Genomic DNA, 57,671 nt, shown 5'->3' with positions numbered 1-57,671 from the left:
ACCCAGCTGGTGCGCGACCTCCTCGGCCAGCTCGGGGTGGGCGCGGCCGGAGAAGAGCATCAGCTTCTTCTCGCCGGTCGTCTTGATCCCGGTCACAGCACTGTCTCCTCAGACGTGTTCTCTGGCCGCGGGCCTACAGAACGCGAGCCAGCCGAATTTTGTGTGCACGTATCACGGTACGCCGAGTTAGGCGCACCTGTTTCCGGTCAGTTCCCCTCGGCGACCTGTTCCGTTGCCGCTTGAGCTGCCTGTGCGGCAGCGCTTCCGGGGCGCTTGCGAGCCACCCAGCCCTCGATATTCCGCTGCTGGCCGCGGGCGACGGCCAGCGAGCCGGCCGGGACATCCTTGGTGATGACCGAACCCGCGGCGGTGTAAGCGCCGTCCCCGACCGTGACAGGCGCCACAAACATGTTGTCCGAGCCGGTCCGGCAGTGCGACCCGATCGTCGTGTGGTGCTTGGCCTCGCCGTCGTAGTTCACGAACACGCTCGCGGCGCCGATGTTCGTGTACTCGCCGATCGTCGCGTCACCGACGTAGGAGAGGTGGGGCACCTTCGTGCCCTCGCCGATGGTGGCGTTCTTCATCTCCACGTACGCGCCGGCCTTGGCCTTGGCGCCCAGCTTCGTACCCGGCCGCAGATAGGTGAACGGGCCGACCGTCGCCCCCTCGCCGATCACGGCACTGTCCGCGACGGTGTTGTTCACGCGGGCGCCCGCGAGCACCACGGTGTCCGTGAGGCGGGAGTTGGGGCCGACCTCGGCGCCCTCCGCGACATGCGAGGCGCCCAGCAGCTGCGTACCGGGGTGCACGATCGCGTCCTGCTCGTACGTCACGGTCACATCGAGCAGCACCGAGGCGGGGTCGACGACCGTGACGCCGGCCATCATCGCCCGCTCGAGGAGGCGCTCGTTGAGCAGCTTGCGCGCCTCGGCCAGCTGCACGCGGTTGTTGATGCCGAGGATCTCCCGGTGGTCGGCGGCGACGGACGCCCCGACCCGGTGCCCGGCCTCGCGCAGGATGCCGAGGACGTCGGTGAGGTACTCCTCGCCCTGGCTGTTGTCCGTACGCACCTTGCCCAGCGCGTCGGCGAGCAGCTGCCCGTCGAAGGCGAACACACCGGAGTTGATCTCGCGGATCGCGCGCTGCTCCTCGGTGGCGTCCTTGTGCTCGACGATCGCGGTGACGGCGCCGGTGGCGCTGTCCCGCACGATCCGCCCGTAACCGGTGGAGTCGGGCACCTCGGCGGTCAGCACGGTCACGGCGTTGCCGTCGGCGGCGTGCGTCGCGGTGAGCGCGGTCAGTGTCTCGCCGGAGAGGAGGGGGGTGTCGCCGCACACGACGACCACGGGGCCGTCGAGCCCCTGCCCGAGCTCCTCGAGCCCCATCCGGACGGCGTGCCCCGTGCCCTTCTGCTCGGCCTGGTAGGCGGTGCGGGTCCCCGCGTACAGCTCGGCGAGGTGCCCCTTGACCTGCTCACTCGCATGGCCGACGACCACGACGAGGTGCTCGGGGTTCAGCTCGCGGGCGGCGGAGACGACGTGACCGACGAGCGAGCGCCCGCTGATTTCGTGCAGGACCTTGGGGGTCTTCGACTTCATGCGGGTGCCCTCACCCGCTGCGAGGACGACGACGGCTGCCGGGCGATTGGCGCTCACGGGAATGCCCTTCGGCTTCGGGTGGTGGACATTCGAAGGATACCGGGGACACCTGTCCTGAACTGGGGGGTGCCCCCGGACCACCGTGCCGTGAAACGAGGGCGGGTCCTGACCTGTGTGGTCAGGACCCGATCAGAACCCGAAGTGTGCAGCTCCCCCGCCAGGACTCGAACCCGGACTAATGGCACCAAAAGCCACTGTGCTGCCGATTACACCACAGGGGATAGCTAAGCCGCCCAATCCAGATATTCCATCTGGCTGCCGACTGGGCTCCCCACACTATGCCGTACCACCCGCCCTCGATGCGACGGGACTTAGCCGCGGGCTGTCCGCTCTCCCAGGAAAATGAGTCGCACCCGCCCGTAGGCTGGAAGACATGACCACAACGGGGGCGCACCAGGACGGCACGGGCACGACCGCCCGAAGCTGGCTGTGGTGGGGACGGCGGCGCAGTGTCGCATTGGATGTGGGGCTCGGGCTCGTCTCGGCCCTGGAATGCGCACTGGAGGGTGTGGGGTTCGCGGACCAGGCGGCGCTTCCGGTGCCGTTCGGGGTGGTGTTCGGGCTGCTCGTCGGGTCGGTGCTGGTGCTGCGGCGGCGATGGCCGATCGCCGTGGTGCTGGTGTCGATCGCGACCACGCCCGCCGAGATGGGCTATCTGCTGGGCGTCGTCGGGCTCTATACGCTCGCCGCCTCCGATGTGCCGCGCCGGATCACCGCGACGCTGACGGGGGTGTCGCTGGCCGCGACGCTGATCGTGGCCTTCGTACGGGTGCGCCAGGAGGTCGCCTCCGCGGATTTCGATCCCGGCGCCTGGTACGTACCGACGATGGCCGGTTTCATGTCGCTCGCCGTGGTCGCGCCGCCCGTGCTGTTCGGCCTGTATATAGGGGCGAGGCGGCGGCTGATGGAGAGCCTTCGGGAGCGTGCGGACAGCCTGGAGCAGGAGTTGTCGCTGCTGGCCGACCGGGCGGAACAGCAGGCGCAGTGGGCGCGTACGGAGGAGCGGACCCGGATCGCCAGGGAGATGCACGACGTCGTGGCGCACCGGGTGAGCCTGATGGTGGTGCATGCCGCGGCCCTGCAGGCGGTGGCGCTGAAGGACCCCCAGAAGGCCGTGAAGAACGCGGCGCTGGTCGGGGACATGGGCCGGCAGGCGCTGACCGAGCTGCGGGAGATGCTCGGGGTGCTGCGGACCGGGGAGAACGACCGGCGCGCCGCGGCTCCGGTGCCGCTGGCTGCGGTGGCCGTCGCTGCTGCCGCGGCCGCGGCAGCAGCCGGTGACGAGGACGGGCCGTCTCTCGCGGACATCGAGGGGCTCGTCGGGCAGTCCCGGCAGGCGGGGATGGTCGTCGAGCTCGCGGTGCAGGGCGAGGGGCGGGAGTACGCGCGGGAGGTCGAGCAGACCGCGTACCGGGTCGTGCAGGAGGCGCTGACGAACGTCCACAAGCATGCGGTGGGCGCGAAGGTGATGGTGCGGCTCGCGCGCCGGGACGCGGAGGTCGCGATGCAGGTGGAGAACGGCGCCCCGGACGCGAGCGGTGACGCGGCGGGCGCGGACCTGCCCAGCGGCGGCAACGGCCTGGTGGGGATGCGCGAGCGTGTGATGGCGCTGGGCGGTGTGTTCGTGTCGGGGCCGACGGACGCGGGCGGGTTCCGGGTCTCGGCGGTCCTGCCGGACCGGGACGGGTACGCCGAGCAGACATGAGCGGGCCCGCTCGCCGCGTGGGTCGGTCCGGCGCGGCGAGCGGACGCTGCCGCTCAGGCTGAGGTCACGGCGAGCTCAGGCTCAGCCCGAGGTCATGCCGTGCTCAGGCTCAGCCCGAGGTCCGGTCCGAGCTCAGGCCGAGGTCAGGCGCTGCGGCTGGATGCCCGTGATCAGCGTGGCCAGTGCCTGGTCGATGTCCGGGCCGAGATACCAGTCGCCCGTGTGGTCGAGGCTGTAGACCCGCCCTTCCGTGTCGATGGCGAGAACGGCCTGGCTGTCGCCCTCCTCCCCGAGCGGGGAGATCTCGGTGTCCAGCGCCCGCCCGAGGTCCGCCAGCGTGCGCGCGAGATGGAGCCCGGCGAGCGGGTCGAAGTGCACCGGTGTGGGGGCCGTCTGGCGGCCCGGGCCGGGAGCCGTGATGCGCAGGCCGCCGAACTCCGCCCACGCCTCGACCGCCGCCGGGGAGACCGTGTGCCGGTGGCCCGCGGGCGACACGTGCCCGCGCAGGGTGTCGGCCCAGTGCTCGGCCAGCTTGATGTCCCAGCGGCCGGGCTGCCAGCCCGCGTCACGCAGGGCAGCGTCGACCGCGACCGGGAACCGGGTGGTGCTGAGGTGGTCGGGCATCGGTGCGGGTTCAGCCGTTCTCGGGTGCGGTCGGGTCGACGGGGCGTACCCCGAAGTGGTCGAGCATCGCCGTACAGGAACGGCAGGGTGGTGCGTAGCTGCCGTGCAGCGGGTCGCCGTCCTCCCGGATGCGGCGTGCGGTCAGTTTCGCCTGTTTGAGCGCGCGCCGCGCCTCGCTCTGGGCCAGCGGTTTTCGCTGGGCCCGTTTGGAGCGAAGCATCTCCGCGGCGGTGAGGTGACGCGAGAGCAGGATCGCCTCGGGGCAGCGGCCGGTGAAGCGCTCGCGCTGGCCGCTGGTGAGGGTGTCGAGGAAATCCTGTACGAGTGGGTGGAGTACGGGCGGCTGGTCCGCCCTCCCCGCGGTGCACGTGAGGGTCTCGCCGCGTACGGAGAGTGCCGCCGCGACGGTGGGCAGGATGCCGTCGCGGCGGTGGTTGAGCGCGGGCGCGCGGCCGGCCTCGGTGCTGCTCCAACTGAGGCGTGGATCACCTGACATATCTGACGTGCTTGGTTGCGCTGTGTGCATGGTGCTGTCGTCCCCTCCCGTGCACTCCCCCGAGTTGCGGGGACAGCCTGCCAAATGGGACGGGTGGTGTGGAAGCGGGGGCACTGAAACGTGTCGCGTGTCGTGAGTGGATCACTAAGAGGTCACTCGAGTGTGACTGTTCGTTACGAAAGCGGAGGGCAGCTTCCCCCTATTGCCGCACCGCATAGGCTGTGCTGAACCAGCCAGACGCAGCAGGGGGCAACCGCCATGACGACAGGTCGGCTCGGGCAGCAAGCCGCGCCACCGAATGCGGCTTATGCCGGGCAGGTCGTGAACTTCCCGGACCCGGTCCGGGCCTCCCGCCACCCCAGAGGTGTGCGCGTGGACGAAAACGGCTACCCGGACTTCTCGCCGTACGCGCGTGCCGCCGCGGAGATCGCCGAACCCCCCGAGGGCTTCGGCGTCGACGAGCTGCGGCTCACCGACTATGTGTCGGCGAACGCGGCGCTCGCCGCCGACGGCCATGAACTGTGGGACACGATCCCCGCAGTCGCGACGCCGCACGGCTGGACCTGGCACCACGTGCGCGGTACGCGTCGGCTGCAACTGGTTCCTGTCGAGGTGAAGGCACTGCTGCGGCACCACGGTGGCCTGTCGACGACTCCGGTGGACCAGAGCAAGCGCGGCACGCGCCCGCTGCAGGAGACCCGGCCCGCTCACTTCGGTCTGCCGAAGGGTGTGGTGTCGGTGAGCGAGACCCAGCTGCTGGGAGTGGAGGAGGATCTCGGCTACCGCCTTCCCGGTGCCTACCGCTCCTTCCTGAAGGCGGCGGGCGGCTGCGCCCCGGTCGGGGCGGCGCTCGACGCCGAGCTCGGGCTCCTGGTCGACCAGCCCTTCTTCACGGTGCGGGACGAGGCCGCGGTCAACGACCTGGTGTACGTCAACAAGTGCTTGCGGGACCATCTGACCAAGGACTACCTGGCCGTCGGCTTCGTCCAGGGCGGGATTCTGGCGGTGAAGGTCAGGGGGTCCGGCATCGGCTCGGTGTGGTTCTGCGCGTACGACGATGCGCGGGATCAGGACGGGTGGAGCGTGCAGGAGCGCGTGGAGCGACTGCTGCTGCCGTGCGGCGAGGACTTCGACGGTTTTCTGCAGCGCCTCGCGGGCAATCCGCCGGAGCTGGAGACCGTGGCGAACCTGATGGTGGACGGCGGCTTCGCGCGTGCCGTACCGATTTCGGACGAGGGGTGACGGTCCGATGGTGACCTTCGCGCAGGCGCAGGAGCGCGCGGAAGAGTGGGTCAACGGCGATGTGCCCGCGTACCAGCACCGTGAGGTGCGGGTACGGGAGTTCGAGCTGGGCTTTGTGGTGTGGGCGGAGGACCGCGAGGGCGGTGCGCGTTCGGACGGCGGGCAGCAGCGGCTGGTGATCGCCCGGGACAGCGGTGAGGCGACGCTGTGGCCCGGACTGCCGGTGGGTGAGGTGATCCGCCGGTACGAGGAGGAGTACGGGATACAGGACGAGCCCGCGCATGCGCCGGAGCCGCCGCAGCGCATCGACCTGAATCAGACGTCGTTCCTGTTGAGCCCGCCGGAGTGGCTCCAGGAGGCGGCCGACAAGATCGGCATCCCGGACCGGCGGTCGGGGACTGCGCCTGCGCCTCCGGCTCCGGCTCCGGCTCCGGGCGCGGGTGCCGGGGCGCCGTCCTCGGGGGCCGACTGGTCGACCCCGGCCGCCGCGTCCGGCGCCTCCGCTTCCTCTTCCGGTGGTAACGCGCTGCAGGCCACTGCCTCCACGGGCAGCAACGCCTCGCAGGCGGGCGGGAGTCCCTCCGCGCCCGGGCCGGCGTGGCCCGAGGCCGGGGCGTCCTCCGGTGGCAACGCCTCGCAGGGCGGGTCCGTTTGGCCCGCCGCCGGGGGCAGCGGCGACTACGAGCCGACGGCCGCCGAGGGCGTGCCCGCCACATCGGGTGGGGTCACTCCGTGGACGGACACCAGTGCCGCCGGGTCGGACGACGCGTCCGTACCGCTGCCCGCCACGGTGTTCGCGCCGCCGATCTCCGGGGCCGACGACGACACTCCGCCGCCGGTCGTGGGCGCGGAGGCGCCGACCGCGCTGATGTCGGGCGGCAGCGGGCTGCCGCGGACGACGGTCGCGCCGGCGCTCGACCCGCAGTCGCAGCCTCAGCAGCCACAGCCCCAGCCGCAGTCGGCGCCGCCCTCCGCGCCTGCCGGCCCGGGTACGGCGGCCGGTGACATCGCGGACGCGGCGACGAGCAAGGCGGTCCTGCCGCCGCGTGCTTCGCGCGGCAGCGGTCCGACAACTCCGCCGCCGCCCGGCGCCCCCGGTACTCCGGGTGCGCGGCCGGGTGCGACGCCACCGCCGCCGTCGGGTCCGGGTGCTCCCCCTGCCTTCGTCGGGGGGACCCCCAGCGCTCCGGCGGGCGGTTACCTGCCGACACAGCTCGTCCCCCATCTCGGCCCGGAGGGCCCGCAGCCGCCCGGTCCGCCCGGTGCGCCGACGCCGCCCGGTCCGCCCGGTGGTGGCGTGCACCATGCCGCGACGATGCTGGCCGGTCCTGCCCAGATGGGTCCGGGTGCGCCGCAGCCGCCCGGCCCTCCCGGTGCGCCCCCCGGTCCGCCCGGGGCTCCACAGCCGCCCGGTGCGCCGACGCCGCCCGGTCCGCCCGGTGGTGGCGTGCATCACGCCGCGACGATGCTGGCCGGTCCTGCCCAGATGGGCCCCGGCGCGCCGCAGCCCCCCGGTCCGCCTGGGGCTCCGCAGCCGCCCGGTCCGCCCGGTGCGCCGACGCCGCCCGGTCCGCCCGGTGGTGGCGTGCATCACGCGGCGACGATGCTGGCCGGTCCTGCCCAGATGGGCCCCGGCGCGCCGCAGCCGCCCGGCCCTCCCGGGCCCGTACCGCATGCGCCGCACCCGCCGCAGGGTGGCCCGCCGCCCGCGTACGGCTATCCGCAGCAGCCGATCGGCATGCCGACCGTCGGCCCCGGCTATCAGGCCGTCCTGCGCTACCGCGCGCCGGACGGTTCCGAGGCCCAGCTGATCCGCCGTTCGGCGCCCGGTACTCCGCACCCGGAGTGGCAGATCCTGCATGAACTGCGCGCCATGAACGTGCCGCCGCAGCAGGTGCTCGAGCTCCACACGGAGCTGGAGTCGTGCGAGCTGCCCGGTGCGTACTGCGCGCGGATGATCCGGGAGACCTGGCCGCAGGCGCGTATCACCTCGATCGCGCCGTACGGCAGGGACCATGCCTCCCGCCAGCAGGGCATGCAGCAACTGCTCGCGCACCAGGGTGAGTTGCACCAGGTCGCGGACGGTCCGGCGCGTCCCGCGCCGGTACGGGCCCCGCTGCCGCAGGTACCGCCGGCCCCGCCGATCTCCCCGGAGGCGATCGCGCAGGAACTGGTGGGCGCCTTCGGCCCGCAGGGCATCTGCCGGTTCGACCAGCGGGCCGTCTCGCGTCAGGGTGTGCCGGAGATCGTGGCGGCCACCCTGGTCTGGGCGGGTCTGCCGGGCGACTTCAACCCGTTCTTCTGGGCCCAGCCGGCCCAGCCGGTCGTCCCGACGCTGGCCGAACTCGCGGCGCAGCGGCAGGTGCAGCCGGCGTCGGACGCGGGCTCGTACCTGGTGGTCGGCAGCGACTTCGGCCGGGCCATCTGCGTCCAGTACGGCACGGCGCACATAGTGGCGGTGCCGGTGGAGTCGGGCCCGGGTGGTCAGCCGGTGGCGCCGCAGTTCGTGAACAGCGGGCTGCCGGAGTTCGTCCGCTGCCTGGCCCTGCTCGGCCGGATGTGGCGGCTGCGCTTCAACCTCAACCCGGAGCAGGCCGGCCGCTGGACGGTCGACTTCCAGGCGCAGCTCGCGGCGCTGGACCCGGCGGCGCTGGCGTCGCCGGAGAGCTGGTGGTCGGTGTTGCTGGAGCAGATGTGGGACGGACTGCTCTGACGTACTGAACCACTGACGCACTGACGTGCTGCTGTACTGAAGCACCGACGTACGGAAGCGCTGATGTCCTGACATAGGGATGACCGGGGCGTCCGACCTGCACGACAGGTCGGGCGCCCCGGCCCTTTGTCGATCCTTTCTCGATCCCTTCCCGCTCTTGCGCCGCTTCTGACGCCGCATGACGCATCCTTGATCGAAAGAGATGGGTGGAGTGTCGCGGTATGACCGCTTCGCTTTGATCCAGCAGGATGTGCGCGAAGTCGCGTTCTGTGTCGGAGAGGGGCTTGAAGGATGAGTGCTGCATCGGTGTCACCCCACGGCTTCACCGCCGTACGTGGCCGTGGCTACCGCGTGGAGGAGACCGACGCGTACGTCACCGCCCTGTCCCAGGACCGCGACGACGCCTGGGAACGTGCCGCGCGTCTTACCGTCCTCGCCAGGGAGATGGAGGCGGAGGCTGCCTCGCTGCACGAGGTCGTCTCGGCGCTCGCCCCGCAGACGTACGAAACCCTGGGCCAGCGCGCCCAGAACGTCCTGGCGCTGACGATCGCGGAGGCCGAGGCGCTGCTGGCCGCCGCGCAGGACGAGGCGCAGTCCTTCCGCGACACGGCCGGGACGGCGGCTCGGCAGGTCCGCGACGACGCCCGCGCATACGCCGACGAGATCAGGGCGGACGCCGAGGCGCGCGCCCAGCAGATCCTTCTCGCGGCGCAGGCAACGGCCGACGAGTCGCGTATCGAAGCACGCCGCGAGGTGAAGGAGCAGCGCACACAGTCCCTGGCCGCGCTGAAGGAGATGCGCCGGCGCACCGAGGGCCTGCTGGCCGACCTGGGGAACGAGCAGGCCGAGCAGTGGGAGGCGGTGGGCAGTGAACTGGCTTCCCGCGAGGCCGAGTCGGACGCACGCCGCGCAGAACTCATCGCGCATGCCGAGGCCGCCCTCGCGGAGGCCAAGCGCAGCTTCGCCGAGTCGGCGGAGAAGGCCCGCCATGCCCAGGAGGAGGCGGAGGCGCGCGGCGCGGAACTGATCGCCGAGACCCGGGTGCTCGAGGAGCGGACGGAGCGTGAGACGGAACGGCTGCTGCGGGAGCACGAGGCCTCCCGCGACGAGATGCAGGCGCACATGGAGCACATCCGCAACAGCCTGGCGACGCTGACGGGCCGCGCGGCGGCGGAGGGCTGAGGGCCCTCCGCCGGGGCGGCGGCTACTTCACCGAAGCGGGCGGCTGTGCCGGGACGACCGGCTTGTTCTCGCAGTCGAAGCTGTCCGCGACCACCTTGGCGGAGTGCAGCAGACGGGTGAGATGGACCCGGGCGCCGGTGTCGCCGGTGAGCGTGTCGGCCAGCTCCCCTTCGATCGGGATCTCGTTCTCCTGCCTCGCGGGCGTGCCGGGGATCTTGCACTTCACGTACACGCGGTAGTGGACCCTCCCTTTGAACATCCCTCTGGTTTCCTTCCCATGGACGAGCTTGACGTCCGAGTTGACCACCGTCTCGATCGCCTTCTCGCCGGTGGTGGAAGGTTCACCGAAAGCGGTATCGAAGGAGGAGTAGGAGGGCCCGTAGCGGATTTCGAGCTGCTTTCGCATGTCCGTGACGTCCGTCCGCGCCAAGCAGACAGTGGCCCTCTGGAATGTGGGGACTCCGGTGTCCTCCGGACCCCAGTTCTCCACCTGCCGGTAGAACTGTGAACGCGCACTCTTCAGGTCGTCCTCGACCTTCAGGCGCGCCTTGCCTCCCGTGCGGTCCTCGAGCCATTTCAGTCCGGCGTCGCCCAGGAGCTCGTTGCAGGTGGAGTCGTCGGGGGCTGCCTGGCTTTCCTTTTCCTTGTCCTTGTCGGCGGTGCAGGCGCCGGCGCCCAGGAGGAGGACAGTCGCGGCGGCCAGCGTGAGATGCCTTTTCATGGTCACCATCCCCGGGCGTCATCGGTGTCGCCCATTTTGCCGCCGTTGTTGTAGTTGCTCTCAGCCTTGCCGGCCCAAGGTTCGAATTCCTTGCCCTTTATCCCGTGTTCCTCTGCGTAGTTCAGGAGGGGTGTCATCGCGTTTCGGGTTCCGTCGTACTTGGCCTTTGCGATGCCCTCGACGGCGTCGTCGTGGTTTTCGAACTCATGGTCCTTGAGCCACTGCAGCGTGTTCACGGAGACCTGGGTGTTGGCGGCGCCCCCGATCGTCTCGATGGCAATCGGGACGGCGATCAGCGCTGCCCCACCGGTGGGGACGACCATGGCGGTCGCTACCCCGACGCCGACGCCTATCGCGGCCTCGGCGGCGAACTTCCGCCACTCACCCTGCTTTTCGAGTTCCAGATTCTTCTGTGACTTGTCATCGGCGAACTCTTTGCCGATGGCCTCGGCGCGGGCCTCATCCAGAAGCCCGTGCATCCTGACGCTCTTCAGACCCGCGTTCATCGCGTCGTCGCGGTTGTCGCCCTGTGCGGCCATCGAACTGGCGCCGTACACCTGCTGGGCGGTGGAAACGGTCTCGTACGAATCCTTGTCGGAGGCCAGGGCGCGCAGGAAGCCCGTGCTGCTCGTTTCTCCGAAGTCATGGAGGCGACTCGTCTCAGCGCCGTACATGCCGTCCCTGCCCGAAGCCTCTCCCGTGCCTCCCCAGTCGCCCATGGAGTAGTTGAGGCTGTCGATATGGCCCGCCGCCATGTTCGCCAGGCTGTCGCGGATCCCGTCCTGCTTGTCGATCACGTCGGCGCTCTTGTAGTGGTCCACGACCCGGTCCATGAGCAGGGTGCGCTCGTCCCGTGCCGCCTTCTCCCCCTCGGTGTTCATCGGCGGGATGGACGGGGACTTGTCGTCGTACGCGTACCCGAGCGTTCCCGACTCCAGTGCGTGACCGAGGTACTTGTACCCCGTCGACTTGCCGTCCTCGTCGGCCGGCCATGCGCGGGCGCCGTCGCCGTCCTTGTTGACCAGGTAGTCCCAGTTGGTCATCTCGGGCAGATCGTCCTTGCCGCCCTTGCCGGACGAGCCGTTGAAGAACTGCAGCGAGGCTTCCGGGTTGTGGCCGAGCGCCTCCATCAGGTTGGCGACCGGGTCGCTGTCCGGCTTGGTCTCGCCGGGCGGGTAGGAGAGCTGAGCCGGGTTGAAGCGGTTCTCCCAGAGCTGTTCCGGGCCGCCCAGCACCGGGTCGTCGGACGTGCGCTCGAAGTCGAGCAGCTTCTCGCCGTACTTGTTGAGGAAGGCCGTGTCCCACTTGCCTTCGGTCATCAGGGGGCCGAGAACCTGGAAGCCGTACGGGGCGCTGGGGATGCCGCTCCGGGACTTGACCGGGTCGTCGCCCAGTTCGATCATCCGGTCCTTCCACTCCTGCATGTCACGAGTGTGGGACTGTGTGGCGTTGGCGAGGGTGATGCCCAGGTTGTCCTGCACCTTGGCGAGGAGCTTCGCGCGATCGCCGTCGGGGTCCGGCGTGCGTCCCCGGCCCGGGTCGGCGAGGCTGCGCCAGAACTCGAGCGTGCCCTCGGGGCCCAGCTTGGTCGCGAACCGCTCGGCGAAGGCGGGGTTGTCGCGGTGGTACTTGGCGATCTCGTTGAAGTGCTTCAGCTCGGTGTCGGTCAGCCCGTCGCCCTTGCCGGCGAGCTTGACCATCGCGTCGGCGTCCTCGATGCCCTGCTGCGCGTCGGCGTCCTTGAGGCCGGTGTAGCCCTTCTCGTCGAAGTCGTACGTGCTCTGGGCATGCTTGCGCAGCGCTCGCGCGGCGATCCGGTCGGTCTCGTTCGCCGCGTCCAGGATCCTGCCGACCTCGGCCGCGGCCGTGTCGACGACCTCCTGGCTCGGCTGCTCCTTGGGGCCGCCCTCGACCTCGCGGGGCGGTCCGGCGTACATCGCGCCGCCCTTGGCGTCGATATAGACGTTCTTCTTGGACCACTTGTCGATCGTGGTCTTCAGATCGTCCTGGTTCTTCTTGAGGTTCGTGTGGGCTTCCTGAAGGATCTTGTGGATGCTGCGGGCCTCGGTGACGACGTCGTCGAACTGGCGCGCCGTCGTCGTGGTGAACGCCTTGGTGACGGTGGCGTTGTCGCCCTTCCAGTCCGCGGCGTTGGCCTTGCGCTCCAGGTCGGCGGCGTTGATGCCGCCGTCACCCCCGTCGGCGAGGGTGACCAGCTTGTTGAGCATCTGCTGCCACTGAGTGACTGCGGTGTTCAGTTTGCCGAGATTGAGATCCTGCAGTTCCTGGCACGTCACCATGTCGAGCTACCCGTCTACCCGTTCCCTGTTGCCCTCGTCGTTACTTGATCTGGTCGTAGATGCGCGAGATGGACATCGTTTTGCCGTCCGCGCCCTGCATTCCCAGAACGATCTTTTTCTCCTGCTTCGCGTGGGTGGAGCGCGAATAGTCGAGATGGTTGGAAATGTGACCGCAGGCTTCCTTGAGGGTGGCCAGCTTGGTGCTCCAGGCGTCGTGCACCTCGAGAAGGCCCGCGCCCATGTCCAGACCGCTGTTGAAGAGGTCGTTGGAGGCCTCGAAGGTGGCCACACGGGCGTGGTCGCCGTCGGTCGACAGCTGCTCGCGCAGCGAGCGCGCCAAGTCGCCCAGCTTGCCCAGCTCGTCGTCGTGGACGGTCAGATCGCCCTTCCCGCCGCCTCCGCCGCCCTCCGCGGGCAGCTGGTTGAGCCGCGTCTGCGCCGAACCGGAATCACCGGCCGCTTTCGCCCGCTCCCACTCGTCCCACGCCATGGGCTGCCCCCGTCATGATCTCGTCATGATCTTTTGTGATGTGCATGACTTTCACTCAGCGTCACCGTAGACAGGCGCCGAGGGTAAAGGGAAGCGGAGCCGCCGCATCCGGAAAGAACTTCACGAAGATCGCACAATCGTGCGTCCACGCGTATACGCGGGTTCATTCGAGCTCGTCGGTGATGACCGGGAAGCGGCGCGGGGCCACGAACACCAGGACCAGCAGCGAGAGCCCGGCGGCACACGCCGCGCCCACGAACACGTAGTCGACCGCCACATCCACCGCCCGCCTCAGGTGGTCCGCCGCCTCCGGCGTCAGTGAGTCCGGGGCGGCCGGCGCGTGGGCGACCGAGTCCAGGTCGCCCGCGCCGCCCAGGCGGGCCGCAAGGACGCCGTTGGCCACCGCACCGAAGAGGGCAGCTCCCACGCTCTGGCCGACCTGGCGGCAGAAGAGTACGGACCCCGTCGTCGTACCCCGCTCCGACCAGCCCACCGTCGACTGGACGCCGACGATCAGCGGGAGTTGGAAGAGGCCGAGCGCCGCGCCGAGCAGCAGCATGAGGAGCGCCGGCTGCCACGCCTCGCCCGGGAAGGGGAGGAGGGGGAAGGCGGCAAGGATCAGGCCGGCGAGGGAGATGCCGATGATCGCGGTCTGCCGGAAGCCGATGCGCGTGTAGACCTGGTTGGACAGGGCCGCGCTCACCGGCCAGCTCAGGGTCATCACCGAGAGCACGAAGCCCGCGGCGATCGGCCCGAGGCCGAGGACCGCCTGTGCGTAGGTGGGCAGGAAGACCGTCGGGGCGACCATCAGAAGGCCCAGCCCTCCCAGGGCGAGGTTCACCGCGGCGATAGGCCGGCGGCGCCAGACCCAGCCCGGGATGATCGGCTCCGCCGCCCGCCGTTCGATGACGACGGTGACCGCGACCAGCACCGCGCTCCCGCCCAGCAGGGCGAGCGAGGGGGCGGAGAGCCAGGGCCAGGCGATGCCGCCCCGGACGAGGGCGGTGAGCAGGAGGGTGCCCGCGGCGAAGACGGCCAGGGCACCGGGCCAGTCGACACGGGGGCGGACGGCCGGCCGCGTACGGGACGGTTCGCGCAGGTGACGGACGACCAGCCACAGGGCCACCCCGCCCACCGGCAGATTGATCAGGAAGATCCAGCGCCAGCCGGCGTAGGCCGCGAGCAGCCCGCCGATCGCGGGTCCGGCCACCGACGAGACCGCCCACACCGTCGACAGCCTGGCCTGGATCCTGGGGCGTTCCCTGAGCGGGTAGAGATCGGCGGCGATGGTCTGCACCGTGCCCTGCAGCGCCCCGCCCCCCAGGCCCTGCACCACCCGGAAGGCGATCAGCGAGGCCATGTTCCCGGCGCCGGCACACAGCAGCGAGCCGACGAGGAAGAGGATGATGCCGACGATCAGGACCGGCTTGCGGCCGAAGGTGTCGGAGAGCTTTCCGTACACCGGCAGGGTGACCGTCACGGCGAGCAGATAGCCGGAGAAGAGCCACGAGAAGACCGAGAAGCCGCCGAGGTCGCCGACGATCTGTGGTACGGCCGTGGAGACGATGGTGCCGTCCAGCGCGACGAGTGTCATGCCGAGCATCAGCGCCGCGACGACCGGATCGCGTCCGCGCGGGGCGCCGGCCGCGGAGGAGGCGGACCCGGATCTGCCCTCCGTACTGCCGGTGCTTCCCGCGGCGCCCATCCGTAGATCCTTTCCCCCTGCATCTATTCCCGGGACGGACACCTTCTCACTTGACCCTCCCGCAGCGGGAGGGTGCAGGCTCTCCGGGTGCCCGTCCACCCGGAGGTGGAGACCCCCTAAGGGCTCCTCCCTACTCCTGACCAGGGCGCGCTCGTCCCGGCGGACGACGAGGAGCCGGGGGTGGGTTCCTTAGCTTGGTCTTACGGGCGAAGGAGCGGTCGGCACCACCTGGGGGGTGGGGAAAACCCCCGGGTCAAGACTGCGCTGCGCACCAGCGCGCCCGGACCTCTTCCGCCGCAAGAATCAAACCGGACACGGCAACACCCGATCTTTCACTGACAATAGGAGACTTACCGTGACAACGGCTGTAAGCATTCCCCGGCCTGGGGACACCGGAGGGCGTACGGCCGTCGCCGCGCGAGGGCGGCAGGTCGTCAAGGCGTACGGCTCCGGGGAGACCCGGGTCGTCGCGCTCGACCATGTCGACGTGGACATCGCCCGCGGACAGTTCACCGCGATCATGGGCCCGTCCGGCTCGGGCAAGTCGACGCTGATGCACTGCCTCGCCGGACTGGACACGGTGACGAGCGGCGAGATCTACCTCGACGACACCGAGATCACCAAGCTCAAGGACAAGAAGCTCACCCAGCTGCGCCGGGACCGGATCGGCTTCATCTTCCAGGCCTTCAACCTGCTGCCGACGCTCAACGCCCTCGAGAACATCACGCTCCCCATGGACATCGCCGGCCGCAAGCCGGACGCCCCGTGGCTGAACCGGGTCGTCGAGACGGTGGGCCTGTCCGACCGGCTCAAGCACCGGCCCACACAGCTCTCCGGCGGCCAGCAGCAGCGCGTCGCCGTGGCCCGCGCGCTCGCCGCCCGGCCCGAGATCATCTTCGGCGACGAGCCGACCGGCAACCTCGACTCCCGGGCGGGCGCCGAGGTGCTCGGCTTCCTGCGCCGCTCGGTCGACGAACTGGGCCAGACCATCGTGATGGTGACCCACGACCCGGTCGCCGCCTCCTACGCGGACCGCGTCCTCTACCTCGCCGACGGCCGGATCGTCGACGAGATGTTCCGGCCGACCGCCGATGCCGTATTGGACCGTATGAAGGACTTCGACGCGCGGGGACGGACGTCGTGACCGTACTCAGGACCTCCCTTCGCAACTTCCTTGCGCACAAGGGGCGCATGGCGCTCTCGGCGGTGGCGGTGCTGCTGTCCGTGGCCTTCGTGTCGGGGACGCTCGTCTTCACCGACACGATGAACACCACCTTCGACAAGCTCTTCGCCGCCACCGCCTCCGATGTCACGGTCAGCCCCAAGGGTTCCGGCGACGGAGACGAGAACGACAACCCGCGGACCGGCAAGCCCGAGTCGCTGCCCGCCTCGCTCGTCGAGACGGTGACGAAGGCCGACGGCGTGCAGTCCGCCGAGGGCGCGGTCGTCAGCATGAGCGTGACCGTCGTCAACTCCGGTAACAAGGACATGGGTTCCAGTGGCGGCGCCCCGACGATCGCCGCCAACTGGACGAAGAACGACCTCAAGGCGATGGAGATCACCTCCGGCAACGCACCGCGCGGCCCCACCGAGGTCATGGTCGATGCCGACACCGCCGACAAGCACCACCTGAAGCTCGGTGACGAGCTGCGCACCATCGCCGTCACCGGTGACTTCACCGCAAAGATCTCCGGCATAGCCTCCTTCAAGGTCACCAACCCCGGCGCGACGATCGTCTACTTCGACACCGTCACCGCCCAGCGTGAACTCCTCGGCAAGGAAGGTCAGTTCACCCAGATCTCCGTCACCGCCGCGGCGGGTGTCAGCGACGACCAGCTCAAGCAGAACGTCGCCACGGCGCTCAGCGCCCCGTACAAGCTGCAGACGGCGAAGGAAGCGGCGGACGCGGGCCGCGAGGAGGTCGGCTCCTTCCTCGACGTGATGAAGTACGCGATGCTCGGCTTCGCCGGGATCGCCCTCCTCGTCGGCATCTTCCTGATCGTCAACACCTTCTCGATGCTGGTCGCCCAGCGCACCCGCGAGATCGGCCTGATGCGGGCGATCGGCTCCAGCCGCAAGCAGGTCAACCGCTCCGTGCTGGTCGAGGCGCTGCTGCTCGGTGTCGTCGGCTCCCTGGCGGGCGTCGCCGCGGGCGTGGGCCTGGCCGTCGGGCTGATGAAGCTGATGTCCTCCATGGGCATGAACCTGTCCACCAGCGATCTGACGCTGAAGTGGACGACCCCGGCGGTCGGACTCGTCCTCGGCATCGTCGTCACCGTCTTCGCCGCGTACGTCCCGGCGCGACGGGCCGGCAAGGTCTCCCCGATGGCCGCGCTGCGCGACGCCGGTACGCCGGCGGACGCCAAGGCCGGCTGGATCCGGGCCGGGATCGGTCTGCTGCTCACGGGCTGCGGCGCCGCCGCGCTGCTGGTCGCCACCCGGGCGGACAAGGCGAGTGAGGGCTCGATGTTCCTCGGTCTGGGCGTGGTCCTCTCGCTCATCGGCTTCGTCGTCATCGGCCCGCTGCTGGCGGGTGTCGTGGTCCGGGTGATCAGCGCGCTGGTGCTGCGGATGTTCGGCCCGGTCGGCCGGATGGCCGAGCGCAACGCGCTGCGCAACCCGCGCCGCACCGGAGCGACGGGTGCCGCCCTGATGATCGGCCTCGCCCTGGTGGCATGCCTGTCGGTAGTGGGCTCCTCGATGGTCGCCTCGGCGACGGACCAGCTCGACAAGTCGGTCGGGGCGGACTTCATCATCCAGTCCACCAAGGATCAGCCGATCATGCCGCAGGTCCAGCGGAAGCTGGAGCGGGCGCCGGGCATCGCCCACATCACCCAGTACAAGGAGGTCGCCGCCCGGCTCACCACCCCCGACGGCAAGACGGAGCCCGAGGCCCTGATAGCCGCCGACCCGACGTACGCGCAGGATCTGCGCCGCGAGACGGTCGCGGGTGAGCTCTCGGCGGCGTACGGGAAGAACGCGATGTCGGTGGGTGACGGGTACGCCACGGCACACGGCGTCAAGCTCGGCGACAAGATCAAGGTGGCCTTCACGCACGGCAGGACCGCCGAGCTCAAGGTCGCGGCGATCACGTCCGACGACACGAGCCTCGACAAGGGCGCGATGTACACCAGCCTCACGACCGCGGCGCAGTACGTACCCGCCAAGAGGATGCCCGCGAACGTGATCATGTTCGCGATGGCGGAGGACGGCAAGGAGAAGGAGGCGTACGCCGCACTCAAGGCGTCGGTCGCCAAGTACCCGCAGTACAAGGTGCAGAACCAGACCGACTTCAAGCAGGATCTGAAGGACCAGATCGGCCAGCTGCTGAACATCGTCTACGGGCTCCTGGCGCTCGCGATCATCGTCGCGGTGCTGGGTGTGGTGAACACCCTCGCCCTGTCGGTGGTCGAGCGGACCCGGGAGATCGGCCTGATGCGGGCGATCGGCCTCTCGCGCCGCCAGCTGCGCCGCATGATCCGCCTCGAGTCGGTGGTCATCGCCCTCTTCGGCGCCCTGCTGGGCCTGGGCCTGGGCATGGGCTGGGGTACGGCGGCCCAGAAGCTCCTGGCACTGGAGGGTCTGGGGGTCCTGGAGATCCCGTGGCCGACGATCGCGACGGTCTTCGTGGGCTCGGCGTTCGTGGGCCTGTTCGCGGCCCTGGTCCCGGCCTTCCGGGCGGGCCGGATGAACGTGCTGAACGCGATCGCCACGGACTAGTCACGGGTACGTCCGTGAAATGGCGGCTCCGGCCCCTGGGTGTTCCTGCGAACACTCCGGGGCCGGAGCTGTGAGGCCACACTCCGGGGGAGCTGTGAGGCCACACCCCGGGCGGAAAAGAGCGCGGATGTGTCCCGTACGGGCCGCTACGGATTCCGGTGGGTCCTCGCGAACCCCACCGCCCCCTGTGACCCCGCCCGTATGAGAGGCGGCCGGGCAAGGCGCGGGCGTACGCTGGAGACCCCCGGCCCGTTCGACGTGTCGGGCGGTTCGCGTTGCCCCACCCCCCGCCCCAGCCCCGCCCTGGATGGAAGCCCTTCATGAGCCTGCACGGTCTGCTCGATGCCGTCGTACGTGACCCGGCGCTCGCGGAAGCGGTGAAGGCTGCCACCGACGGCCACCGCATGCATGTCGACCTGGTCGGTCCGGCCGCCGCGCGGGCCTTCGCGTTGGCCGCTCTGGCCCGCGAGTCCGGGCGGCCCGTGCTGGCCGTCACCGCGACCGGGCGTGAGGCCGAGGACCTGGCGGCGGCGCTGCGCTCGCTGCTGCCCGAGGAAGGCATCGCCGAGTACCCCGCGTGGGAGACCCTGCCGCACGAGCGGCTCTCGCCCCGCTCCGACACCGTGGGCCGCCGGCTCGCCGTGCTGCGCAGGCTCGCCCACCCGTCGCAGGACGACCCGTCGGCGGGCCCGGTTTCGGTCGTCGTCGCACCCGTGCGTTCCGTGCTCCAGCCGCAGGTCAAGGGGCTCGGTGAGCTGGAGCCCGTCTCTCTGCGGAGCGGCGCGAGCGCCGACCTGGGGCAGATCACCGAGGCGCTCGCGGCCGCCGCGTACTCCCGGGTCGAACTGGTCGAGAAGCGCGGCGAGTTCGCGGTCCGCGGCGGCATCCTGGATGTGTTCCCGCCGACCGAGGAGCATCCCCTCCGGGTGGAGTTCTGGGGCGACGACATCGAGGAGATCCGCTACTTCAAGGTCGCGGACCAGCGTTCGCTGGAGGTCGCGGAGCACGGTGTGTGGGCGCCGCCCTGCCGCGAGCTGCTGCTGACCGACGACGTACGGGAGCGGGCCGCGGCTCTTGCGGAACAACATCCCGAGCTGGGCGAACTGCTCGGCAAGATCGCCGAGGGGATCGCGGTCGAGGGCATGGAGTCCCTCGCGCCGGTCCTCGTCGACGACATGGAGCTGCTGCTGGACGTGCTCCCGGCGGGCAGCATGGCCGTGGTCTGCGACCCGGAGCGGGTGCGCACGCGGGCCGCCGACCTGGTGGCGACGAGCCAGGAGTTCCTGCAGGCGTCCTGGGCGGCGACCGCGGGCGGCGGCGAGGCCCCGATCGACGTCGGCGCGGCCTCACTGTGGGGGATCGCGGACGTACGGGACCGGGCGCGCGAGCTCGGCATGATGTGGTGGTCCGTCTCCCCGTTCGCCGCCGACGAAGAGCTGTCGGACGGCACGGTCAAGCTGGGTATGCACGCCCCGGAGGTGTACCGCGGCGACACCGCCCGCGCGCTCGCCGACACCAAGGGCTGGCTGGCGGACGGCTGGCGCACGGTGTACGTCACCGAGGCGCACGGCCCCGCGGCCCGTACCGTCGAGGTGCTGGGCGGCGAAGGTATCGCCGCCCGCCTGACTGCGTTTGATGCGAAGACGGGCGACCTCGCCGAGATCTCCCCGTCCGTCGTCCATGTGGCCTGCGGCTCGATCGACTACGGCTTCATCGACCCGGGCCTCAAGCTCGCGGTGCTGACCGAGACCGACCTTTCCGGCCAGAAGGCGGCCGGCAAGGACGGCCAGCGGATGCCCACCCGGCGCCGCAAGACGATCGACCCCCTCACGCTGGAGGCGGGCGACTACATCGTCCACGAGCAGCACGGCGTGGGCCGCTACATCGAGATGGTGCAGCGCACCGTGCAGAACGCGACCCGCGAGTACCTCCTCGTCGAGTACGCGCCGGCCAAGCGCGGCCAGCCCGGCGACCGGCTGTACATCCCCACCGACCAGCTGGAGCAGGTCACCAAGTACGTCGGCGGTGAGGCCCCGACCCTGCACCGGCTCGGCGGCGCGGACTGGACGAAGACCAAGGCGCGCGCGAAGAAGGCGGTCAAGGAGATCGCCGCGGACCTGATCAAGCTGTACAGCGCCCGGATGGCCGCCCCCGGCCACGCCTTCGGCCCGGACACACCCTGGCAGCGGGAGCTGGAGGACGCGTTCCCGTACGTCGAGACGCCCGACCAGCTCTCCACGATCGCCGAGGTCAAGGAGGACATGGAGAAGACGGTCCCGATGGACCGTCTGGTCTGTGGTGACGTCGGCTACGGCAAGACGGAGATCGCGGTACGCGCGGCGTTCAAGGCGGTCCAGGACGGCAAGCAGGTCGCGGTCCTGGTGCCCACCACCCTCCTCGTCCAGCAGCACTTCGGCACCTTCTCCGAGCGCTACTCCCAATTCCCGGTGAACGTACGGGCGTTGTCCCGCTTCCAGTCCGACACGGAGGCGAAGGCGACGCTGGAGGGGCTGCGGGAGGGCACGGTCGACATCGTGATCGGCACGCACCGCCTGTTCTCCGCCGAGACCACGTTCAAGGACCTGGGACTGGTCGTCGTCGACGAGGAGCAGCGCTTCGGCGTCGAGCACAAGGAGCAGCTGAAGAAGCTCCGCGCGAACGTCGACGTACTGACCATGTCCGCCACGCCCATCCCCCGTACGCTCGAAATGGCGGTCACCGGCATCCGCGAGATGTCGACGATCACCACGCCCCCGGAGGAGCGGCACCCCGTCCTCACCTTCGTGGGCCCGTACGAGGAGAAGCAGCTCGGCGCGGCCATCCGCCGTGAACTGCTGCGCGAGGGCCAGGTCTTCTACATCCACAACCGGGTGGAGTCGATCGACCGGGCCGCGGCCCGGCTGCGCGACATCGTGCCCGAGGCCCGCATCGCGACCGCCCACGGCCAGATGCCCGAGTCGGCGCTCGAACAGGTCGTGGTGGACTTCTGGGAGAAGAAGTTCGACGTCCTCGTCTCGACCACGATCGTCGAATCGGGCATCGACATCTCCAACGCCAACACCCTGATCGTGGAGCGCGGCGACAACTTCGGTCTCTCACAGCTTCACCAGCTGCGCGGCCGCGTGGGCCGTGGCCGCGAGCGCGGCTACGCGTACTTCCTCTACCCGCCGGAGAAGCCGCTCACCGAGACCGCCCACGAGCGACTCGCGACGATCGCCCAGCACACCGAGATGGGCGCGGGCATGTACGTCGCGATGAAGGACCTGGAGATCCGCGGCGCCGGAAATCTGCTCGGCGGCGAACAGTCCGGGCATATCGCGGGCGTCGGCTTCGATCTGTACATCCGCATGGTGGGCGAGGCGGTCGCGGACTACCGCGCCGCGGTCGAGGGCGGTGCGGAGGAGGAGCCCCCGCTCGAGGTCAAGATCGAGCTTCCGGTCGACGCGCATGTTCCGCACGACTACGCACCGGGCGAGCGGCTGCGTCTGCAGGCGTACCGCGCGATCGCCTCGGCGAACACCGAGGCGGACATCAAGGCGGTCCGCGAGGAACTCACCGACCGCTACGGCAAGCTCCCCGAGCCCGTCGAGAATCTGCTCCTGGTGGCGGGTCTGCGGATGCTGGCGCGGGCGTGCGGGGTGGGCGAGATCGTGCTCCAGGGCTCCAACATCCGCTTCGCACCGGTGGAGTTGAGGGAGTCGCAGGAGCTGCGCCTCAAGCGCCTCCATCCGCGTACGGTCATCAAGGCCCCCGCCCGACAGATCATGGTGCCGCGCCCGACGGCGGGCAAGATCGGCGGAAAGCCGGTGGTGGGACGCGAACTGCTGGCGTGGACGGGCGAGTTCCTCACGACGATCCTGGGGTCGTAACCGGCGGGACCAGGTGCGCAAGCTCGCCAAGGCCCCCTGACCGGGCCGCCGGGTCAGCCGACGGCGGGGCCCGGGGCGGCGGCGGGTCGCGGGCCGGCGGTGGGGCCCGGGGCGGGGGTGAACGTCAGGCCGGTCAGGGCGCGGAAGGCCTCCTCGGGGGCGCCGTCGCCCAGCGGGTGGTCCAGGTTGTGGCTCAGCAGGAGCGTCGCGAAGCCGTGGGCCAGCGACCACGCGGCCATGCCCATCAGTGAGGCGTCCTCGTGCGGGCTCAGGTCCGCGACGCCCGCGCGGAGTTCACCGTCCGCGCGGGCCCTGGCCGCCAGCAGCTCCGGGTCGTCGGGCCGGTGCAGTTCGGGCTGGAACATGACCTGGAAGTGTGCGGGGTGCTCGACCGCGAAACGGACGTAGTGCACACCTCGTTCGCGCAGATCGGGGGCGTCGGCGAGGGTGTCCGCCAGGAGGTCGTACCCCTCCGCCGCGATTGCGGTGAGCAGGCCGCAGCGGTCCTTGAAGTGGTGGGCGGGGGCCGCGTGGGACACCCCGGCGCGCCGTGCCAGGTCGCGCAGGCTCAGGGCCGAGGGGCCCTCGGTGCGGATGACGTCGAGGGCGGCGGCGAGGACGGCCCGCCGCAGATCGCCGTGGTGGTAGGTGCGACTGCTCATGGGATCAGGCTACGCCGAATCTAGGCATTGACAAGTTCAGCGGGAAGGGGGAATCTAGTCGGTGACAAGATAAGGCTGGCCGGAGGAGGAGACATGTCGGAGGAACTGGGTACGGTCCGTCGGATGTGGCATCTGCTGGAGCCCCTGCATGCCGTGCTCTACTACGCGCCGGAGGCTTTCGAGGAGGCCGCCGCCCTCGGCTACAGGACCGACGAGCGCTGGCCGAGTTACTTCGCGTGGCGCGCGGCGCCGCTCGGGGAGGCGGGGGCGGGGCGGGTGGCCTCGGCGTTCTACAGCTTCAGCCCGCGGATGGTCGGGCAGTACATACCGGCCGCCTGGCAGACCGCGACACCCGGGGAGGTGCTCGCGGCACGGCTGCGGGCCGTCGACCGGACCTACCGGACGATCTTCGGCGAGCGGGTGGACGCGCCGGAGACCGCCGAGGCGGCCGCGCTGGCCAGGCGGGCGGCCGGGGCCGCGAGCGCCGCCGGGCGGCCGCTCGCCGCCGCCAACGCCGAGCCGGCCTGGCCCGATGCCCCGCATCTGGTGCTCTGGCAGGCCGCGACGATCTTGCGTGAGCACCGCGGAGACGGTCATCTCGCCGCGCTCATGACGGCCGGGCTCGACCCGGCCGAGGCACTGGTCTCCTTCGCGGGCATCGATGCCGCCCCGGTCGAGACCTTCGCGAGCCGCGGCTGGAGCGAAGCGGAATGGGACGCGGCACGCGAACGGCTCGTGGCGCGCGGCCTGTTGGGCGCGGACGGGGTGGCCACCGAGGCCGGACGGGAGCTGCGGGCAGAGGTCGAGCGGCGTACGGACGAACTGGCCGCCGCGCCCTGGGCGGCCCTCGGTGCCGACGACACCGCGCGCCTCGCCGATCTGCTCGGTCCGCTCTGGGTCGGGGCGGTGGGCTCGGGGCTGCTGCCCGCGCAGAACACCCTGGGTATCGGCAAGGTGTGAGGCCCGGCCCGGCGGCGGGAGTGCGGGAAGGCCACGGGGTGCGGGAACAAAGGTCACACCGTCCGCGGCGGCCGGCTCGGCTCCGCGGGCGGTGCGTCTTCGTAAGTTCCTCTGTTTCTCTGTTCCTCCGGTCGGGCCGGGAGCCGCTGCTCGGGCCTGTCCACTTCGACGCTACGCGCCCCCCTTGGGGTCCGCATGCCGTAGTACATCGCGATGTGGTCCATAGCGGTCGATAGCAGGGCAGATGTGCCCCGATCGGGTTGAACCGCCGTGCCCGGAACGGGACTTGAGCTCAGTAGGGTACGAGCGTGAACAGACTCGGGGATCGGATATCGCGCGTGCTCGCGGGCGCGCTGACGGCTGTCGTCGCCGGGACGGTGCTCACCGGCTGCAGCCCGGACGGACTGTCAAGGGGTGGGGACGGGGGCAAGCCGTCGGCCCCGGCCGACGGCACCAGCCCGCTCGCCAACCCCGACGGGACCGGGCCCGGCCTCGGCCCGATCACCTCCGGACCGGACAGGGCCGCGGCCCGCCGGCTGATCGAGAAGGTGACCACCAAGGGCCGCGGCCCCAGGACCGGCTACGACCGCGACCGGTTCGGCTACGCCTGGATGGACACGGCGGACGGCGTTCCGCTCGCCCGGAATGGTTGTGACACTCGAAACGATCTCCTGGCCAGGGACGGGAAGGGCCTCACGTACCGCTCCGGTTCCGACTGTGTCGTCGTGGCGATGACGCTGAACGATCCGTACACCGGCACCACCATCGACTGGAAGAAGCAGAAAGCCGCGGCGGTCCAGATAGACCATGTGGTGCCGCTCTCGTACAGCTGGCAGATGGGCGCCGCCCGTTGGCCGGAGAGCAAGCGCAGGCAATTGGCGAACGACGTGCTGAATCTGCTGCCGGTGGAGGGACGCGCCAACTCGGCCAAACGCGATTCCGGCCCGGCGTCCTGGCTGCCGCCGGACAAGCGGATCCGTTGTGCCTACGCCGTGCGGTTCGCGCAGGTGGCGGACAAGTACGCGATGCCGGTAACGGTCCCGGACAAGGAGATGATGCTCGCTCAATGCGGCGGCTGAAGAGCGGCTGAAGAGCGGGCGACGGCGGACGGTTCAGGACTGTTCCAGTTGACTTCCGCTCCCCGCCCTAGTGAGCGGGGATTCCTGCCACGGTCGTCTGACCGTCTCGGTGGGTTCCTGCTTCACCGCGCTGTGCCGGTACGAGTACCGGTCTTACCCGCGCTCCACAGGCTGACACCGCCAGTCCGGCGGCCTTGGCGATGTTGACTGCTGCGTTGATGTCCCGGTCGAGGACGGTGTGGCAGGCCCCGCACTCCCAGACGCGGATGTGGAGGGGTTTGGGGCCGTCCTTGACGCCGCACGCCGAACAGAGCTGAGAGGTCGGCTCGAACCGTCCGATGCGGTGGAAGCTGCGGCCGAACTTCGCGGCCTTGTACTCCATCATCGTGACGAACGCGGACCATCCCGCGTCGTGCACGGACTTGGCCAGGCGCGTACGGGCGAGTCCCTTCACCGCCAGGTCCTCAACGGCAATCGCTTGGTTCTCGCGAATGATCCGTGTGGAGAGCTGGTGGTGGAATTCGCGCCGTGCGTCGGCCACCCGTGCGTGAGCGCGGGCGACCTTGATGCGGGCCTTGTCCCGGTTGTTGCTGCCCTTGGCCTTACGGGACAGCCGTCGCTGTTCCCGCTTGAGTTTCTTCTCCGCCCGGCGCAGGAAGCGCGGGGCGTCGATCTTCGTGCCATCGGAGAGGACCGCGAAGTGTCCAAGACCGAGGTCGATGCCGACGACCGGTTCCACGTCGGGCAGCGTCCCGGGAGCCCTCTCGATGACGAAGGACGCGAAGTACCTTCCGGCTGCGTCCTTGACCACGGTCACCGTGGACGGGACCGAGGGCAGAGCGCGGGACCACTTCACCCGCACATCGCCGATCTTCGGCAACGACAGGTCCCTGCCGGGGGTGATCTTCCACCGGGCGTTCGCGGTGAAGCGGATCGAGTGCCGGTTGTCCTTGCGGGACTTGAACCGAGGCTCTGCGGTCTTCGGCCCCTTGCGGGTGCCCTTCATCGACGCGAAGAAGTTCGAGTAAGCGGTGTCCAGGTCCCGGAGGGACTGTTGCAGTACCACGGCGGATACTTCGGCGAGCCATGCCCGCTCGGGGGTCTTCTTCGCTTCGGTGATGACCTGCCTGGACAGTTCGCCGGTCCTGGGGTACGGCCTGTCCTGTTCGTGGGCATCCTTGCGGGCGCGCAACGCGTCGTTGAACACGACGCGGGCGCACCCGAACGCCCGGGCCAGCGCGGCGCGCTGAGGACCGTTCGGGTACAGGCGGAAGCTGTACCTCAACTGCATGCCGATCACCGTACTGCAGTTGGTTTATGGCCGGGTATCAGAACATTCGTACTGGTCGATACTGCGCTTTCGTCCTCCACGCGCACCTGGTTTTCGTGACGAAGTACCGGCACAAGGTCTTCAAGGACGTGCACCTGACGCGCATGGAGGAGATCATGCGGGCGTGTGCGAGGACTTCGAGTGCGAGCTGGTGGAGTTCAACGGCGAGAACAACTACGTGCATCTGCTGGTGAACTTCCCGCCGAAGGCGGCTGCCCTGTCGAAGTTGGTCAACTCGCTCAAGTGCGTCAGCTCGCGCAGGCTCCGCCAGGATTACCCGGAACTGGTCCGGCACTACTGGCGGGCTCAGCGTCTGTGGTCCGGCTCATACTTCGCCGGGTCGATGGGCGCAGCTCCGCTGTCGCTCGTCCGTCAGTACATAGAACAGCAGCATCGTCCGCTCTGACCTGCCGGTCAGAGCAGCGTTCACAATCGCTTCACCACCGGGCTGAAGCCCGGTGCACTGCGATTAGTCCAGGTAGCTGGCGAGGGTGCTGCGGCTTCGTCGGAGGCTGTCGATGCGCTCGTCCGCGGCCGCCAACTCCCGGTCCAGGATGGCCCGCAGGTCCGCGCACCAGTCGAACCCCGGCTGCTCGCCCCGGGCGCACGGCAGCACCGTACGGATGACCTCGGTGGACAGACCCGCTTTCAGCAGGGCGCGAACCTGCCTCACGGTGACTACCGAGTCCTCGTCGTAGGCGCGGTAACCGTTCGGGCCACGCCTGGCCTCGAGCAGTCCCTGCGCTTCGTAGTACCGCAGCAACCGCGGGCTGACCCCGGTTCGCCGGGACAACTCCCCGATCAGCATGTGACCCGCCCCGTTCCGAGGTTGCCCTTCCCCTTGGTGTGAGCCTTAACGTCACCCCATGAGAAGGCATTCCCCGCACGTCGTCCGCGGTGACGGCGGCAGGCTGCCGCTCGCGCACGGGTGACGGCGGCAGCACCGACTGCACCGCATGCGGGCGGGCGGTCCCGGTGACGCGAAGAGGCCGCCCGCAGGCGGCCTCCCCCGTGCACGGTACGAGCAGCGGTCAGCTGTCCGCGTCCAGGTCGACGATGTCCTTCGCCGCGGGCTTCTTCGCCGGGACCGGCTTGTTGTACTCGGCGAAGGTCATCGTGCCCGGCTCCTCGCCGCCCTTCTGCTCGATCTTCAGCAGGTAGGGCTTCCCCTCCGTGGCGACGTACACGGTGTACTTCTCGTCGCCCTCCGACTCGGTGAGCATCAGTGCCTTCTTGCCGTTGACGGTTGTCTCCCCGCCCCGGCGGGCCTCGGTGTCGTTCGTCTCGAAGTCGGCCAGGAGGCTGCTGAGGTCGCAGAGTTCGAGGCTCTCCCTGGCGTCGGCCTCGGTGACGCCCGTCTCCAGCCAGCGCCCCTTGAGCATCTTCAGCACGGCCGCGGCTTCCGCGGCCGGCTCGCCCTTGCTCTCCTCCCGGAGGAAGGCCTCGTCGAACCGCATATAGGCGGTGCCGTCGGTCTTGATCAGCTCGGCGGTACCCGTGGCACCGATGGACAGCGTTCCCGCGCACTGTCCCTTGGTGTTGGTGGCCATGAAGGCCTTCATCGGGCCTTCGTCCGTACGTGTGTCGATGTCGAGGGTCACGGACCTGGCCGTCTTGGTGGCTTTGACCGCCCTGTTCACGATCTCCGGGCCCGACAGCCCCGCGAACGGACCGGTGGGCGTGGGCTCGGGGTCCTGGCCGCACGCCGTGAGGGTGAGGGTGAGGGTGAGGGCGGCAGCGGTGCAGAGGGCGGCAAGGGCGGCGGGCCGGCGCCGGGGGAGGGCTCGGGCAGACATCGGGTGTTCTCCGGGGGTGAGAGCGGGGAGGTGGGAGCGGGGAGGTGGGACTGGGGGGTGGGACTGGAGGGTGGGACTGGAGGGTGAGAGCCGAGGGGGAGCGGGGGATTCAGGCGGCGCGGGGTGTCAGAGCTTCAGCTCCCACACGGAGGCGTCGTAGGCGAAGCCGGGGCTGACCTCGACCGTGAGCGTCCTGGCGTCGGCGGGGGCGTCGAAGGCGAGCTGCACCGTGGACTTCTTGCCGGGCAGGATCGTGCCGGTGAAGCCACTGCCCACCTTGCCGTCGAAGATCTGCTCGGCCGGGACGCCGTCCTCGCCGGCGCGCGCGTCGGCGCTCAGCAGGGTGGCATCGAACTTCTCCTTGCCGTCGTTCTGGACGACCACGGTCACCTGGTAGGCCTTGTTGCCCTTGGTGTGGCCAGCAGCGTACTCGTCCGGGGTGTAGGCCTTGGGCGCGGAGACGGTGACCTTCAGCTTGTCGTCGTAGGCCGCGGAGTCGCCGGCCGCCAGACCCTTGTTCTTGTCGTCCTTGCCCGACGAGTCACCGCCCTTGTCCTTTGTGCCGGCCGGCTCCTTCGTGGCGGTGCTGCCCTTGGTGGCCTTGTTGATCTCGTCCACCGCTTCGTCCACGGCCTTGAAGGTGAGCACCGCGCCGACCACCGAGAGGATCAGCGCCACCAGTCCGAGGACGGCGCCGATGGTGGTCACGCCCTTGTTGGCCGCCTCGCCGCGCTTCACCCGGCCCCGGCCCGACAGGCCCAGGATCAGGGCGATCAGGCCGAGGATGCCGGCCAGCCAGAAGAGGAAGGGGATGAAGCCCGACACGGTGCCGATGATGCCCAGCACCAGGGCGGCCGTGCCCAGACCGTTGCGGGCCGGGCGGGGGGCCGGGGCCTGCGGGCCGTACTGCTGCTGGGGGTCGTACTGGGGCTGCTGCATGGCGTGGGACATGGGTGCCCTCCGGGACATCAGGTGTGGTCGGGGCTTGTCGAGAGCCCCGTGTGGCGATGGGTCAATAACAACAGAGCCTGTGAACCGAGTCAACACGGTTCACGAAAATTGGATCCACTCACACTGTGAAGGGGGGTCTCTTGTGTGCGTCGGTATGCTCGGCAACACAGCAGGTGGGTACGGATGAGGGAGTCAGTCAGGTGCCGGAGAACGCAAGCGAGGTGACCGCGGCCGGAATCGCCCGGCTCGCGGGAGTGGGGCGCGCGGCGGTCAGCAACTGGCGGCGCCGGCACGCCGACTTCCCCAAGCCCGTCGGCGGCACCGAGACCAGCCCGTCCTTCGCCCTCGCCGAGATCGAGCAATGGCTGCGTGACCAGGGCAAACTCGCCGAGGTTCCGCTGCGCGAGCGGATCTGGCAACAGCTCGCGAGCCATCCGGACGGCGCGGTCACCGCCCTGGTGCAGGCAGGCTGCGCCCTGCTGCTCGTACGCGACAGGCATCCGGCCTGGCTGGAGCTGGCCGCGGTCTCCGACGAGCGGATGGCCGAGCTGCTGCCGTCGGCGCTGGAGCAGGTTCTGACGGCGCGCTTCGGCGAGGACCGGGCCGATCTCTTCCCGGCCCCGTCGCCCGGATCCGTGCCCCTCCTGCGCGGAGTCGCCGAGCTCGCCGCCGAGTCGGGTGCGCGGCAGGCCTTCGAGTTCCTGCTCGGGCGGTATCTCGACGCCAACCCCCGTCAGTACACGCTCACTCCGCCCGGCCCCGCCGCCCTCATGGCCGCCCTCGCCGCTCCCGCCGGCACCGGCGGGACCGTGCTCGATCCCGCCGCCGGCACCGGCACCCTGCTGCGGGCCGTCGAGCGCCCCGCCGCCCTGTACGCGCAGGACGCCGAGCCCGACCTCGCCGCGCTCGCCGGCCTGCGCCTCGCGCTGCACTCCGACGCCCCCGTCCGCGCCCGCGCAGCCGATACCCTGCGCGCCGACGCGTTCCCGCACCCCGACGCCGACGCGGTGCTCTGCCACCCGCCGTTCAACGAGCGCAACTGGGGGCACGACGAACTGGCCTACGACCCCCGCTGGGAGTACGGCTTCCCGGCCCGCACCGAGTCCGAGCTGGCCTGGGTCCAGCACGCGCTCGCCCGGCTGCGCCCCGGCGGCACCGCCGTTCTGCTGATGCCGCCCGCCGCGGCCTCCCGCCGTTCGGGACGCCGTATCCGCGCCGGGCTGCTGCGCCGCGGCGCGCTGCGGGCCGTCGTCGCCCTGCCCGCCGGCGCCGCGCCCCCGTACGGCATCCCGCTGCACCTCTGGGTACTGCGCAAGCCCGGTACGGGCCGGGCCGCGCCGCCCGAGCTGCTGCTCGTCGACACCGCCGAGCTGGCCGGAGCCGGCGGCGGCCGCGACAAGCTCGACTGGCAGGCCGTCCACACCGCCGTCCTGGACGCCTGGGGGCCCTTCGACCGGCACGGCACGGCCGAGGAGCGGCCCGGGGTCAGCCGCTCGGTCCCGGTCATCGAACTCCTCGACGACGACGTGGACCTGGCCCCCGCCCGGCATCTCCCGCCCCCGGCGGCCGGCGGCGGGGCGGACGAGCTGCTGCGCGTACGGGACCGGCTCACCGACACCCTGCGGCTGACCGGAGAGCTCACTCCCGCGCTCGCCGGGCAGTCGGAGCCCGCCCCCTGGCCCGCCACCACGGTCGGTGAACTGGCCCGCGCGGGCGCTCTGGTGATCCACGCGGGCGGTACCGGCGCCGCCTCCGTATCGGCCTCAGGCGTCGGCCCCTTCCCTGGCCTCTCGCCCGGCTCCGTCCCCGCCCCCGGCTCTGGCCCGTTCCCCGTCCGGGGCCCCGTCCCCGTGCTCACCGAACAGGACGTCCTCGCCGGTACGGCCCCCTCCGGGACCCTCCCCGAGGGCTCCGACGAGGAGCCCGTACGCGTCGAGGCGGGCGATGTCGTCGTGCCCGTACTCGGCGGCGGATCCGTCGTCCGCGTCGTCGACGAGGCCACCGCGGGCGCGGCGCTGGGCCGCAACCTCCAGCTGCTGCACCCCGATCCGGCCGCGCTCGACCCCTGGTTCCTCGCCGGATTCCTGCGCGGCACCGCCAACAACCGGCAGGCCAGCAGCTATGCGTCCACCGCGACCCGGCTCGACGTACGCCGTCTCCAGCTGCCCCGCCTTCCCCTGGCCGACCAGCAGCGGTACGGCGAGCGCTTTCGCACGCTGGCCGCCTTCGAGGACGCGCTGCGCCTCGCGGGGCGGCTCGGCGAGCAGTTGGTTCAGGGGCTGTACGACGGGCTGACGACCGGCACGGTCCTGCCCGAGTGAGGTATCGGACAACGGGTCGGTACAACCCCCGGCCGGTTGTCCTTGTCGGTGTATACGCTCAGACCCTTGTCCGACCTCGTCCCCAGGCCTCCAGGAGCAGGAATGCACGGCCACGGCTATGCACCGCCGCAGCCCAAGCGACCGCCGACCGCGCTGCTCATCGTGCTGCGCACGCTGTTCGTGGCTCTCGCGCTGCTCAGTTTCGGTTTTCTGGCCTGGGCCACCATGCTGCGGATCGCGATCATGCGCCGCCGCCGGCTGGACTGGCTGCTGTTCTGGATCTCGCTCGCCCTGATCATCGCCTCGCTGGTGGTCATCGGCAGCTTCGGTACGGAAGGCGAGGTGTCGAAGGGGCAGGAGGACGAGCCGCGCCCCATCGACTTCGTGGCGCTGGCGGTTCTGCTCGGGCTCGCGATCGGCGTGCCCACGCACTATCTGGTGGCCGACATCCGGTACTACCAGGAGCCGCGGCCGGCCTGGGCGCAGCCGCCGCAGGCCGGATCGCCGTACACCGTGCCGACCGTGCCGTACGGGCTGCCGCCGCAGTCGACGGGATACGGCTACCCGCCCGCCCGGCCCCCGCAGCACGGCCTGCCGCCGGTCCAGCCCCCCGCCCAGCCCCAGCCACAGCGGCAGCCTCAGCCCCCCGTCCAGCCCCAGCCACAGCGGCAGCCTCAGCAACCGCCCCAGCCCGCGCCCGAGAAGCCCCGCATCGACCAGGTCCGCGCCGAGCTCGACGAGCTCAGCGACTACCTCCGCAAGGAGCAGGGCCGGTGAACGGACGCGTCATCGCGAGCCGTTACGAGCTCTCGACCGTCATCGGCCAGGGCGGCATGGGCCAGGTCTGGACGGCGTACGACCAACGCCTCGACCGCCGCGTCGCCGTCAAGCTGCTCCGCCCCGACCACATGGCAGCCGCCACCGCCGCCGACGAGATGCGCCGCCGCTTCGTCCGCGAGTGCCGGGTGACCGCCCAGGTCTCCCACCCGGGCCTGGTCACCGTCCATGACGCGGGCAGCGACGGCGACGAACTCTTCCTCGTCATGCAGTACGTCGAGGGCGCGGACCTCGCCGACCATATTGCCGAGCACGATCCGTACCCCTGGCCATGGGCGGTCTCCGTCGCCGCGCAGCTGTGCGCCGTGCTCGCCGCCGTGCACGCCGTGCCGATCGTCCACCGCGACCTCAAGCCGCGGAACGTCATGGTGAAGCCCGACGGCACGGTCACCGTCCTCGACCTCGGGGTCGCCTCCGTCATCGACACCGACACCACCCGCCTCACCCACACCGGTTCGCCCATCGGCAGCCCCGCCTACATGGCACCCGAGCAGGCGATGGGCGGTGCGGTCGGCCCGTACACCGATCTCTACGCCCTCGGCGTGCTGCTGCACGAACTCCTCAGCGGGAACGTTCCGTTCGCGGGCTCCACCGCCCTCGGCGTCCTGCACCGCCATCTGTACGAGCCGCCGCTCCCGGTCCGTCAGCTGCGCCCCGACATACCGGAGCAGCTCGAAGCGCTCGTGCTGCGGCTGCTCGCCAAGGACCCGCAGCACCGCCCGGCCGGCGCGCAGGAGGTGTACGAGACGCTCGAACCGCTGCTGCCCGGCCGCGGCGCCCCCTTGGGGCCTCCCGGACGGAGTCCGGGGACCGGACCGCTCGACCCGACCCGTCCCTTCCTGCGCCCGCACGCCCCCTGGCCGGACCGCGTCACCGCACCGCCGCCGCCCGTGACACCCCCGCCGCCGCCCGCCCCCCGCCCGGATGTCGCGGCCGCCGTCGACGAGGTCAAGCGCCTCCTCGGCGAGGGCAGCATCACCCGGGCCGTGGACATCCTCGGCGGGATCCTCCCGGCGGCCGCCGCCGAGCACGGCGAGCACTCCCCGGTCGTACGGATCCTGCGCAAGCAGTACGCCTCGACGCTGATGGACGGGCAGTACCGCCGCGCGCTGCCCGAGCTGCGCCGGCTGGCCGACGACCGGGCCGCCGAGGCGGGCCCGGCCGACCGGCAGACGCTGCAGTTCCGCTACGACGCCGGGCAGTGCCTGGAGCAGCTCGGTGAGCCGGCCGCCGCGCTCGCGGAGTACCGGGCGGTCCTGCCGTACTACGAGAACCAGCAGTCGGGCGGCGCGGATGCCGCGCGCGCCTTCGACGTCCGGCACCGTATCGGGCATCTGCTGCTCGCGGTGGGCGACCACATGGCGGCGCGGCAGCAGTTCCAGGGCCTGCTGTACGACACGGAACGGGCGTACGGGCCCTACCACCCACTGCCGGTCGAGCTGCGACGTGCGCTCGACCGGCAGCAGCAGCTGCGCGGCGGATAACCCGCCGGGGGACGGCGGCCGGACGGTCAGCCGGCGCGCAGATACGCCGAGGTGGACACCCGCCCCAGCAGGCTCAGCCGCGACGTTCCGTTCGCCAGATGCTTGTCGAGGGCGTCCTGTACGCCGGGCCAGGCCTTGTCGCCGTAGTCGTCGATGACCACGATCCCGCCGGGAGCCACGATCTGCTCGACCCATTCCAGGTCGGCCCGCACCCCGTCCATGGAGTGATCACCGTCCACCACGATCACCCCGTACTCCCGGTCGGCGACGGTGGCCCGCACCTCCGGATCACCCGAGAAGCCCTGCTGGATGCGCGCCTCGACCACTGAACCGACGCCGCCGAGGGCCAGGTTGGCCCGGACGACGTCCTCGCGCACCGGAGTGCCGGTGGGATCCACGTGCTGTGTGACGGTGCCGGGCTGCAGCTGCGCGCCCGCCAGCGGATCGACGATCGTCAGATGCGGTTCGGTCCCGGACCGGTGCAGCATCCGCAGCAGTCCGGCGGCGAACATCCCGTACAGGGTGCCGATTTCGAGGACGTTGCCGTTCGGCGGGGAGAGCAGCGGCACGGTGGCGAGCTTTCCGCACACATTGGAGGTGGACCCGGCCAGCCGGCCCACGCCGAGCGACTCCAGGGCCACCACGGTGCGGTAGGCGACGGTCACACTGCGACGGGCGTGCTCCGTGCCGTCCGCCACGTTCTGTATCTGGTGTACGAGGGTGTCGATCTGGGAGGCGGTGGGCATCCGGTGGGTGCCTCTGCCCGTTCCGTCCACCAGCAGGCTGAGTCCGTACTGCGGGGTCTGCAGAGCGGCTACTTTTCGGTGGAGGGCGTCGAGATCGGTCTGCAAGGTCTGTGTGGCACGCTTCACGTGCTGTTCGATGCGCCGTTCGATCATGGTGAGGGCCGGGCTCAGGACTCGCTTCGCCAGCCGGTTCCGAAGTAGAGGGGGCATGCTGGGGAAGGTACGCCGGAGCGCCGCCGCGCGGGCCACAGCGGGATGCTGCGCAGATGAAGTGCTGGTGGCCTCGCGGCGACGGAGTTGTGACGTCGGTACGACGGAACGCTGCGTACCGTCACATGTCCCGATCGGTCCGTGTGCGCGTGTCGTGTGCGTGCGGCGTTCAGGATCACGGACGGGCGGCGAACGGGGGGAGAACGGCTACGCGGCCGTCGTCACGGAGTCGCTCCCGGAAGGCGCCCGCATGTCCGTCTTCCGCCGCGTCCGCACCAGCGGCAGGAACGCCAGGCCCGCCAGTGTCAGCAGTCCCGCCGCCCCCACCGCCGTACCGGCGCGCAGTCCCGGCGGCCGGAAGGAGCAGTCGACCGTCGTCCTCGTGCCGTCCAGGGGTACGGCGACGAGCCCGAGGTAGGAGTCCGCCGGCATGCCGTTGCAGCTCCACCCCGCGATCCGGGGCGCGGCGAGCACGGCCGTCCCCGTGGTGCCGGGCGGGAGTTCGGCCCGTACGCCGCTGTCGCCGACCTCGACCGACACCGCGCCGGTCGCCTTCATTCTGTCGACGGCCGCGGTCAGCTTCGCCCGGTCCAGGCAACCGATGGTCGTGCGAGGGTTGCCGCGGCTGTAACTCACCGTCGCTCCCGGGGAGTTCACCGTCCCGAGCGGGGCGAGCGCGGCACGCCGCTTGGGCTGTCCGCCGCGCAGTGTCACCCACGGCGCGTCGCCGAGCCTGGCCTTGCCGGTGTAGTTCGGCGCCCAGAGGAAGACGTCGCTGCCGACGGGGCAGGAGCCCGCGACCGGAGAGCTGTAGACCTCTGCGCCGAGCAGCATTTCCTGATTGCGGAACGGGTTCCAGCCGTAGCGGGGTTCGGGCCCCCGCGGCCGTACGGTCAGCAGCGGCGGGGTCTGCGCCCGCGTCACGGACGGGTCCTTGCCGGGCGATGTGCGCACCCGCGCGCCGACGGAGAAGATCGCGTCCGTGACCGGATTGTCCAGGGACTGCAGACTGCGGCCGTTGGACGTCCAGCCCGAACCGAGCGCGGCCAGGGTGCGGGTGAGCACATCGGGGGTGTGGCTGCTGTAGTACGAACCGCCCTGGCCGCCCATCAGGATGGGATCGTTGCCGGTGATCTGGTCACGGCCGGGGTCGGTGCGGTACCCGGGCCAGTCGTCGGCCTTCGCCACGGCCGCGGCCCGCTCGCTGTGCCGCCCGCCCCAGGCCGGATAGTCGTCCAGCCTGCCCAGCCGCTGCCGGTCGGCGTATGCCGTGGTCGCGGCGGCCTGCCCGACCAGCGCGCCGCTGAGCAGCAGCGCGGCGAGCACGGCGAACCTGCCGCGCCCGGCCAGCACCAGACCGGCCGCCGCCGCCGCAAGCCCGGCTGCGGCCAGCGGGAACGTCCAGGCGGTGACGAGGTCGCTGGCGGTTGCCCCGAGCGCGATCACGGCCACCGCGGCGCCGCCGCCGAGCAGGGCGCGCCGCCCGGGCCACGCGTACGAGAGGCCGGTCCAGGCGGTGATGACCAGGATCCCGGCGAACACGAAAGTCTGCCGGTACGGGCTGCCGTTGGGCGTCGCGAAGACATGCCACACCAGGTGCGTCGGCTCCCACTGCAGGGACAGGGCGACCGCCGCCGCGAGCCCCGTCCACACCCACCGCTCGCGCCGCGGCACCCCGCGGTGGAAGGCGAGCGCGCAGGCCAGCAGCAGCGTCCCGCCGCCGATGAAGACCGCGGGCGTGAAGAAGCTGTACGTCGCCGGGAGCGCGCGGGCGAACACATCGGACCATCCGGCGGGCGCGAACTCCTTCGTCCAGCCCGGGTAGGCGTGCCGGGAGCCGAGGAAGACGGGGACCAGGACGGGTGCGGCCAGCGCGATGCCGAGCAGCACGGTCCAAGTGGCCCGCAGCAGCGCTCGAATCCGCTGCCGCGCCTCCGTCTCCTCCAGCAGCAGCCGTACGGCGAGGATCAGCGCGGCGCCGATGGTGGCCATGTAGGCGGTGTAGAAGTTGGCGATCCACGCCACGGCGACGATCACCGGGCCGAGGACCGGCCGCCTTCCCTTCCGTGCCCACTCGCCGACCAGGCACAGCAGCGGGAAGGCGATCAGCCCGTCCATCCACATCGGGTTGTACGACGCCTCGACGACCGACCAGCCGCACAGCGCGTACGAGGCGCCGAGGACCCCGGCCATCCACCACCGCCCGCCCCTGTCCCTGTGCAGCGACAGCAGCAGCCAGGTCATGGCGGCCGCCGCGGTCGCCATCTTCAGCACCGTGATCACATAGACGGCGAGGTCGATGTCCTCCCGTGGGAAGAGGCCGACCAGCAGGGAGAACGGGCTCGTCAGATAGGTGCCGAGGTCGGGAAGGAAGCTGGTCCCGTACCCGGACTGCCAGTTGAGCAGCAGCCCGCCGTCGGACCGGCCGTGCAGCAGATCCCACAGATGCGCATGGAACGGCACGAACTGGTTGCCGAGGTCGTTCACGCTGCGGGTGTGCGGTCCGAAGGGGAAGCTGCGGGCGACGGCGTCGCCGGCGCACACGGCCCCCACGGTGATCAGCGCGGCGAGGGCAGCGGCTCGGCCGCGCGCGGATTCCAGAGTCGACATGATGACTCGAATATGCCAGCGCCGATCGCGAAAACAGCCTGGAGAAAGTCCAGTTCACGCAAAAGTCGCCCACGCGTCATGTGGTGAATCCATGAGCGACATTCGCGTCGGTTGTTGTACTAGCGTGCTGATCTCGATAGTTGTTCCGTGCTTCAATGAAGAGGAGATCATTGGCCGCTTCCATGAGCATGTGACCCAGGAGCTCGCCCTGCTCGGGCAGGAATTCGAGCTGGTCTATGTGGACGACGGAAGCCAGGACCGGACGCTCCCCCTTCTCCAGGAGATCGCCGAGGCCGACTCCCGTACCCGCTATGTCTCCTTCAGCCGCAACTTCGGCAAGGAGGCGGCGATGCTCGCCGGCCTCCAGCATGCCGAGGGCGACGCGGTGGTCATCATGGACGCCGACCTCCAGCATCCGCCGGAACTCGTCCGGCGCATGCTCCTCCTGCATGAGGAGGGCTTCGACCAGGTCATCGCCCGGCGCACCCGCAAGGGCGACCGGGTCACCCGCACCCTCACCGCCCGCGCCTACTACTGGCTGATCAACCGCCTCGTCGACGTCGAACTCGTCGACGGCGTGGGCGATTTCCGGCTGCTGTCGCGCCGCACCGTGGACGCGATCCTCGAACTCACCGAGTACAACCGGTTCTCCAAGGGCCTCTTCGCCTGGGTCGGATTCCGCACCACCACATTCGAGTACGAAAACGCCGTACGTGAGCAGGGCCGCTCCAAATGGAGCTTCGGCAAACTGCTCAACTACGGGCTCGACGGGCTGCTCTCCTTCAACAACAAGCCGCTCCGGGCCGCTCTCTACCTCGGAATGCTGCTGCTCGCCGTAGCCATGGCATACGCGGCCTGGATTGTCGGTGTCGCCCTGGTGAACGGTGTGGACACCCCCGGGTATGTCACGCTTCTGGTGACGGTCATCGCGCTCGCCGGCGTACAGATGGTGATGCTCGGGGTGGTCGGCGAGTACGTCGGCCGTATCTACTACGAGGTGAAGCGACGGCCGCACTTCCTGGTGAAGGCGACCAACGTCGGCCTTCCACTGCAGGGAGGGGAGCCGCACACACGCACGGGGGAGCTCGTAAGACGATGACGGTCCAGGTCCAGATGCTCAGATTCGCCCTGGTGGGGGTGGTGAACACCGGGACGTACTACGGGCTGTATCTGGCCCTGCTGACCTGGCTGCGGATGCCGTACGTCGCGGCGCACGTCCTCGCCTTCACGCTCAGCATGGTCGGGTCCTTCTTTCTGACCTCGTACTTCACGTACCGGACCCGGCCGACGTGGCGCAAGTTCCTGCTGTTCCCGCTCACCAATGCCGCGAACTTCGCCGTCACCACCAGCGGGGTCTACCTGCTGGTGGACGTGTGGCAGGTCGGCAGCCGCTACGCGCCGCTGATCGCGGCCGCCGCGGCCATCCCGGTGACCTTCGTCGTCTCACGGATGATCATGTTGCGCCCCGAACGGACCCGCCCGGGAACGGGCCGCGGACCGGGCAGCGGCTCGCACACGGAGAAGCCCGGGGCAAAGGCGCCCGCATCTGCGACCTCCGCATCTGCGGCCTCCGCATCTGCGGCCTCCGCATCTGCGACTTCCGCGGAATCGTTGGTCGAACCAGTGGCCCAGACCCCTGGGACTGCCTAACATCGATCACCGCAGGGTCTTGTGCACCGTCGCACAATCACGCCGGGAGGCTCCTTTGCACCGCCGCCGTCGCACCGCGCTCACCGTCTCCGCCGCGCTTCTCGTCGCCGCTCCCCTCCTCGCCGCCTGCGGCAGTGAAGCTCACCCGGGGGCCGCCGCCGTCGTCGGCGGGCAGCGGATCGAGGTGTCCACCGTCCAGGCGAAGGTGGCGGACGTACGCGCTGCCCAGGAGCGTTCCCCGCAGGCCGCCCAGCTGATCAAGGACAGCGGCCGGCTCGGCCGCGCCAAGCTCTACGACCTCATCGTCGACCAGGTCGTGCAGAAGGCCGCGGACGACGCCGGCGTCAAGGTCAGCCGCAAGGACATCCAGGACGGGCGCGCCGCCCTCGCGCAGCAGTCCGGCGGAGAGGACCAGCTCGCCGCCATGTATCTGCAGCAGCGGGGTGTCGCTCCGGACCAGCTCGACGATGTCGTACGCCGCGACGTCCTGGTCGCCAAGCTCGCCACCGCGCTCGGCGCGACCAACAGTCCCGAGGGCCAGCAGAAGCTGAACGAGGCCTTCACCGCCGCCGCCAGGTCGCTCGACATCGACGTCAACCCGCGCTTCGGCACCTGGGACGACCAGAAGCTGGAGCTCGGCAGCTACAAGGCCCCGTGGATCACCCAGGTGACCAAGGAGCAGGAGCCCGTCGAGGCGGGTGCGTAGCGCAGGGTAGTTTCGACGGGTGAGTACAGAAGCACCCGCCGCCGGCCGCATCGTTCTGCTGACCGCCAGCCATCGCGTCGCACCCGGACTGCTGTCCTGGCCCGCATGGCAGACGCTGCACGCCGCGGACCGGGTGGTGTGCGCCGACGAGGCGCACCCCCAGCTGCCGTATCTGCGCGAGGCAGGCATCACCGTGGAGCACACCGCGCTCACCGCCGAGGAGCTGGTGGACGCCTGTGCCGGGAGTACCTCCCGGGCCGGGGGCGCCGGGGCCGAGGGCCCTGGGGAAGGGCGGACCATCGTGGTTCTGCCCTCCGGCGAGGGCGACCGGGCCCTGACCGACGGGCTGGCCCGGCTGGCCGGCTCCGGCCGGGTGCAGATGCCGGACCTGGAACTGCTGCCCGGCTCGTACGACCTGCCCGGCGCCCGTCTCCTCGACCTCGTCCAGGTCATGGACCGGATCAGGCGCGAGTGCCCCTGGTCCTCGCAGCAGACGCACGAGGGACTCGCCAAGTACGGCATCGAGGAGGCGTACGAACTCGTCGAGGCCATCGAGGACGGCGACCGCGACGAGCTGCGCGAGGAGCTCGGGGACGTACTCCTGCAGGTCGTCTTTCATGCGGCCATCGCGCAGGAGGACGAGGCCGAGCCGTTCTCCATCGACGACGTCGCCGGGACGATCGTCGAGAAGCTGATCCACCGCCACCCGCATGTCTTCGGCGACGCGACCGCCGAGACACCGGAGGAGGTCCGGGAGCACTGGCTCCGTACGAAGGCGATCGAGAAGCAGCGCGACTCGGTGACCGACGGCATCCCGCTCGGCCAGCCCGGCCTCGCGCTGGCGGCCAAGCTGGCTTCGCGGGTACGGACGGCGGGCCTCGAGGTGCCGCTGCCCGCCGGCGAGGGCATCGGGTACGCCCTGCTCGCACTCGCCGTCCGCGCGGAGGCGAACGGCGAGGACCCGGAGGCCGCCCTGCGCGCCGCCGCCCGCGCCTACCGGGACGCGGTCCGTGCCGCCGAGGGGCAGGAGTGAGCGCTCGGCCGGAGCTGTTCACCTGGGAGTTCGCCACCGATCCGTATCCGGCGTACGCCTGGCTGCGCGAGCACGAGCCGGTGCACAGAGCGACACTGCCCAGCGGGGTCGAGGCATGGCTGGTGACGCGGTACGCCGATGCCAGGCAGGCTCTCGCCGACCAGCGGCTGTCGAAGAATCCGGCGCACCACGCCGAGCCCGCGCACGCCAGGGGGAAGACGGGAATCCCGGGCGAGCGCAAGGCGGAGCTGATGACGCATCTGCTGAACATCGACCCGCCCGACCACACGCGGCTGCGGCGGCTCGTGTCGAAGGCGTTCACCCCGCGCCGGGTCGCCGAATTCGCCCCGCGGGTGCAGGAGTTGACCGACCGGCTCATCGATGGATTCATCGAGAAGGGGGAGGCTGACCTGATTCACGAGTTCGCGTTCCCGCTCCCCATCTATGCCATCTGCGACATGCTCGGTGTCCCGCGCGAGGACCAGGACGACTTCCGCGACTGGGCGGGCATGATGATCCGTCACGGTGGCGGGCCGCGCGGCGGAGTTGCCCGCTCGGTGAAGAAGATGCGCGGCTATCTCGCGGAGTTGATCCACCGGAAGCGGGTGGAGCCGGGTGACGACCTGATCTCCGGGCTGATCCGCGCCAGTGACCACGGCGAGCACCTCACCGAGAACGAGGCCGCGGCGATGGCCTTCATCCTTCTCTTCGCGGGCTTCGAGACGACGGTCAATCTCATCGGCAACGGGGTCTACGCGCTGCTGCGCAACCCGCAGCAGCGCGAGCGGCTCCAGGCCTCCCTGGCAAAGGGGGAGAGCGGTCTACTCGCCACCGGTGTCGAGGAGTTGCTGCGCTACGACGGGCCCGTGGAGCTCGCGACCTGGCGGTTCGCGACCGAGCCGCTCACGCTCGGCGGGGAGCGGATCGCGGCGGGCGATCCCGTACTGGTCGTCCTCGCGGCCGCGGACCGGGACCCGGAGCGCTTCACCGCTCCGGACACCCTCGATCTCTCCCGGCGCGACAACCAGCATCTGGGGTACGGGCACGGCATCCACTACTGCCTCGGCGCGCCGCTCGCGCGACTGGAGGGACAGACCGCACTCGCGACGCTGCTCAGCAGAATGCCGGACTTGAGGCTTGCGGGCGATCCGGCCGATTTGCGGTGGCGTGGGGGGCTCATTATGCGTGGATTGCGCACGCTGCCGGTGGAGTTCACCCCTTCGCGCATCTGACGTATATCTGACGCTGCGTCAAAACTGTGACTTCCGCGTGATCTCCGCTGTATCGACTTGTGACTCGCGTTCGATGCGGCTACCTTCACCGTCGTCTCGGCAGTTACGCGAAAGGCAACCGCATGCGCTCCGGCAATGGCCGTCATCGTCGTCCCCGCCAGGCTCCGGCCCTCGTCGTCGCGGCAGGGGTGACGGGATCGGCCATCGCGATCCCGCTGCTCGGCGCGACCTCGGCGTCCGCCGCCGACGCCTCCATGTGGGACCGCGTCGCGGAGTGCGAGAGCGGCGGCATGTGGAGTGCCGACCTTGGCAACGGGTACTACGGCGGGCTGCAGTTCTCGCAGGAGACCTGGCAGAGCTTCGGCGGTACGACGTACGCGCCCCGAGCCGATCTCGCCAGCCGCTCCCAGCAGATAGCGGTCGCGGAGAAGATCCTCGCCGCGCAGGGCCCCGAGGCGTGGCCCAGCTGCTCGCCGATCGCCGGGCTGACGGACGACGGTGCCGACACCGGCGTCGACCCGGGCGGCCTGCCGTCGGATGGGCAGAGCACTCCGGCGAAGCCGTCCGCCCCCGCCGGGTCGGCCACACCCGAGAAGGCCACCGAGCCCTCCGGGTCCGCTGAGCCGTCGACCGAGCCCTCGCCCGCCGGGTCGGACACGCCCAAGAAGGCCACCGAGCCGGCCAGGCCCGCCGAGTCGGCCGCACCCGACTCCGCCGAGGCGGGCACGGATGCCGGCAGCGGCAAGCACCGCGGCGGGCCCGCCCCGGAGAAGGTCGAGCCGGGCAATACGGACAATGAGCGCGAAACGGGTCGTCATGCCTCGCGAGGTGACGGTCCGGCGCGTGACACGGCCGGCGTCGCGGACGTCGATCCCGGCGAGTACACCGTCCGCCCCGGCGACAGTCTCTGGGCCATCGCCGACGAGCGTGAGGTGCCCGGCGGCTGGTCCGCGATCTACGAGGCGAACGAGCAGGCCCTCGGTGCGGATCCCGACCTCATCCTCCCTGGCCAGAGCCTCGATCTGGACCTGAAGTAGCGGCAGTTCGCGGTCTTATGTCCGGTTCTGTGTAAGTGAGACAAGGGTCTCTTTGCCCCAACTGGTGCAGCTTGCCCGGCGGAACCGCTGCTTCCGCCCCTCACCTGCGGAAACGAGAGTTCCCCGAGTGGCGAGATGGGTGTTTTCTCCCCGATGTTCCTCTTTTGAACATCGGGGAGCGCTGTGTTTACGGTCGGAACCGCTCGCCACCGCGGGCACCACTGACCGTCACGCCGAATCCTGCCGTCGGTCGGGGGGAGTACTCGTCGCTCAGAGCGCCGAAGGCAGGAGCGGGGGACCCAAGGTAAGCGCCGGACCCGGCCGTTGAGGATGAACGGCCGATCACGGCTTGGGGTGAAGCTGCGCGCTGGACGCGCGGCCGGGCAACTCACTTGGCCCGAACCCGACAGCTCACCTCGTAGGCGTCGGTGAGGAGAAGTTCCATGCTGCGTTTCAGCAATGGCAAGCACCGTCGCCCGACCGTTTTCCATCGCGCTTCCCGTATCGCCGCGCTCGCCGGTGTCGCCGGTGCGGCCGTGGCCGCCCCGCTGCTCGGCGCGACCTCCGCCTCCGCCGCGACCACGTCCGAGTGGGACCAGGTCGCCCAGTGCGAGGCCGGCGGCAACTGGTCCATCAACACCGGCAACGGCTACTACGGCGGCCTGCAGTTCTCGTCCTCCACCTGGGCCGCGTACGGCGGCACCGCCTACGCCGCGTCGGCCGACCAGGCCTCCAAGTCCCAGCAGATCGCGGTCGCCGAGAAGGTCCTGGCCGGCCAGGGCAAGGGTGCCTGGCCGAGCTGTGGCGTGGGCCTGTCCAACGCCGCCAACGACGGCGGCTCCGCCGAGCCGTCCCAGGCCCCGGCCCCGGCTCCCGCCCCGGAGCGCGCCGAGGCCCCGACCACCCGCTCCGAGCGCGCCGAGGCCCCCGCCCCGGCCGCGAAGCCCGCCGCCAAGGGCTTCGAGAAGGGCGACGGCGAGTACAAGGTCAAGGCCGGCGACACCCTCGGCACGATCGCCGAGGAGAAGAAGGTCGAGGGCGGCTGGAAGAAGCTGTTCGACCTGAACAAGGACATCGTCGACGACGCCGACGTGATCTACCCGGGCCAGCAGCTCCACCTGAGCTGACCCCCGGGCCCCAGAGCCCCCCGGTCCGGCGCCTATTCCCCCGTACGCGCCGGGCCGGGGTTTTGCCTGTCAGCGGCACGCGAACCCATTACCGGCAGGTAGGTTCGGTGCGCTTTCTCCCGTACGCGGCTGTTCATGCGCTTTTTCGTCCCAGGGGGCGGGCATCGGCCGGCTGATGTCCCGGAGCCGGTTAGGCTCTTGCCGCAAGGCCAATGAGACCCTGCACCTCATAGCGTCACATCCCATAAGGAGATGCTCGTGCCGTCCATCGACGTCGTCGTAGCCCGGGAAATCCTGGACTCCCGAGGCAACCCCACGGTCGAGGTCGAGGTTGGCCTCGACGACGGCAGCACGGGTCGTGCTGCTGTTCCCTCCGGCGCCTCCACCGGTGCGTTCGAGGCTCTCGAGCTCCGCGACGGTGACCAGAACCGCTACCTCGGCAAGGGTGTCGAGAAGGCCGTCCTCGCCGTCATCGAGCAGATCGGCCCGGAGCTCGTCGGCTACGACGCCACCGAGCAGCGCCTGATCGACCAGGCGATGTTCGACCTGGACGCCACCCCGGACAAGTCCTCCCTCGGCGCCAACGCCATCCTCGGCGTCTCCCTCGCCGTGGCGCACGCCGCCTCCGAGGCCTCCGACCTGCCGCTCTTCCGCTACCTCGGCGGCCCGAACGCGCACCTGCTGCCCGTTCCGATGATGAATATCCTCAACGGTGGGTCGCACGCCGACTCCAACGTGGACATCCAGGAGTTCATGATCGCGCCGATCGGCGCGGAGTCCTTCTCCGAGGCCCTGCGCTGGGGCGCCGAGGTCTACCACACCCTCAAGTCCGTCCTGAAGACCAAGGGTCTGTCCACCGGTCTCGGTGACGAGGGCGGCTTCGCGCCGAACCTCGACTCCAACCGCGCCGCCCTGGACCTCATCCTCGAGGCCATCAAGCAGGCCGGTTACGTCCCGGGCAAGGACATCGCGCTCGCGCTCGACGTCGCCGCGTCCGAGTTCTACAAGGACGGCTCGTACGAGTTCGAGGGCAAGTCCCGCTCGGCCGCCGAGATGACCGAGTACTACGAGGAGCTCGTCGCGGCGTACCCGCTCGTCTCCATCGAGGACCCGCTCTTCGAGGACGACTGGGCCGGCTGGAAGGTCCTCACCGACAAGCTGGGCACCAAGGTCCAGATCGTCGGCGACGACCTCTTCGTCACCAACCCGGAGCGTCTGGCCCGCGGCATCGAGGACGGCGCCGCCAACGCGCTGCTCGTCAAGGTCAACCAGATCGGCTCGCTGACCGAGACCCTGGACGCCGTGGAGCTCGCGCAGCGCAGCGGCTTCAAGTGCATGATGTCCCACCGCTCCGGCGAGACCGAGGACGTCACCATCGCCGACCTGGCCGTCGCCACCAACTGCGGCCAGATCAAGACCGGCGCCCCGGCCCGCTCCGAGCGCGTCGCCAAGTACAACCAGCTGCTGCGCATCGAGGAGATCCTCGACGACGCCGCGGTGTACGCCGGGCGCAGCGCCTTCCCCCGGTTTCGCTCGTCGAACTGATTGAGCGGGGCAAGGGCTGAGCGCTAGCCAGTCGTACGTACGTCCCCGGCCGCGGTCCCGTACCGTGTCCGGGGACGTACGCGCGTAATGGGAGGGCGAGACCATGGCACGCAGAGGGGACCGGGACCGGTTCTCCACAGCGACCAGCCTGCGGCTGCTCGGTGAGCAGACCGCCGCCCGCGTCTACCGTTCCCAGAACCGCCGGCAGGCCCGCCGCTCCCGGCTCACCGGCCGGGCGGCCTTCCTTGCGCTGATCGTCTGCTCCCTGGTTGTCGCGCTCGCGTATCCGATGCGTCAGTACGTCTCCCAGCGTGCCGACATCGCCGACCAGGAGCGCCGCATCGACGAGGCCCGGGAGGTGGTGGAGCAGCTCCGGGACGAGAAGGCGCGCCTCCAGGACGACATGTACATCCAGCGGCTGGCCCGTGAGCACCTCCATCTCGTGCATCCGGGGGAGACCGGCTACATCATGATCGGCTCCGAGGCCGCCGAGAGGCGCCGTTCCGAAGAGGGGGCGGCGGACCGCCCCTGGTACTCGAACGTCTGGGACGGCGTCGACAAGGCCGACCGCAAGCAGCACCCGTAACCCCGAGCACCACCCGTGGCGCACGTAGCCCCCGTTGAACCGCAGATCCGCAGGATCCGCAGAACCCCAGAGCAGCAGAAGCGAACAAGGCAGGCATGGAAACCCCTCCTCCCACCACCGACCCGACCGAGCCGACCGACGCGGACATCGCCGCGTTCAAGGAGCAGCTCGGCCGCCCGCCGCGCGGTCTGCGCGCGATCGCGCATCGCTGCCCGTGCGGACAGCCGGATGTCGTCGAGACCGCTCCGCGCCTCCCCGACGGCACCCCGTTCCCGACGCTGTACTACCTGACCTGCCCGCGGGCGGCGTCGGCGATCGGCACGCTCGAGGCGAACGGCGTCATGAAGGAGATGACCGAGCGTCTGGCGAACGACCCGGAGCTGGCCGCCGCGTACCGCGCCGCTCACGAGGACTACATCGCGCGCCGCGACGCCATCGAGGTGCTGCAGGGCTTCCCCAGTGCGGGCGGCATGCCCGACCGCGTGAAGTGCCTGCATGTTCTCGTCGGCCACTCGCTGGCGGCCGGCCCGGGCGTCAATCCGCTGGGCGACGAGGCGATCGCCATGCTCCCCGAGTGGTGGAGCAAGGGGCCGTGCGTGACTCCGTGCGCGAGCGTCGGGGAAAACGCAAAAGAAGACGCAGAAGACGCAGCAGAAGACCTGGGACAAGGGGACAAGCAGTGACCCGGGTCGCCGCGATCGACTGCGGTACGAACTCCATCCGCCTCCTCGTCGCCGATGCCCACCCCGATACGGGGGAGCTGGTCGACCTCGACCGGCGGATGACCATCGTCCGGCTGGGCCAGGGCGTGGACCGGACCGGGAGGCTCGCGCCCGAGGCGCTGGAGCGGACCTTCGCGGCATGCCGTGAGTACGCCGCCGTGATCAAGGAGCACGGCGCGGAGAAGCTCCGCTTCGTGGCCACCTCCGCCTCGCGCGACGCCGAGAACAGGGACGAGTTCGTGCGCGGGGTGCTGGGCATCCTGGGTGTCGAGCCCGAGGTGATCACCGGGGAGCAGGAGGCGGAGTTCTCCTTCACCGGCGCCACCAGGGAGCTCACCGGGCGCACCGATCTGCCCCAGCCGTACCTGGTGGTGGACATCGGCGGCGGCTCGACGGAGTTCGTCGTCGGCGAGGAGCACGTCAGGGCCGCGCGGTCCGTGGACATCGGCTGTGTACGGCTGACGGAGCGGCACGCGCCGAGCAGCCCGGCGACCCCGGCGCAGATCTCCGCGATACGCGCCGACGTCGAGGCGGCGCTCGATCTGGCCGAGCAGACGGTGCCGATCGACGAGGCGCGGACGCTGGTCGGGCTCGCGGGTTCGGTGACCACGGTGGCCGGGATCGCGCTCGGCCTGGACGCGTACGACTCGGCGGCGATCCATCACGCGCGGATCTCCTACGAGCAGGTCCAGGACGTCACCGGCATGCTGCTGAACTCCACCCACGACGAGCGCGCGGCGATCGGTGTGATGCACCCGGGCCGGGTCGACGTCATCGCTGCGGGGGCGCTGGTACTGCTCACGATCATGCAGCGGATCGGGGCCCGGGACGTGGTCGTCAGCGAGCACGACATCCTCGACGGGATCGCCTGGTCGATCGTCTAGGGCCCGCCCGGGGACCGGCTGGCGGCCGCTTCACGGCTGCCTCGCAACGAACTTCGTGAAGTTCTTCACAAGGAAAAGGTCCCTGATGGGGGCCGTGAGGGGTGGAAAGCCCCCCGCCGCTCCTCCATTGGGCTCAGGCGCGCGCATTCCGGACGGTACCGGGCGCGTTGCGGGGGCGGTCACGGGACCGGTGGTCCACCTCGGGTTGGCCCTTAGGGGCCAGCTCACGAGGGGCGAACAGCGTTTGCCTTTACACCGTGGTCCCCCTGTGGCGCCATGACCTCGGTCACGTGGGCCGCGCAGTGTAGCAGAGCGGTGTAGGGACCTTGTGAAGGGGCTCACGAGCACCCCCTCCGAGGGGGGTGGATACTCGATGGCATGAGCACCACGGAGCGTCCCAGGATCCTCGTAGTAGGCGGTGGGTACGTAGGCCTGTACGCAGCTCGACGCATTCTGAAGAAGATGCGTTACGCGGAAGCGACCGTCACGGTCGTGGACCCGCGCTCGTACATGACGTACCAGCCCTTCCTCCCCGAAGCCGCCGCCGGCAGCATCTCGCCGAGGCACGTCGTCGTACCGCTGCGACGCGTTCTGCCCAAGGCCGAGGTGCTCACCGGTCGCGTCACGACCATCGATCAGGACCGCAAGGTCGCCACCGTCGCGCCGCTGGTCGGCGAGGCGTACGAGCTGCCCTTCGACTACCTGGTCGTCGCGCTCGGCGCGATCTCCCGTACCTTCCCGATACCCGGCCTCGCCGAGCAGGGCATCGGCATGAAGGGCATCGAGGAGGCCATCGGCCTGCGCAACCACGTACTCGAGCAGCTGGACAAGGCCGACTCGACGACCGATGAGGACGTCCGCCGCAAGGCGTTGACCTTCGTCTTCGTGGGCGGCGGCTTCGCCGGTGCGGAGACCATCGGCGAGGTGGAGGACCTGGCCCGCGACGCGGCCAAGTACTACTCCAACGTCAAGCGCGAGGACATGCGCTTCATCCTGGTCGACGCCGCGGACAAGATCCTTCCCGAGGTCGGGCCGAAGCTGGGCAAGTACGGCAAGGAGCACCTGGAGGGCCGCGGGGTCGAGGTCTACCTCTCCACCTCGATGGACTCCTGCGTGGACGGCCACGTGGTGCTGAAGAACGGCCTCGAGGTCGACTCCAGCACGATCGTGTGGACGGCCGGCGTGAAGCCGAACCCGGCGCTGGCCCGCTACGGCCTGCCGCTCGGCCCGCGCGGCCACGTGGACTGCAGCGAGAAGCTCCAGGTCCAGGGCACCGACTACATCTGGGCCGCGGGCGACAACGCCCAGGTCCCGGACATCGCCGCCCGCAAGGCCGGCGTCGAGAACGCCTGGTGCCCGCCGAACGCCCAGCACGCGCTGCGTCAGGCGAAGATCCTCGGCGACAACGTCATCTCGGGCATGCGCGGCTTCCCGCAGACGACGTACAGCCACGCCAACAAGGGTGCGGTGGCCGGGCTCGGCCTGCACAAGGGCGTCGCGATGATCGTCATGGGCAAGGTGAAGATCACGCTCAAGGGCCGGCTCGCCTGGTACATGCACCGTGGCTACCACGGCATGGCGATGCCGACCTGGAACCGCAAGATCCGCGTCTTCGCCGACTGGACCCTGGCGATGTTCCTCAAGCGTGAGGTGGTCTCCCTCGGCGCGATGGAGACGCCGCGTGAGGAGTTCTACGAGGCGGCCAAGCCGGCCCCGGCGGTCACCCCCGCCAAGGCGGAAGCCGAAAAGGCGAAGGCCTCCTAGTCCCGAGCACTGCCCCGAAGGGGCCGCCCGCCATCCGTGGTGCGGGCGGCCCCTTCGTCATGCGCGGGCAGCAACTCCCCACCCGCACACCTCTCGGGGCATCCTGCCCTTTTTGGGGCACGTAGCCGCCGTAAGGGGTATGTGAGGTACTCCACACGCCACAACATGCCTTTGTCACGGCATTGCGTGATGTCGGGAAGCACGCAGGGTGGTCGCATTGTTCACTGAAGTGCACCGCGCAGCCACGCCGCGTGGTGTGGAGCATTTCTGGGATCCACCGTCACGGAGGTGTGTGCCATGGCCGACGCCGCGCTGCGGCTGACCACTCTTGCCGAGGAGTTGCTGGGGGCCCCGCTCCCGGTCCGTATCCGGGCCTGGGACGGCAGCGAGTCCGGGCCCCCAGGCGCTCCCACCCTCGTCATCCGGCACCGGCGCGCGCTGCGCCGGCTGCTCTGGAGGCCGGGTGAGCTCGGGCTCGCCCGGGCCTGGGTCGCCGGGGAGATCGACATCGACGGCGATCTGTACACCGCCCTCGGTCTGCTCGCCGGGCTGATCTGGGAGCGCGACGACGACCGGGGCGCCGTTCATCCCGTGTTCGACCCGCGGCTGCGCGCCGCCGCCCTCGGGCTGCTGAAAGCCGGTGGCGTACTGCCCCCGCCGCCCCCGCCCGCCGAAGAAGTACGCCGCCGCTTGGGGCCGTTGCACACCAAGCGCCGCGACAAGCGGGCCATCAGCCACCACTACGATGTGGGCAACGACTTCTACGAGCTCGTCCTCGGGCCCTCCATGGTCTATTCCTGCGCCTACTGGGAGGACGGGGGAAGCCTCGAAGACGCCCAGCGCGACAAGCTCGACCTCATCTGCCGCAAGCTCGCCCTGAAGGAGGACGACCGGCTTCTCGACGTCGGATGCGGCTGGGGCTCGATGGCCATCCACGCCGCCCGCGAGTACGGCGTCCAGGTCACCGGCGTCACCCTCTCCCGTGAGCAGGCCGCCTACGCGCGCAAGCGCATCGCGGAAGAAGGCCTCACCGACCGGATCGAGATCCGCGTCCAGGACTACCGGGACGTCAGGGACGGGCCGTACGACGCGATTTCCTCCATCGGCATGGCAGAACACGTCGGCGCCGTGCGCTACCGCGAGTACGCCGACCAGCTCTTCGCCCTCCTCAAGCCCGGCGGCCGCCTCCTCAACCACCAGATCGCCCGCCGCCCCGAGCACGACGAATCCGCCTACCGCGTGGACGACTTCATCGACCGGTACGTGTTCCCGGACGGCGAACTCGCCCCCCTGGGCGGCACCACCGCCACCATCGAAGGCGCCGGGTTCGAAGTGCGTGACGTCGAGGTGATCCGCGAGCACTACGCCCTCACCCTGCGCCACTGGGTCGCCAACCTGGAGGCCGACTGGCCGCAGGCCATACGGCTCACCACTCCCGGCCGCGCCCGCGTCTGGCGGCTCTATATGGCCGCCTGCGCGCTCGCCTTCGAGCGCAACAGGATCGGCGTCAACCAGATCCTGGCGGTGAAGACGCCGGAGGGCGGCGCTTCCGGGCTGCCCCTTCGCGCCCGCGACTGGCGCTAGATCCGAGGCACGACGTACGAAGGCACCACGGCACCACGGCACCACGGCACCACGACGCCCCGCCGTACGACGGCACCACGGCACCACGGCACCCCGGCACGACGTACGACGGCACCACGGCACAGGTGAAGGGCCCCGCGACCACTGACGGTCGCGCGGGCCCTTCACCTGTCGTACGAGACCGACTACTCGGTCTTGATCGCCGTCAGCATGTTCAGCTTCGCCGCACTGCGCGCCGGCCACAGCGCCGCCAGCACTCCGACCACCCCGGCCAGCAGCAGGAAGATCCCGATCCGGTCCCACGGCATGACCAGCACGTACCCGGGGATATCGGACCTGATCGACTCGCCGATCGCCCAGGCCACGAAGGAACCGAGGCCGATGCCGATCAGAGCGCCGAAGAGCGAGATCACCACCGCCTCCAGGCGGATCATGCGCTTGACCTTGCGGCGGTCCAGGCCGATCGCCCGCAGCATGCCGATCTCCTGCTGCCGCTCGAAGACCGACATCGCGAGGGTGTTGATGACGCCGAGCACCGCGATGATCAGGGCCATCGCCAGCAGGCCGTACATGATGTTCAGCAAGGTGTTGATCATGCCGCCGAACATGTTCCGGATGTCCTGCTGGTCCATGATGCTCATCGCCGGGCTGTCACCCAGCGCGTCCACCAGCGCCTTCTCGTTCGCCGCGGTCGCGCCGCCGTCCATCTTCACCCAGACCTCGGGGATGTACGGCTTCGGCTCGAACGGCGCGAGGACGTCCGTCGACAGGAGCATGGGGTCGAGGAGCTCGTTCGCCTTGTAGACCGCGCCGACCGTCAGGTTCTTCGTTTCCGCCTTGCCGCCGTCGCTGTCGCCGCCGAACTTCGCCGGCAGCGTGTCACCGGCCTTCCAGCCGTTCGACTTTGCCATCTCCTCGTCGATCGCGATCTGGCCCTTGCTGAGCGTGGCCAGCGAGCCGGAGACCGTCTCGAGGTGGAAGACCTTCTCCACGGCCCCGGGAGTGACCGCGGACACGGAGTGCCACGAGCCCTTGATCTCCAGCGAGGAGGTCTGCTTCGGGGAGACCGCGCCGGCTCCCTTCGCCTTCTCCAGCGCGTCGAGCGCCGACTTGTCCAGCCCGCCGCCGCCGGCCATCGTCACCAGGTAGTCGGCCTTGATGTTGTCCGTGGTCGCCTTGTCCACGGCACGGCCCAGCGTGACGCCGAGCACCGAGAGCCCGGTGACCAGGGTGAGGCCGATGGCCAGCGCGGAGGCGGTGGCACCGGTACGGCGCGGGTTGCGCACCGCGTTCTGCCCGGCCAGCTTGCCGGAGACCCCGAAGACGCGGCGCAGCAGCGGGCCCGCCAGCGCGATCACCGGCCGCGACAGCAGCGGGATCAGGATGATGACGCCGATCAGGGCGAAGAAGGCACCGGTCCCGATGATCACCCGGCCGTCCTTGCCGAGCGCGGCCCCGGCGGCGATGCCCACCGCGCCGAGCAGCGTGATCGCGCCGCCGATGGAGTTCCGTACGACAAGGGACTTGGTGGTCGCCACCGCGTGCACGCTGCTCATCGCCGCCACCGGCGGGATCTTCGCGGCCCGGCGGGCGGGCAGCCACGAGGCGAGCACGGTGACCAGTACGCCGACGACGACGGCGGCGATGATCGCGGTGGGCGAGATGATCAGCGGCCCCGCCGGCACCTTCGCACCGAAGGAGGTCATCGCGGAACGCAGACCGGTCGCGAGCCCGATACCGAGGACGAAGCCGATCACGGAGGCGATCGCGCCGACCACCAGCGCCTCGAGCATCACCGAGCGCTTGACCTGCCGGCGCGAGGCGCCGACGGCGCGCATCAGCGCCAGCTCCCTGGTGCGCTGGGCCACCAGCATGGTGAAGGTGTTGGCGATCAGGAAGATGCCGACGAAGAGGGAGATGCCCGCGAAGACAAGCAGAACCGTGTTGAGGGTACTCAGGCCCTGCTCGGTCATCTTCGCCTCGTCGGCGGCGAGCTGCTTGCCGGTCTGCGCGCCGGCGTCCTTGGGCAGCAGCGGCTCGACGGCGTCCAGGATCTTCTGGTCGGAGGCGCCGGCCGCGGCGGCGATCGTGACGTCCTTGAAGTAGCCGGGCTGCAGATACAGCTTCTGCGCGGCGGGGGTGTCGAACAGGACCAGGCTGCCGCCCGCGTTGACCGCGCCGTCCTCGGTGGTGAAGACACCGGAGAGGGTGTACTCCTTCACCGGGCCGTTGGTCGCGACCCGCACGGTGTCCCCGACCCGGTACTTGCCCTTGTCCGCGGAGTCCTGGTCGAGGGCTATCTGACCGTCCTTCACCGGGCCCGAGCCGTCGGTGAAGTCGTACTGGGCGTCCTTGCCGTCCTTGCCGGGCGAGAAGTTCGCGCCGGTGTTGGACCAGCCGTTGCCGATCAGCTTGCCGTCCTGGTCGGCGACCCCGGCGAAGCCGGAGACCCGTCCGGTGGCGTGGGCGACCCCGTCCAGACCCCGGATCTTCTCCAGGGTCTTCGTGCTGATGCCGGCGTCCTTCTTGCCGTCGGTCTGGCCGGCGTACGTGGTGACGGCGACCGCGACATTGTCGTAGCTCTTGGCCGACTGCTTGCGGTAGGCGTTGCCGAGGGTGTCGGTGAAGACCAGGGTGCCGGAGACGAACGCCACGCCGAGCATTACGGCGAGTACGGTCATCAGCAGCCTGGCCTTGTGCGCGAGCACATTGCGCAGGGCGGTACGGAACATGTCTGTGTCAGTCCTGTGGTGAGAGCCGGAGGTCTACGGAACGGCGGTCGTTCAGCTGGTCCGGCCCTTGGCGTCGAAGGCCTTCATCCGGTCGAGGACGCCGTCGGCGGTGGGCCGGAGCATCTCGTCGACGATCCGGCCGTCCGCCAGGAAGATCACCCGGTCGGCGTAGGAGGCGGCCACCGGGTCGTGCGTGACCATGACGACGGTCTGGCCCAGCTCGCGTACGGAGTTGCGCAGGAAGCCCAGCACCTCGGCGCCCGAGCGCGAGTCCAGGTTTCCGGTCGGCTCGTCACCGAAGATGATCTCCGGCTGCGAGGCCAGGGCGCGGGCGACGGCGACGCGCTGCTGCTGGCCGCCGGAGAGTTCGGTGGGGCGGTGGCTGAGGCGGTCCCTCAGCCCCACCATGTCGATGACCCGCTGCAGCCACTCCTTGTTGGGTTTGCGGCCGGCGATGTCCATGGGGAGGGTGATGTTCTCCTGTGCCGTCAGCGTCGGCAGCAGGTTGAACGCCTGGAAGATGAAGCCGATCTTGTCCCGGCGCAGCTGGGTCAGCTGCTTGTCCTTCAGCGACCCGAGCTCGGTCTCACCGATCCGTACGGAGCCGGAGCTGAAGCTGTCCAGTCCGGCGACGCAGTGCATCAGCGTGGACTTGCCGGAGCCCGACGGACCCATGATCGCGGTGAACTCGGCCTGATGGAAGTTCACGGTGACCTGGTCCAGGGCGACCACCTGGGTCTCGCCCTGTCCGTACACCTTGGACAGTTCCGTGGCGCGGGCTGCCACTGCGGTGGCGCGGTGAGCGAGGGGGGTGGTGGTCACGAGGGGGCACTCCTTGTTCACGGTGTTGTGCGGGACCATCCCATCGTGTCCGCCGTCCCGGTGCCCGTTCCCGGGGCCCTCTTGGGTCGGACCGCACGGCCGGCTCCTCCTCCTTTGGTATGACGGTGTCCCTGAGAACGGGGGGAGGGGACGGGGCGGCGACTTTCCGTCAATCCGTTGAGCGCGAGGCGGCGGCAGAAGGCCGTGCCGGGTGGGTACGAATGCCCCTTTACCTGCACTGACGGACTCTCAGGCGCCAATAAAATAAGACAACATCGGGCCATCGCACGGCTGTCCGAGCGATCTACCCGGATAGGCTCGTGAGCCAACGCGGAGCCGCGCGCCACGCCCGGATGGTGGAACGCAGACACGGCGAGCTTAAACCTCGCTGGCCTTCGGGCCGTGCCGGTTCGAGTCCGGCTCCGGGCACACTGTGCGCCTGTGACGTTAGGGGGGCACGGCTCCGAGGGGCGGTCCGGCCCCGGGCCCTGACCAGGTTCCGGGGGCCGGCCCGGTCACGATCCCGGAAAGATCCTCCCCGGGCACTAGGGTGTTCCTTTTGCTCCCGCATTACTCTTGACTCCTAGGCCGCGCAGGGTGGCCATGGAGGAGTGAGATGAGGAGCAGCAACCCGGTCTTCTCGCGACGGGGGTTCAGCCGCGACAACGGCCATGCGGGGTTCAACGCGCAGCAGCCGCAGGCCGGGGGCCCCGCCGTAGGAACCAACCCTTACGTGCAAGGCGCGGGCAACCCGTACGCCACCAACCCGTACGCACCGTCGGACACACAGCTCGGCGCCCCGCAGGCTCCCCCGCGCGGCAATGTGATGACCATCGACGACGTCGTGGCGCGCACCGCCATGACGCTCGGCACGGTCTTCGTCACCGCCACTCTCGCGTGGTTCCTGCTGCCGGTCGACGAGGCCAATCTCGGCACGTCGTACGGCATCGCGATCGGCGCCGCCCTGGTGGCCTTCGTCTTCGCGATCATCCAGGCCTTCAAGCGCAAGGCGTCGCCCGCGCTGATCCTGGCGTACGCGGCCTTCGAGGGTGTCTTCCTCGGAGTCATCTCCAGCGCCGTCTCCACCTATGTCTCGGCCGGTGCGGTCCCGCAGGCGGTGCTCGGCACCATGTCGGTCTTCGCCGGTGTGCTGTTCGCGTACAAGATGCGCTGGATCCGCGTCACCCGCCGTTTCTACGGCTTCGTGATGGCCGCGGCCATGGGCTTCGTGCTGCTCATGATGGTGAACCTGCTGTTCTCCGTCTTCGGCGGCGGTGACGGCCTCGGCTTCCGCAGCGGCGGCCTTGGCATTCTCTTCGGTGTCATCGGCATCATCCTCGGCGCGTGCTTCCTCGCCCTCGACTTCAAGCAGGTCGAGGACGGCATCGCGTACGGCGCTCCGCGCGAGGAGTCCTGGCTGGCGGCCTTCGGCCTCACCATGACCCTGGTGTGGATCTACATGGAGTTCCTGCGGCTGATCTCGATCCTGCAGGGCAACGACTGACGCAGTACCCCAGTCGTACGAAGGGCCCGCAGCATTTGCTGCGGGCCCTTCGGCGTGTTCGCACGCCTAAAGCAGCTTGCGCGCTGCGCGCCTCAGGTCGTACTCATGGATGATCGCTTTGGCATGTCCGTATGCGAGGTCGTGTTCGCTCCGGAGCCAGCTGACCTTCTCCTCGAAGCGGAAGAGGGAGGGGCCTTCATCGACGGCGCGGAGCCAGTCGGAGATTTCACGACCGGTGCAATGAGGGATTCGGGAGAGCAGATTTCGATGGGTCTCTTCGGAGAAGACTTGGGACATCGGCGCCTCCGGACGCGTTGCGCGTGTGCTCCTTCACGCCACCGTGCCTGAGCGTTCGCGTATTGGCAACAGGCCCGTGGTGGCGCATAGGCTCGCGGAGTGCTTGAAACGACTGAGCTGACGGCCGCCGTGGACCGCTTCGCCGACCGGCTGCGGGCCGCTCCGCAGAGCCGGCTGACGCGCGGTGCGGCAGCCGAGGGACTGGCGCTGGCCAGGGAATTGTCGGTACGGGCCCAGCGGATCGAGGAGCCGGGGACGCAGCCGCGGATCATGCCCGACGCGGGTGTGTTCGCGGTGGCGGACCAACTGATGGTGGCGGGCCAGGATTTGGCCGAGGCGTTGCGAACGGCCCCGTCCGGTTCCGTGGCGGAGGTTGACGAGGCCGTGGGTCTGGTGCGGGCGGCTGCGGGGCGGGCGGGCCTCTAGAGCGGGTCCTGGCTCCGGCGCGGGCCCTTGCGCGAGCCTGTGGCGCGGCCCTTCGGGTGGACCTGTGGCGCGGCCTCGGGTGGCCGCGCGGGAGGGGTCAGAGCGACGCGATCACGCGGTCCGCGAGGATGTAGACGCTCTCCTCGCCGCAGGCGAACGTCAGGGCGTACGCGCCCGAGACGCCGGAGCCGCCCAGCAGGACGGGGGTCTCGCCCACGCGCAGCGCCTCGGCGAGCCGCTCGGCGGTCTCCCGGTGGCCCGGCGTCATGCAGAGCGTCGTGCCGTCGGCGAAGACATACACATCGAGTGTGCCGAGCGGGCCCGGCCGTACGTCGGCGAGCTCCGTACGCGTCTGGGCGAGCTCCTCGAGACGGGCCACCGTGCGCTCGTGGTCGGTGACCACGGGAGTCTGGACCGGGACGAAGTCCGGGTGCGAGGGGTGGCGGCGGCGGGCAGCGGCCAGTTCGGGGGAGTCCTCGGCGAACTCCGTCACCTCGGGCAGGTCCGCCAGGTCGTCGAGCGCCTCGACGGCCTCGAAGTCCATCGCCTCAAGACCCACGAGGTCGGCCTGGCGCGGAACGTAGAAGGGAAGCTCCTCGCCGGGCGCGG

Annotated in this window: 45 protein-coding genes, 2 tRNA genes, 2 pseudogenes and 1 riboswitch (2 of these 50 running past the window's edge); of the genes and pseudogenes, 29 read left to right on the top strand and 20 right to left on the bottom strand. The window is 70.2% G+C overall.

The window, feature by feature from the left end; genetic code table 11:
- From OG883_RS28080 to OG883_RS28070, 3 genes are all read right to left on the bottom strand, one after another.
- On the bottom strand, window positions 1-96 hold the 5' portion of the coding sequence (locus OG883_RS28080; protein WP_266546271.1) for a ribose-phosphate diphosphokinase. It extends 882 nt beyond the left edge of the window; the window shows 96 of its 978 coding nt (coding positions 1-96); the start codon lies at window positions 94-96; its stop codon lies off the left edge, out of view.
- A 110-nt stretch (window positions 97-206) separates the two neighbouring features.
- The gene (glmU, locus tag OG883_RS28075; RefSeq protein WP_266546268.1) at window positions 207-1,655 is read right to left on the bottom strand and encodes a bifunctional UDP-N-acetylglucosamine diphosphorylase/glucosamine-1-phosphate N-acetyltransferase GlmU; all 1,449 of its coding nucleotides are present in this window, start codon (window positions 1,653-1,655) and stop codon (window positions 207-209) included.
- A 152-nt stretch (window positions 1,656-1,807) separates the two neighbouring features.
- A tRNA-Gln gene (locus OG883_RS28070) sits at window positions 1,808-1,879 on the bottom strand.
- A 152-nt stretch (window positions 1,880-2,031) separates the two neighbouring features.
- Between OG883_RS28070 and OG883_RS28065 the strand changes: the two genes are divergently transcribed.
- Window positions 2,032-3,363: a sensor histidine kinase gene (locus OG883_RS28065; protein WP_266546265.1), complete on the top strand. Its 1,332-nt coding sequence runs from the start codon at window positions 2,032-2,034 to the stop codon at window positions 3,361-3,363.
- A gap of 132 nt (window positions 3,364-3,495) precedes the next feature.
- On the opposite strand, the gene OG883_RS28060 is transcribed toward OG883_RS28065, so the two are convergent.
- Together OG883_RS28060 and OG883_RS28055 are read right to left on the bottom strand one after the other, a co-directional pair.
- Entirely contained in the window at window positions 3,496-3,987 is a 492-nt protein-coding gene (locus OG883_RS28060; protein ID WP_266546263.1) for an SUKH-3 domain-containing protein, read from the bottom strand.
- A gap of 10 nt (window positions 3,988-3,997) precedes the next feature.
- Window positions 3,998-4,513, bottom strand: a complete 516-nt coding sequence (locus tag OG883_RS28055) for a YwqJ-related putative deaminase (protein WP_266546261.1) — start codon at window positions 4,511-4,513, stop codon at window positions 3,998-4,000.
- Between the two features lie 228 nt (window positions 4,514-4,741).
- Here OG883_RS28055 and OG883_RS28050 point away from each other — a divergent pair, with 228 nt between their 5' ends.
- The 3 genes from OG883_RS28050 to OG883_RS28040 all read left to right on the top strand — a co-directional run bounded on the left by OG883_RS28050 (window position 4,742) and on the right by OG883_RS28040 (window position 9,620).
- A complete protein-coding gene (locus OG883_RS28050) occupies window positions 4,742-5,725 on the top strand; it encodes an SMI1/KNR4 family protein (RefSeq protein WP_266546259.1) in 984 nt (327 codons plus the stop codon).
- Window positions 5,726-5,732: 7 nt separating this feature from the next.
- Window positions 5,733-8,438 carry an SUKH-4 family immunity protein gene (locus OG883_RS28045; RefSeq protein WP_266546256.1) on the top strand — a complete coding sequence of 902 codons (2,706 nt, stop codon included), beginning with the start codon at window positions 5,733-5,735 and terminating at the stop codon, window positions 8,436-8,438.
- Window positions 8,439-8,729: 291 nt separating this feature from the next.
- Entirely contained in the window at window positions 8,730-9,620 is an 891-nt protein-coding gene (locus OG883_RS28040; RefSeq protein ID WP_266546254.1) for a cellulose-binding protein, read from the top strand.
- Between the two features lie 22 nt (window positions 9,621-9,642).
- Here the strand turns inward: OG883_RS28040 and OG883_RS28035 are convergent, their stop codons facing one another.
- From OG883_RS28035 to OG883_RS28020, 4 genes are all read right to left on the bottom strand, one after another.
- Complete coding sequence (locus tag OG883_RS28035; protein WP_266546252.1) at window positions 9,643-10,341, bottom strand: hypothetical protein; 699 nt, start codon at window positions 10,339-10,341, stop codon at window positions 9,643-9,645.
- A 2-nt stretch (window positions 10,342-10,343) separates the two neighbouring features.
- Entirely contained in the window at window positions 10,344-12,641 is a 2,298-nt protein-coding gene (locus OG883_RS28030) for a DUF6571 family protein (protein WP_266546249.1), read from the bottom strand.
- A 40-nt stretch (window positions 12,642-12,681) separates the two neighbouring features.
- The gene (locus OG883_RS28025) at window positions 12,682-13,131 is read right to left on the bottom strand and encodes a hypothetical protein (RefSeq protein WP_266546246.1); all 450 of its coding nucleotides are present in this window, start codon (window positions 13,129-13,131) and stop codon (window positions 12,682-12,684) included.
- A 163-nt stretch (window positions 13,132-13,294) separates the two neighbouring features.
- Entirely contained in the window at window positions 13,295-14,836 is a 1,542-nt protein-coding gene (locus OG883_RS28020) for an MFS transporter (RefSeq protein WP_266546244.1), read from the bottom strand.
- A gap of 355 nt (window positions 14,837-15,191) precedes the next feature.
- Between OG883_RS28020 and OG883_RS28015 the strand changes: the two genes are divergently transcribed.
- The 3 genes from OG883_RS28015 (at window position 15,192) to mfd (ending at window position 22,425) form a co-directional block, all read left to right on the top strand.
- Window positions 15,192-15,980, top strand: a complete 789-nt coding sequence (locus OG883_RS28015; protein ID WP_266546241.1) for an ABC transporter ATP-binding protein — start codon at window positions 15,192-15,194, stop codon at window positions 15,978-15,980.
- Window positions 15,977-18,556 (top strand): ABC transporter permease, encoded by a 2,580-nt coding sequence (locus OG883_RS28010; RefSeq protein WP_266546238.1) that lies wholly within the window; start codon window positions 15,977-15,979, stop codon window positions 18,554-18,556. The genes OG883_RS28015 and OG883_RS28010 overlap by 4 nt, the downstream gene beginning before the upstream one ends.
- Before the next feature lie 320 nt (window positions 18,557-18,876).
- Window positions 18,877-22,425 carry a transcription-repair coupling factor gene (mfd, locus tag OG883_RS28005; protein WP_266546235.1) on the top strand — a complete coding sequence of 1,183 codons (3,549 nt, stop codon included), beginning with the start codon at window positions 18,877-18,879 and terminating at the stop codon, window positions 22,423-22,425.
- A gap of 53 nt (window positions 22,426-22,478) precedes the next feature.
- Here the strand turns inward: mfd and OG883_RS28000 are convergent, their stop codons facing one another.
- Entirely contained in the window at window positions 22,479-23,087 is a 609-nt protein-coding gene (locus OG883_RS28000; RefSeq protein WP_266546232.1) for a TetR/AcrR family transcriptional regulator, read from the bottom strand.
- 93 nt (window positions 23,088-23,180) lie between these two features.
- Between OG883_RS28000 and OG883_RS27995 the strand changes: the two genes are divergently transcribed.
- Together OG883_RS27995 and OG883_RS27990 are read left to right on the top strand one after the other, a co-directional pair.
- Window positions 23,181-24,047, top strand: a complete 867-nt coding sequence (locus OG883_RS27995; RefSeq protein WP_266546229.1) for a hypothetical protein — start codon at window positions 23,181-23,183, stop codon at window positions 24,045-24,047.
- Window positions 24,048-24,451: 404 nt separating this feature from the next.
- The gene (locus OG883_RS27990) at window positions 24,452-25,126 is read left to right on the top strand and encodes an HNH endonuclease family protein (RefSeq protein ID WP_266549512.1); all 675 of its coding nucleotides are present in this window, start codon (window positions 24,452-24,454) and stop codon (window positions 25,124-25,126) included.
- Window positions 25,127-25,193: 67 nt separating this feature from the next.
- Here OG883_RS27990 and OG883_RS27985 read toward each other — a convergent pair whose 3' ends face one another.
- Window positions 25,194-26,417, bottom strand: a complete 1,224-nt coding sequence (locus OG883_RS27985) for an RNA-guided endonuclease TnpB family protein (RefSeq protein ID WP_266546226.1) — start codon at window positions 26,415-26,417, stop codon at window positions 25,194-25,196.
- Between the two features lie 26 nt (window positions 26,418-26,443).
- Between OG883_RS27985 and tnpA the strand changes: the two are divergent.
- Window positions 26,444-26,862, top strand: a pseudogene (gene tnpA, locus OG883_RS27980) (IS200/IS605 family transposase).
- Window positions 26,863-26,925: 63 nt separating this feature from the next.
- Here the strand turns inward: tnpA and OG883_RS27975 are convergent.
- The 3 genes from OG883_RS27975 to OG883_RS27965 all read right to left on the bottom strand — a co-directional run bounded on the left by OG883_RS27975 (window position 26,926) and on the right by OG883_RS27965 (window position 29,191).
- Entirely contained in the window at window positions 26,926-27,264 is a 339-nt protein-coding gene (locus OG883_RS27975; RefSeq protein ID WP_266546223.1) for a MerR family transcriptional regulator, read from the bottom strand.
- Between the two features lie 223 nt (window positions 27,265-27,487).
- The gene (locus OG883_RS27970) at window positions 27,488-28,252 is read right to left on the bottom strand and encodes a hypothetical protein (RefSeq protein WP_266546220.1); all 765 of its coding nucleotides are present in this window, start codon (window positions 28,250-28,252) and stop codon (window positions 27,488-27,490) included.
- Between the two features lie 126 nt (window positions 28,253-28,378).
- Window positions 28,379-29,191 carry a DUF4352 domain-containing protein gene (locus OG883_RS27965; RefSeq protein ID WP_266549510.1) on the bottom strand — a complete coding sequence of 271 codons (813 nt, stop codon included), beginning with the start codon at window positions 29,189-29,191 and terminating at the stop codon, window positions 28,379-28,381.
- A 212-nt stretch (window positions 29,192-29,403) separates the two neighbouring features.
- Here OG883_RS27965 and OG883_RS27960 point away from each other — a divergent pair, with 212 nt between their 5' ends.
- The 3 genes from OG883_RS27960 (at window position 29,404) to OG883_RS27950 (ending at window position 33,845) form a co-directional block, all read left to right on the top strand.
- On the top strand, window positions 29,404-31,524 hold the full coding sequence (locus OG883_RS27960; RefSeq protein ID WP_266546217.1) for an N-6 DNA methylase: 2,121 nt from the start codon (window positions 29,404-29,406) through the stop codon (window positions 31,522-31,524).
- A 66-nt stretch (window positions 31,525-31,590) separates the two neighbouring features.
- Window positions 31,591-32,301 carry a hypothetical protein gene (locus OG883_RS27955; protein WP_266546215.1) on the top strand — a complete coding sequence of 237 codons (711 nt, stop codon included), beginning with the start codon at window positions 31,591-31,593 and terminating at the stop codon, window positions 32,299-32,301.
- A complete protein-coding gene (locus OG883_RS27950; protein WP_266546212.1) occupies window positions 32,298-33,845 on the top strand; it encodes a serine/threonine-protein kinase in 1,548 nt (515 codons plus the stop codon). Before OG883_RS27955 ends, OG883_RS27950 begins: the two co-directional genes overlap by 4 nt.
- 26 nt (window positions 33,846-33,871) lie before the next feature.
- Here the strand turns inward: OG883_RS27950 and OG883_RS27945 are convergent, their stop codons facing one another.
- Together OG883_RS27945 and OG883_RS27940 are read right to left on the bottom strand one after the other, a co-directional pair.
- A complete protein-coding gene (locus tag OG883_RS27945) occupies window positions 33,872-34,801 on the bottom strand; it encodes a class I SAM-dependent methyltransferase (RefSeq protein WP_266546209.1) in 930 nt (309 codons plus the stop codon).
- A gap of 207 nt (window positions 34,802-35,008) precedes the next feature.
- Window positions 35,009-37,411, bottom strand: coding sequence for a YfhO family protein (locus OG883_RS27940; protein ID WP_266546206.1), 2,403 nt, complete (start codon window positions 37,409-37,411; stop codon window positions 35,009-35,011).
- Between the two features lie 124 nt (window positions 37,412-37,535).
- On the opposite strand from OG883_RS27940, the gene OG883_RS27935 reads away from it, so the two are divergent.
- The 13 genes and pseudogenes from OG883_RS27935 (at window position 37,536) to OG883_RS27875 (ending at window position 51,281) form a co-directional block, all read left to right on the top strand.
- Window positions 37,536-38,510 carry a glycosyltransferase family 2 protein gene (locus OG883_RS27935; RefSeq protein WP_266546203.1) on the top strand — a complete coding sequence of 325 codons (975 nt, stop codon included), beginning with the start codon at window positions 37,536-37,538 and terminating at the stop codon, window positions 38,508-38,510.
- Window positions 38,507-38,881 (top strand): annotated as a pseudogene (locus OG883_RS27930) (GtrA family protein); the annotation flags it as partial. The gene OG883_RS27935 and the pseudogene OG883_RS27930, both read left to right, overlap by 4 nt.
- Window positions 38,882-39,116: 235 nt before the next feature.
- Window positions 39,117-39,767: a SurA N-terminal domain-containing protein gene (locus tag OG883_RS27925; RefSeq protein ID WP_266546200.1), complete on the top strand. Its 651-nt coding sequence runs from the start codon at window positions 39,117-39,119 to the stop codon at window positions 39,765-39,767.
- Between the two features lie 19 nt (window positions 39,768-39,786).
- On the top strand, window positions 39,787-40,800 hold the full coding sequence (locus tag OG883_RS27920) for a nucleoside triphosphate pyrophosphohydrolase (protein WP_266546197.1): 1,014 nt from the start codon (window positions 39,787-39,789) through the stop codon (window positions 40,798-40,800).
- Entirely contained in the window at window positions 40,797-42,032 is a 1,236-nt protein-coding gene (locus OG883_RS27915) for a cytochrome P450 (protein WP_266546195.1), read from the top strand. Before OG883_RS27920 ends, OG883_RS27915 begins: the two co-directional genes overlap by 4 nt.
- 122 nt (window positions 42,033-42,154) lie before the next feature.
- Window positions 42,155-43,069, top strand: coding sequence for a transglycosylase family protein (locus tag OG883_RS27910; protein WP_266546192.1), 915 nt, complete (start codon window positions 42,155-42,157; stop codon window positions 43,067-43,069).
- Between the two features lie 266 nt (window positions 43,070-43,335).
- A riboswitch (cyclic di-AMP (ydaO/yuaA leader) is annotated at window positions 43,336-43,509 on the top strand.
- 3 nt (window positions 43,510-43,512) lie between these two features.
- The gene (locus OG883_RS27905) at window positions 43,513-44,196 is read left to right on the top strand and encodes a transglycosylase family protein (RefSeq protein ID WP_266546189.1); all 684 of its coding nucleotides are present in this window, start codon (window positions 43,513-43,515) and stop codon (window positions 44,194-44,196) included.
- Between the two features lie 252 nt (window positions 44,197-44,448).
- The gene (gene eno / locus OG883_RS27900) at window positions 44,449-45,741 is read left to right on the top strand and encodes a phosphopyruvate hydratase (RefSeq protein ID WP_266546185.1); all 1,293 of its coding nucleotides are present in this window, start codon (window positions 44,449-44,451) and stop codon (window positions 45,739-45,741) included.
- 103 nt (window positions 45,742-45,844) lie between these two features.
- The gene (locus OG883_RS27895) at window positions 45,845-46,327 is read left to right on the top strand and encodes a septum formation initiator family protein (protein WP_266546182.1); all 483 of its coding nucleotides are present in this window, start codon (window positions 45,845-45,847) and stop codon (window positions 46,325-46,327) included.
- A 95-nt stretch (window positions 46,328-46,422) separates the two neighbouring features.
- On the top strand, window positions 46,423-47,010 hold the full coding sequence (locus OG883_RS27890) for a DUF501 domain-containing protein (RefSeq protein ID WP_266546179.1): 588 nt from the start codon (window positions 46,423-46,425) through the stop codon (window positions 47,008-47,010).
- Entirely contained in the window at window positions 47,007-47,933 is a 927-nt protein-coding gene (locus OG883_RS27885) for a Ppx/GppA phosphatase family protein (RefSeq protein WP_266546176.1), read from the top strand. Before OG883_RS27890 ends, OG883_RS27885 begins: the two co-directional genes overlap by 4 nt.
- Window positions 47,934-48,311: 378 nt before the next feature.
- Window positions 48,312-49,697 carry an NAD(P)/FAD-dependent oxidoreductase gene (locus OG883_RS27880; RefSeq protein ID WP_266546173.1) on the top strand — a complete coding sequence of 462 codons (1,386 nt, stop codon included), beginning with the start codon at window positions 48,312-48,314 and terminating at the stop codon, window positions 49,695-49,697.
- Between the two features lie 297 nt (window positions 49,698-49,994).
- Window positions 49,995-51,281 (top strand): cyclopropane-fatty-acyl-phospholipid synthase family protein, encoded by a 1,287-nt coding sequence (locus OG883_RS27875; protein ID WP_266546148.1) that lies wholly within the window; start codon window positions 49,995-49,997, stop codon window positions 51,279-51,281.
- A 185-nt stretch (window positions 51,282-51,466) separates the two neighbouring features.
- Here the strand turns inward: OG883_RS27875 and OG883_RS27870 are convergent, their stop codons facing one another.
- Both OG883_RS27870 and OG883_RS27865 read right to left on the bottom strand, forming a co-directional pair.
- Complete coding sequence (locus OG883_RS27870; RefSeq protein WP_266546146.1) at window positions 51,467-54,013, bottom strand: ABC transporter permease; 2,547 nt, start codon at window positions 54,011-54,013, stop codon at window positions 51,467-51,469.
- A gap of 51 nt (window positions 54,014-54,064) precedes the next feature.
- On the bottom strand, window positions 54,065-54,835 hold the full coding sequence (locus OG883_RS27865) for an ABC transporter ATP-binding protein (protein WP_266546144.1): 771 nt from the start codon (window positions 54,833-54,835) through the stop codon (window positions 54,065-54,067).
- A 347-nt stretch (window positions 54,836-55,182) separates the two neighbouring features.
- On the opposite strand from OG883_RS27865, the gene OG883_RS27860 reads away from it, so the two are divergent.
- Together OG883_RS27860 and OG883_RS27855 are read left to right on the top strand one after the other, a co-directional pair.
- Window positions 55,183-55,264 (top strand) — tRNA-Leu (locus OG883_RS27860).
- A 187-nt stretch (window positions 55,265-55,451) separates the two neighbouring features.
- The gene (locus tag OG883_RS27855; protein ID WP_266546141.1) at window positions 55,452-56,339 is read left to right on the top strand and encodes a Bax inhibitor-1/YccA family protein; all 888 of its coding nucleotides are present in this window, start codon (window positions 55,452-55,454) and stop codon (window positions 56,337-56,339) included.
- Between the two features lie 66 nt (window positions 56,340-56,405).
- Here OG883_RS27855 and OG883_RS27850 read toward each other — a convergent pair whose 3' ends face one another.
- Window positions 56,406-56,636 (bottom strand): DUF4287 domain-containing protein, encoded by a 231-nt coding sequence (locus OG883_RS27850; protein ID WP_266546138.1) that lies wholly within the window; start codon window positions 56,634-56,636, stop codon window positions 56,406-56,408.
- A 99-nt stretch (window positions 56,637-56,735) separates the two neighbouring features.
- Between OG883_RS27850 and OG883_RS27845 the strand changes: the two genes are divergently transcribed.
- Entirely contained in the window at window positions 56,736-57,062 is a 327-nt protein-coding gene (locus OG883_RS27845; protein WP_266546135.1) for a hypothetical protein, read from the top strand.
- 97 nt (window positions 57,063-57,159) lie between these two features.
- Here the strand turns inward: OG883_RS27845 and OG883_RS27840 are convergent, their stop codons facing one another.
- Window positions 57,160-57,671: the 3' portion of a hypothetical protein gene (locus tag OG883_RS27840; RefSeq protein WP_266549507.1), read on the bottom strand. Its footprint extends 304 nt past the window's final position; only the last 512 of its 816 coding nucleotides appear in the window; the start codon falls outside the window, past its right edge — the gene reads right to left on this strand; it ends in the stop codon at window positions 57,160-57,162.

Origin of the sequence: Streptomyces sp. NBC_01142, assembly GCF_026341125.1 — a bacterium.
Taxonomy (GTDB): domain Bacteria; phylum Actinomycetota; class Actinomycetes; order Streptomycetales; family Streptomycetaceae; genus Streptomyces.
This window is presented reverse-complemented; position numbering and strand designations above follow the sequence as displayed.

Excerpts from the sequence above, each read along its gene's own strand:
- OG883_RS28065 (WP_266546265.1), top strand. The coding sequence starts at position 2,032 with ATGACCACAACGGGGGCGCACCAGGACGGCACGGGCACGACCGCCCGA.
- OG883_RS28060 (WP_266546263.1), bottom strand. The coding sequence starts at position 3,987 with ATGCCCGACCACCTCAGCACCACCCGGTTCCCGGTCGCGGTCGACGCT.
- OG883_RS28055 (WP_266546261.1), bottom strand. The coding sequence starts at position 4,513 with ATGCACACAGCGCAACCAAGCACGTCAGATATGTCAGGTGATCCACGC.
- OG883_RS28050 (WP_266546259.1), top strand. The coding sequence starts at position 4,742 with ATGACGACAGGTCGGCTCGGGCAGCAAGCCGCGCCACCGAATGCGGCT.
- OG883_RS28045 (WP_266546256.1), top strand. The coding sequence starts at position 5,733 with ATGGTGACCTTCGCGCAGGCGCAGGAGCGCGCGGAAGAGTGGGTCAAC.
- OG883_RS28040 (WP_266546254.1), top strand. The coding sequence starts at position 8,730 with ATGAGTGCTGCATCGGTGTCACCCCACGGCTTCACCGCCGTACGTGGC.
- OG883_RS28035 (WP_266546252.1), bottom strand. The coding sequence starts at position 10,341 with ATGAAAAGGCATCTCACGCTGGCCGCCGCGACTGTCCTCCTCCTGGGC.
- OG883_RS28030 (WP_266546249.1), bottom strand. The coding sequence starts at position 12,641 with ATGGTGACGTGCCAGGAACTGCAGGATCTCAATCTCGGCAAACTGAAC.
- OG883_RS28025 (WP_266546246.1), bottom strand. The coding sequence starts at position 13,131 with ATGGCGTGGGACGAGTGGGAGCGGGCGAAAGCGGCCGGTGATTCCGGT.
- OG883_RS28020 (WP_266546244.1), bottom strand. The coding sequence starts at position 14,836 with ATGGGCGCCGCGGGAAGCACCGGCAGTACGGAGGGCAGATCCGGGTCC.
- mfd (WP_266546235.1), top strand. The coding sequence starts at position 18,877 with ATGAGCCTGCACGGTCTGCTCGATGCCGTCGTACGTGACCCGGCGCTC.
- OG883_RS28000 (WP_266546232.1), bottom strand. The coding sequence starts at position 23,087 with ATGAGCAGTCGCACCTACCACCACGGCGATCTGCGGCGGGCCGTCCTC.
- OG883_RS27995 (WP_266546229.1), top strand. The coding sequence starts at position 23,181 with ATGTCGGAGGAACTGGGTACGGTCCGTCGGATGTGGCATCTGCTGGAG.
- OG883_RS27985 (WP_266546226.1), bottom strand. The coding sequence starts at position 26,417 with ATGCAGTTGAGGTACAGCTTCCGCCTGTACCCGAACGGTCCTCAGCGC.
- OG883_RS27975 (WP_266546223.1), bottom strand. The coding sequence starts at position 27,264 with ATGCTGATCGGGGAGTTGTCCCGGCGAACCGGGGTCAGCCCGCGGTTG.
- OG883_RS27970 (WP_266546220.1), bottom strand. The coding sequence starts at position 28,252 with ATGTCTGCCCGAGCCCTCCCCCGGCGCCGGCCCGCCGCCCTTGCCGCC.
- OG883_RS27965 (WP_266549510.1), bottom strand. The coding sequence starts at position 29,191 with ATGCAGCAGCCCCAGTACGACCCCCAGCAGCAGTACGGCCCGCAGGCC.
- OG883_RS27945 (WP_266546209.1), bottom strand. The coding sequence starts at position 34,801 with ATGCCCCCTCTACTTCGGAACCGGCTGGCGAAGCGAGTCCTGAGCCCG.
- OG883_RS27940 (WP_266546206.1), bottom strand. The coding sequence starts at position 37,411 with ATGTCGACTCTGGAATCCGCGCGCGGCCGAGCCGCTGCCCTCGCCGCG.
- OG883_RS27910 (WP_266546192.1), top strand. The coding sequence starts at position 42,155 with ATGCGCTCCGGCAATGGCCGTCATCGTCGTCCCCGCCAGGCTCCGGCC.
- OG883_RS27905 (WP_266546189.1), top strand. The coding sequence starts at position 43,513 with ATGCTGCGTTTCAGCAATGGCAAGCACCGTCGCCCGACCGTTTTCCAT.
- eno (WP_266546185.1), top strand. The coding sequence starts at position 44,449 with ATGCTCGTGCCGTCCATCGACGTCGTCGTAGCCCGGGAAATCCTGGAC.
- OG883_RS27895 (WP_266546182.1), top strand. The coding sequence starts at position 45,845 with ATGGCACGCAGAGGGGACCGGGACCGGTTCTCCACAGCGACCAGCCTG.
- OG883_RS27890 (WP_266546179.1), top strand. The coding sequence starts at position 46,423 with ATGGAAACCCCTCCTCCCACCACCGACCCGACCGAGCCGACCGACGCG.
- OG883_RS27880 (WP_266546173.1), top strand. The coding sequence starts at position 48,312 with ATGAGCACCACGGAGCGTCCCAGGATCCTCGTAGTAGGCGGTGGGTAC.
- OG883_RS27875 (WP_266546148.1), top strand. The coding sequence starts at position 49,995 with ATGGCCGACGCCGCGCTGCGGCTGACCACTCTTGCCGAGGAGTTGCTG.
- OG883_RS27870 (WP_266546146.1), bottom strand. The coding sequence starts at position 54,013 with ATGTTCCGTACCGCCCTGCGCAATGTGCTCGCGCACAAGGCCAGGCTG.
- OG883_RS27855 (WP_266546141.1), top strand. The coding sequence starts at position 55,452 with ATGAGGAGCAGCAACCCGGTCTTCTCGCGACGGGGGTTCAGCCGCGAC.
- OG883_RS27850 (WP_266546138.1), bottom strand. The coding sequence starts at position 56,636 with ATGTCCCAAGTCTTCTCCGAAGAGACCCATCGAAATCTGCTCTCCCGA.